We start from the raw sequence: 55,779 nt of genomic DNA on the forward strand, positions 1-55,779 counted from the left end.
AAAGGGACCGAGGCGCTGGTGATACTTGCCAGAAAACTGGCTCGGGTACTGTTTGCCTTGATGAAAAACCAAAGTGAATACAAGCCTATTTCTATGTTTGGGGGTTCCCCCCAAACATAGAATCTCCCACAGGGTTATTTGTTGAACACAGATGTTGTGTACGACATCGATCACTGTCAGAGCTTGCTCGCAATGGGCCCGGAACGGACGACACAAAGAACTCCGGCCGAATGACTTAACCCAAAACCTCCCCCGCCACCTGATCAATTGCGTCCTTGGTGATGCCAACAATCAGGTCCGCCTCTGCCTCGGTCAAGACCAACGGCGGCGCGAAGCCAAGAATGTCGCCATGGGGCATCGCCCGGGCAATCATGCCGCGCTCAAGACAAGCCGCCGAGACTTTCGGGCCGACTTTCAGTGCTGCATCGAACGGTGTGCGTTGTTCGCGATCAGCCATGAACTCAACCGCTGCGAGCATGCCGTCGCCGCGCACCTCGCCCACCAGCGGATGCCCTTCCAGGGTTTCACGCAGTCGACGATTGAGATAGCCGCCAACCTTCTCGGCATTGGCCGTGAGGTTTTCCCGCTCCAGAATATCGAGGTTGGCCAGCGCCGCTGCGGCACAGATCGGGTGTCCGGAATAGGTCCAGCCATGGCCCATGGCACCTTGGGATTCGGAGGCCTTTTCGATGACATCCCAAACCTTTTCACCGACGATCACTGCCGACAATGGTGCATAGGCGCTGGTCAGGCCTTTGGCAGTGGTTATCAGGTCCGGACGCATGCCGTATCGTTGGCTGCCCATCTTCGAGCCGAGGCGACCAAAAGCGCAGACCACTTCGTCGGCGATCAGCAACACATCGTATTTATTCAGCACGGCTTGAATTGCAGCCCAGTAACCCGCTGGCGGCACGATGATGCCGCCCGTCCCCATCAACGGCTCGCCGATAAACGCCGCCACGGTGTCGGGGCCTTCGGCAAGGATCATTTTCTCCAGTTCGTCGGCGCAGTAATGTACGAACGCGGCCTCATCCATGCCAGTCGGCGCCTTGCGGTACCAGTGGGGGCACACGGTGTGCTTGATGCCTTCGGCCGGCAGGTCGAAATGTTGATGGAAGGTTGGCAGGCCGGTCAGGCTGCCGGTCATGATGCCCGAGCCGTGATAACCGCGGTCTCGGGAGATGATTTTCTTTTTCTGTGGACGACCCAGTACGTTGTTGTAGTAGCGCACCAGCTTGATCTGGGTTTCGTTGGCGTCGGAACCTGAGAGGCCGTAGTAGACCTTCTTCATGCCTTGCGGTGCCCAGTCGATTATGCGGTTCGACAGTTCGATGATCGCTTCGGTCGAATGCCCCACGTAGGTATGGTAATAGGCCAGTTCCTTGGCCTGCTTGTAGATGGCCTCGGCGACTTCGGTGCGACCATAGCCGATGTTCACGCAATACAGGCCAGCGAAGGCGTCGATGAATTCGCGGCCTTCGTGGTCGCGAATGCGGATGCCTGATGCGCTCTTGATGATGCGTCCCTTGAGTGCTCCGCTGGCGTGGTCATGGGCATGGGTCGAAGGGTGCATGAAATGCGCACGGTCTTGCTCGAACAGGGTATCGAATTCTTGGCTCATGGTAGATCTCCTCAGAACTGGCCTTGATGGTGCAGGCAGAAGTATTTGGTTTCGACAAAGGCTTCAAAGCCCTCGGTGCCGCCTTCACGGCCCAGCCCCGAGGCTTTCATGCCCCCGAACGGAATCGGATGGCCGGTGAACTTGACGCCGTTGACCGCGACCATGGCGTGGTCGAGACGACGAATCAGCGGGTAGATCAGGTCCAGGCGATTGGAGCAAATGTAGGCGGCCAGACCGTATTCGGTGTCGTTGGCCATCTCAATGGCATGATCAAGGCTGTCGAACGGCATCACTCCGGCAATCGGCGCAAAGTTCTCTTCGCGGTAAATGCGCATTTGCGGTGTGACGTCTGCCAACACTGTGGGCTGATAGAACAGGCCACCAAGCGCATGCGCTTCGCCACCCACCAGTCGGTGCGCCCCCTGTTGCAAGGCATCGGCCACACGCTCGGCGGTGACATCAAAGGCGGCCTGATGCATCAACGGGCCGATATCGACGCTCTGCTCCCGATCGCCGAGCATCGCCGGGCCGACCCGCAGTTCACGCACCGCCGAGGCAAAACCCTTGAGAAATTCCGGGTAGATCGAGCGATCGACCATGATGCGGTTGGCCGCACAGCAATCCTGGCCGGAGGTCTGGAACTTGGCGACGACCGCGACTTTTACTGCCAGCCCGAGATCGGCATCGGCGCAGACAATGAACGGTGCGTTACCGCCCAGTTCCAGCGATACCTTCTTTACATCCGCAGCCGCCGCTTGCAGCACCAACTTACCCACACGGGTCGAGCCGGTGAAACTCACCGAGCGCACGCGACGGTCCTGCACCAGGGTTTGCATGGCCATTTGCGGTTCGCCCAGCACCACGTTGAACACACCGGCCGGGAAACCCGCTTCCTCCGCCAGTTGCGCCAGGGCAAACGCGGAGTACGGTGTTTCATGGGCGGGCTTGATCACCACGGTACAACCGGCTGCCAAGGCGGCCGCCGCTTTGCGGGTGATCATGGCCGAGGGAAAATTCCACGGGGTCAGCAGCGCACAGACACCGACCGGTTCCTTGAGCGTGCCCAGGTGCGCACCGGGTATGTGGCTGGGAATGTTCTGCCCATAAAGGCGCCGCGCCTCCTCGGCGAACCAGGGAATGAAGCTGACCGCATAGGCGATTTCACCGCGGGACTCGGCCAGGGACTTGCCCTGCTCCAGGCTGAGAATCCGCGCGAGGTCTTCCTGATGCTCAAGAATCAGTGCCGCCCAGCGTCGCAGAATCAACCCGCGTGCCTCCAGGCTTTGTTCGCGCCAGCCGGTAAACGCACGGTGGGCCGCGTCGATGGCCGCGACAATTTGCGGCTGATCGAGCATCGGCACATGGCCGATGAGTTTTTGATCGGCCGGGTTATGCACGGCGATACTGTGACCGCTGTCGCTGTGGACCCAATGGCCGTCAACGTAGCAAAGGGCCTTGAACAGCAGTGGATGTTTATAGGTCATGGCGTTCACTCCAATCCGTGTGCGTAGAACCATGCTAGGGCAGCAAGACCTCGGGGATTTGGCGTTTGAACGGGGTGCGGCAGGTGGTTTTTTCTGATTGAGCGGGGGTAAATCGGGGATTTTTGCGGTGTGAATACTGCTCACGATGGCGGGACACCCGTCAATGCAGGGTTGAATGTAAGGGCGCTATCGCGAGCAGGCTCGCTCCCACAGGGAATAGCGTGTTTTCAAAGCTCCTGCGCCACTTCGGCCGGCAACGCGCCGCCGGTCTTGATGGTCTTGGTGACGATGTAGGTGAAGTAGCGTTCGATGCCCAGGTCGTCGAGCAACAACTGGTCGATGAAGCGCTGGTAATGGTCAATGTCCGGTGCCTGGATCATCGCCATGTAATCGACGCCACCACCGGTGGCGTAACAGAACGCCACTTCCGCAGCCTCGTTCATGCGCTGTTCGAAACGCCGCATGTCCTGCGCGGTGTGTCGAGCCAAGGTGATTTCCACCAGCACCTGTTGGCTTTTGAACACCGCGTTCCAGTCGATCTGCGCCCGGTAGCCCTTGATCAAGCCCAGGCTTTCGAGTTTGCGCACCCGCTCCCACGCAGGCGTTACCGACAGGTTGATCGCCTCAGCCAGGCTCGATTTGGTGATACGCCCGTCTTCAGCGAGGATTCGCAGGATTTTCAGGTCATAGCGATCGAGTTTGTGCATGGGCCGAGAATCTCCTGAATGGATGAGAAACCCTGTAGGAGCGAGCTTGCTCGCGATGGCGGCATGTCAGTCACGTCTTTATTGGATGAGCTGGCGCTATCGCGAGCAGGCTCGCTCCCACATGGGGTTTTGGGTTAGTTCAATACATCCGCGATTACCGCAATGGTATCGCCACAGCGCACCAGTCCCGGAAAATGCCGCGCCGCCAGCAGACCGCTGCGCGCCGCACGATATTCAACCGACGCCGCGCCGCTTCGGGTAGCGTCGTACACCCGGGCAATCACTTCACCTTGCTCCACGTTGTCCCCCAGATCACGGCACATTTCCAGCAGACCGTCGTGCTCGCTGGCGATGAAGCAATCGCCGTCGGGCATGTCGAGCATGATCGACGGTGCGAGCTGCACCTCGCCGTCAAGGATCCCGGCATGCACCAGCAAATTGCGCACACCGCGTTCGGCAATCGCCACGCTGCGCGCCGTGGAAGAGCCGCCGCCGCCCAGTTCGGTGGTGACGAAGACTTTGCCCTGGCGTTCGGCGGCGGTGTCGTACATCGCCCCGGCATCGAGTTCCAGCATGCGCATGCTGTACGGTGCATTGAAGGCACGCATCCCGGCCTCGCATTGCGCCTGCTGCTGTTTATCCGGCAGCACATGACAAGCGGCGAACGGCAGGAAATCCAGGGTGCGTCCGCCGGAGTGAATGTCCAGCACGATATCGGCCAATGGCAGCAAGGTACGCGTGAAGTAGTCGGCGATTTTCTCGGTCACCGTACCGTCCGGCTTGCCGGGAAAACTGCGGTTGAGATTGCCCTTGTCGATCGGTGACGTACGTCGCCCGGCATGGAACGCCGGGGTGTTCATGAACGGCACGATAATCAATCGCCCGCTCACGTCTTTGGCCGACAGGCTTTGCGCCAGTTTGCTCAGTGCTACCGGCCCTTCGTATTCGTCGCCATGGTTGCCACCGGTGAGCAGCGCGGTCCGCCCCTCACCGCGTTGAATCACCGTGACCGGAATCATCACCGCCCCCCAGGCCGAGTCGTCCCGGGAATACGGCAGTTTGAGAAAACCGTGCTGCACGCCTTCACGGGCGAAATCCACCGTGGCGCTGATTGGGTTGTCCGGCAATTCGCTCATGATTCAATCCTTCACGAACAGTTGGCGTGGCACGTTGCACAAGGTTTCGACGCCGGTTTCAGTGATCAGAATGCTCTCGGTGATCTCCAGCCCCCAGTCGTCCATCCACAGGCCCGGCATGAAGTGGAAGGTCATGCCCGGTTGCAACACGCTGGTGTCGCCGGGACGCAGGCTCATGGTGCGCTCGCCCCAATCCGGTGGATAACTGATGCCGATCGGGTAGCCGCAACGGCTGTCCTTGTGGATGCCGAATTTCTCCAGCACCTTGAAAAACGCCGTCGCGATGTCGCCGGTGGTGTTGCCCGGTTTGGCCGCTTCAAGCCCGGCGGCGATGCCTTCGACCACGGCTTTTTCACCGTCGAGAAAATGCTGCGGCGGCTTGCCCAGGTAAATGGTGCGCGACAACGGGCAATGGTAACGCTTGTAGCAACCGGCGATTTCAAAGAAGGTGCCGGCGCCCTTTTCGAACGGCGTATCGTCCCAGGTCAGGTGCGGCGCGCTGGCATCGGCACCGGTCGGCAACAGAGGCACGATGGCCGGGTAATCACCGCCATGGCCGTCGGCGCCGAGGATGCCGCTGCTGTAGATCTCGGCCACCAATTCATTCTTGCGCATGCCCGGCTCGATCCGTTCGAGGATCCGCCCGTGCATGTTTTCAACGATGCGAGCGGCGATGCGCATGTAGGCGATTTCCTGCGGCGACTTGATCGCCCGTTGCCAGTTCACCAGGCCGACCGCATCCACCAACGTGGCACTCGGCAAGTGTTTTTTCAGCGACAGGTAAGCCGCAGCGCTGAAGTAATAGTTGTCCATCTCCACACCGATGGTCAGCGCGTCCCAACCACGGGCGCTGATGACTTCCCGCGACAGGTAATCCATCGGGTGACGTTCCCGGGACTGCACGTAGATGTCCGGATAACCAACGATGTTCTCCTGCCGCATGAACACCGTGCGCCTGGCGCCATTGGCATCCTGCCCGCGACCGAACCACACGGGCTCGCCGTCGAGCGCCAGCAGCACGCACTGATGGACATAAAACGACCAACCGTCGTAGCCGGTCAGCCAGGCCATGTTCGACGGATCGGTGACCAGCAACAACTCGATGCCCTGCGCCTGCATGGCCGCTCGAACCTTGGCCAGACGCTGGGCATATTCCCCCCGTTCGAACGGGAGATTGACGACTATCTGAGACATGCACCTGCCCTCTGATAAATGACACGCGGATGAAAAAACCGGTTAACTGCCGAACTGGAATCCCTTGCCTGCCGAACGCGCGCGCTCGAATGCCAGGTTGGCCATGGCCGTGTCCTGAGCACCGGTGCCGGTGAGGTCGCACAAAGTGATTTGTGTTTCATTTGTGCGACCGGGACACTGCCCGGCCAGCACCTGCCCCAACTCTGCGAAGTCGGACTCGTCGCTGAGGACGCCAGCTTCCAGGGCGTGATGCAACTCGCCGAGAATGCGGGTCTGGCTCAAGCGATCCGCCACGTAGCAATCGACCTGAGCCAGGGCTTTGGGGGCAATTTCGTTTTTGTGCTCGGCATCTGAACCCATGGCCGTGATGTGCAGGCCAGGCTGCAAATGCCGCACGTCAATCAAGGGCTCGCGGCTCGGCGTGCAAGTGATGGCGATGTCCACGCCATCCATGGCCTCGTCGATACTTGCGCACAGCCTGACCGCCAGCCCGCTGTCACGCGCCAGATCGACACTGAAGGCTTCGGCCTTGGCGTAGTCGCGAGCCCAAACCCGCACGCTCTCGATCGGCCGTACCAGCCGCAAAGCCTGAAGTTGCAACGCCGCCTGCTCGCCGGCCCCGATCAGCGCCACGCTGCGACTGTCGGACCGCGACAATGCACGTGCGGCCACGGCGCCCGCCGCCGCCGTGCGCACGGCTGTCAGGTAGCCGTTATCCAGCAACAAGGCATCGAGCAAACCGGTGCGTGCTGACAGCAGCATCATCATGCCGTTGAGGCTCGGCAGACCGAGTTTCGGGTTGTCGAAAAATCCCGGACTGACCTTGATTGCGAAGCGCTCCAGTCCGGGTAGATACGCCGTCTTCACGTCCACTTCGCCGTTATGCTCGGGGATGTCCAGGCGCAGGATCGGCGGCATGTCCACGGCGGCGGTGGCCAGCAGCAGGAAGGCTTGCTCGATGGCTTCGATACTCGGCAGATCAAGGGCCACGCAGGCTCGCAGATCCGCTTCGCTCAACAGGGTGATTTCACTCATCAACGCTGCACTCCAGTCTGATTTTTGATTGAGTTCACGCATCCGCGCCGGCCAGCACACGCAGATGCTGGTCGACGTCGACATTGCGACCGCTGACCACCACCACGATCGGCCCACGCGGTTCGATCAAACCATCAAGCACAGCGCCAATTCCCACCGCCGCCGCGCCTTCGAGTACCAGGCGCTCTTCGCGATAGGCATGGCGCAAGGCATGGGCGATGGAAGCTTCGCTGAGCAGATGCAGGTGGTCGCAGGTGTCGCGGGTCATGTTGAAGGTGTAACGGTTGTCCAGGCCGATGCCGCCGCCGAGGGAGTCGGCGAGGGTCGGCAGTTCCTCGACTTCCACGGGATGTCCGGTGGACAGGCTGGCGTGCATGGCCGCGCCGCGCTGCATGCTGATGCCATGCGTAACGATCTGCGGGTTGGCGCTTTTGAGGGCCAGTGCCACGCCGGCAAACAGACCACCGCCGGACAACGGCACCAGTACTTGAGCGACATCCGGCAGTTGTTCAAGGATCTCCAGCCCCAGTGTGCCCTGGCCGGCGATGACGGCAGGGTGATCGAATGGAGGTAGCAGAGTGGCGCCCTGCTCGCGGGCAATACGCTCGGCTTCGCACTGGGCATCGTCCTGGGACTGGCCGACGATGCGCACTTGCGCACCGAGATCACGAATGGCCTGAACTTTATTTCCCGGCACCAGATGCGATAGACAAATCGTCGCCTTCACACCTTGCTGCGATGCGGCATAGGCCAGTGCCCGCCCATGATTGCCCGTCGACGCGGCGACCACGCCACACGCCTTTTGCTCGGCATTGAGTTGGGCCACGGCATTGCTCGCGCCACGCAACTTGAAGCTGCCGGTGATTTGCTGGGATTCGAGCTTGAGGTACACCGGCACGCCCAACCGCCGGGACAGGCTGGGCGAATGTTCCATGGGCGTGCACCGGACCAGCGATTGAATACGTTGGCGGGCGAGGTAGATATCGTTTAGCAGCACTGACATGACCGCGTCCCAAGTGAGGTGTTGGGCGCAGTCTAAGAGGGCTGGATTGTCGTGATGAATGTACTAGGGCAATTTAGTCGACAAACTTTTTGGCACCGGTTGCCCGCTCAAAAATCATGGATCTGCGGGTACTGACCGAAGATTTCGCGCATGCCCATCAGCGCATCGCGCATTTCGTCGTCGCTGCATTCGGCACCGACACACACCCGGACTGCCCGGGGCCTGGGCGTGCCACGCACCGTGAACGGGTCGGGCGAAGTGACCGCAATGTGCTTGTGGCGCAGCGCCCGCACCAGGCTGTCGACTTCCCAATGAGGGGGAATGCCGATCCAGGCATTCAATGCATAGGGATGCTGGCCAAGCAGGTACTCGTCCAGGTACTCGCTGACCATTGCTTGCCGACCGGACAGGAGTTTGCGTTGCAGGTCCACCAGGGTGTCGGCGCGCCCGTCGCGAATCCAGCGCGTGGCGATCTCCGCGACCATAGGCGTTGCCATCCAGCTATTGACCCGCAAAATACTTTCGGTGCGCAATGCCAGCCGCTTTGGCATCACCAGATATCCGACGCGCAAACCCGTGAGCACCGACTTGGTCATGCTGGTGCAATAAAACGACAGTTCCGGCAAATAGTGGCTGATCGGTGGTGCCCGGCGCTCGTCCAGCAGAGGGCCATATACATCGTCTTCGATAATGTGCACGCCAAACCGCCGAGCGATCTCGGCAATTTCCCGTCGACGGCTGTCCGGCATCAGGCTGGTGGTCGGGTTGTTCAGGTTTGGCGTACAGACCAGAGCGGTGATGCGCTCGTTGCTGCACATGTCCTCGAAATGCTCGGGGTCGATGCCATGTCGGTCCATCTCCAGACCCTTGAGGGTAAACCCGAGCACCTGGGAATTGCCGATCACACCGTGGTCGGTCAACCCTTCGCAAAGCACTACATCATCCGGGCCGGCAAGGGATGCCAAGGCCAGAAAAATGGCGTGGGCAGCGCCGTTGGTGATCAGAATGTCGTCGCGCTCGACCCGCAGGCCTTGCCGCGCGATCCAGTGCATCGCCGCTTCACGGTGCGACTCGAAACCGGCAATCGGGCGAAACGCGTGAATCCAGGGCTGATCCTCTTCGGTGCTGAGTTCGCGACAGGTTTCGCGCCAGAACTGGTCATGCTCACGGGTGTGCATGATCCGCGTGATGGAAAAATCCACCAGCGCTCGTTCGGGGCTGTCGAGAATATACGTGGCAACCCGGTCGCTCATGCGCCGCGAGACAAAACTGCCGCGCCCCACCTCGCACCTCACCAGGCCCTGGCGCTCGAGTTCCTTGTAGGCATTAGTGACGGTTTGCACACTGATGCCCATGGCATCGGCGACATTACGTTGCGGCGGCAGCCGCTGATCATTGGCCAGCACGCCCTGCTCGATATCGTCGGCAATCGACTGAACGAGGATCTTGTATTTCGACTCGCCACTACGGGCGATTTCCAGTGCTGCTTTCCACTTGTCCATCGGCGTTCGACCCGCGTGCATGCCAGTGGCCACAGCATCCCGCGAGAATCCACGCAAAGCAATTGTCCTAGTGCAATGCAATCCTGCACAGTGCTTTTGTATGCTCGGTACAAGGTCGATGCCCAGGCTGCCGAACCAGCCACCAACAACAACCAATCGATCTGTACCGGAACTGTCTCCCCACGCTTCGGCTCAACAGGTGGACCAGCCCTCGTACGCTTTGCTCTTGTCACACTGCCTCCTACCACAGAACCGTCAAAGACGGATCCACAAGAAACAGGAGATTTTATCGATGAGCAATTCCATTCCCCGCACTCCCCATGTCTTGCGCCACCTGTTCGTCGCTTGCGCGATATTCGGCCTGGCCACCAGCGCCTACGCCACGACGCTGGAAACCATCACGAAGAACAGCAGCATCCGCATTGGTTATGCAAACGAAACCCCGTTCGCCTTCACTGAAACCGACGGCAGAGTCACCGGTGAATCACCGGAAATCGCCAAGGTCATCTTTGAAAAAATGGGCATCAAGACAGTCGACGGCGTACTGACCGAATGGGGCTCGTTGATCCCCGGCCTGCGCGCCGGACGTTTCGACGTGATTGCCGCAGGCATGTACATCACGCCCGAGCGCTGCAAGCAGGTCATCTTCACCGATCCGCAATACCAGTTGCCCGACGCACTCCTGACAGCCAAAGGCAACCCGAAAAATCTGCACAGCTATGAAGACATCGCCAAAAACCCGGATGTGAAACTGGCGATCATGGCCGGCACGGTCAACCTGAAATACGCGCGGGATTCTGGCGTGAAGGACGCGCAGATCCTCCAGGTACCGGACACCACCGCGCAGTTGCAAGCCGTGCGCGCCGGGCGTGCCGATGCGGCCGTCGGCACCCAGCTGACCATGAAAGGCCTGGCCAGCAAAGGCGGCGACAAGGTCGAAGCGGTCACCGAGTTCAAGGATGACCCCTCGCACACAGGTTATGGCGCCCTCGCCTTCCGCCCGGAAGACAAGGACCTGCGTGATGCGGTCAACGCCGAACTGAAAAAGTGGCTGGGTTCCGAAGAACATCTCAAGACGGTTGCCCCTTTCGGCTTCGACAAATCCAACGTGACAAGCAAAACGGCTGCCGAGCTCTGCGCTCAATAGTCGAAACGGGCATGGCGCCCTGGCGCGATGCCTATTTCCCTGCTGACTCCGGATGTTGAACCACGCAGGTGTGAACAATGGGTGAGTTACTTCCGCTTTTGATACAAGGCGCCTGGGTCACGCTCCAGGTGACCTTCTTGGGCTCGATCCTGGCGATTGTCGCGGCCATTCTGGCGGCGCTGGGGCGCATGTCGCCGTGGCGGCCGCTGAGCTGGTTCTCGGTCGCCTACATTGAAGTGTTCCGCGGCACGTCGTTGCTGGTGCAATTGTTCTGGTTGTTTTTCGTGTTGCCGCTGCCACCGTTCAATCTCGAACTGAGCCCCTACAGCGTGGCCATTGTCGGCCTTGGCTTACACATCGGTGCTTACGGCGCGGAGGTGATGCGCGGTGCGATCAGCTCCGTTGCCAAAGGTCAGTACGAAGCGGCGACTGCATTGAACTTCAGCGGCTACAAGCGCCTTCGGCGAATCATTTTGCCCCAGGCGTTGCTGGCGGCCATTCCACCGGGCACCAACCTGCTGATCGAGTTGCTGAAAAATACGTCGCTGGTCTCGCTGATCACCCTGTCGGACCTCAGCTTCCGGGCCCGACAACTGGACCAGGCCACTTTCCAGACCCTGGAAATCTTCAGCCTGGCTCTGGTGATGTACTTCGTTCTGGCTCAAGCGATCAACCTCGGCATGCGCAGCGTTGAGCGACGTTTGGCTCGCGGCCGGATGCGTGGAGGTCTGTCATGACCCTGTTCGACTGGACATATGCCTGGCAGATCCTGCCCGATTTGCTGCGGGCATCGCTGAACACCGTGGGCATTACCCTGCTCGGTTTCCTGATCGCCATTGTACTGGGGTTGTTTCTGGCCATCGGCCGACGCAGTCGCCTGTTCTGGTTATCGTGGCCAACCGCCGGGGTGATCGAATTCATCCGCAGCACGCCGTTGTTGATCCAGGTGTATTTCCTCTATTACGTGCTGCCCAATTACGGCGTGAGCATGACAGCCATGCAGGTGGGGGTGATCGGCATTGGTGTGCATTACGCCTGCTACATCGCCGAGGTGTATCGCGGTGGCCTCGACGCCGTGCCGCGGGCGCAGTGGGAGGCCGTTACGGCGTTGAACATCGCGCCTTATAGCGCGTACCGCAACATCATCCTCCCCCAGGCCCTTCGGCCGATCCTGCCGCCGCTGGGCAATTACCTGGTGGCCATGCTCAAGGACACGCCGGTGCTGTCGGCCATTACCGTGGTCGAGATCATGCAGCAAGCCAAGAACATTGGTTCCGAGAACTTCCGCTACCTGGAGCCGATCACCATGGTCGGTCTGTTTTTCCTCGCCCTGAGCATCGCTTTGGCTTATCTGGTACGGCGCCTTGAACTGCGCCTGGAGCTACGCTAATGACTTCTCCTATCTCGACCTCCGACGACCTTTCCCGACACGGCACCCTGACATCACTGCACCCGCAAGAGGCCTGTGCCATGCCTGAATCGAAACCGGTCAAGCCGATTGTCAGCTTCCAGGACGTCACTAAGAGCTACGGCAATTTCACGGTGCTCGACCACTTGAACCTGGATGTCACGTCGGGAGAAAAAGTAGCGATCATCGGCCCAAGCGGCTCGGGAAAATCCACGCTGTTGCGGGTGTTGATGACGCTTGAGGGGATTGATGACGGATTGATCCGCATCGAGGACGACTTGTTGACCCATATGCCCAATCGCAACGGCGTGCTGGTGCCTGCAAACGACCGGCATATCCGTCGCGTTCGCGGCAAGATCGGCATGGTGTTCCAGAGCTTCAACCTGTTTCCGCACATGACGGCCTTACAAAACGTCATTGAAGCGCCAGTGCAGGTGCTGGGCATGAAACCCGCCGAAGCACGCGAACGAGCAGCGGATTTGCTGGAGCTGGTGGGCCTGGGCAACAAACTGGGGCACTACCCTTCGCAGCTGTCCGGTGGACAGCAACAACGGGTGGCCATAGCCCGCGCGTTGGCCATGCGTCCCAAAGTCATGCTTTTTGACGAAGTGACCTCGGCACTCGATCCGGAGCTGTGCGGCGAAGTGCTCAACGTTATCCGCAAGCTAGGTGCCGAACATAACCTGACCATGCTGATGGTCACGCACCAGATGGGATTTGCCCGGGAGTTCGCCGATCGCGTGTGTTTCTTCTACAAGGGGCAGATTCACGAGCAGGGATCACCGGCGCAGATCTTCGAACATCCACAGCAGGAACGTACCCGCGCGTTTCTCAGTGCGGTAAAAGAAGCCAACTAGAAACGCAATGTGGGAGCGAACCTGCTCGCGAAGAGGTTGTACCAGTCGACTGTGTTGCTGACTGACATACCGCTTCGCGAGCAGGCTCGCCCACAGGTTTACTGCGTTAAGCCTGAAAAGTGCTTACTGCTGAGCACCATACTGCTGACCAGGAATCGCCTTGAGGTTGACCTCGACACGGCGGTTCTGTGCACGGCCGTTGGTGTCACCGTTGCTGGCTACCGGATTATCCGGGCCGGCGCCACGGGCGCTCAGGTTGGTACCGCTGACACCTTGCGACGTCAGGTAGGTCGCTACGCTCTGGGCGCGACGCTGGGACAGGTCCATGTTGTGCTGGCGGCTGCCGGTGCTGTCGGTGTAGCCAACGATTTCGATCTGGTTCTGGTTGAACTCTTTGAGGGAGCCAGCCAGGTTGTTCAGTGGCTGATAGAAGCTTGGTGCGATGTTCGCCGAGTCGGTGGCGAACGTAATGTTGCCCGGCATGATCAGTTTGATCTGGTCGCCTTGGCGCTGCACTTCAACACCGGTGTTGGCCATGCTGGCGCGCAGTTTTTTCTCTTGCTGATCGGCGTAGTAGCCATAACCGGCAGCGGAAGCACCGACAACTGCGGCACCGATCAACGCGCCCTTGCCACGGTTATCGTGGTTGATGGCGGCACCGGCCAGAGCACCGGCCAACGCACCGAGACCACCGTATTTGGCGGTTTTGCTCATGCCTTGGGAGCCGGTATCCGTCTGGCCCTGCGGCTGACCGTCATAAGGGTTGGGCGAAGCACAGCCGGACAGTACGGCCACGGCAGTAGCGACAATCATCAAACGACGAGTGGTGAACATGTAAAGCTCCTACGTTTTGCATTCTGTGGCGCAACGGGCCAAGGCATCGGCCTTTGCGGGCGTTGGATCATTAATGTGGATAAAAATTCCGCCTTGCTTTCACAACGGCAAATCAGGCTCGCACAAAAGGATTTTCGCGCATTTCATCGCCCAGTCGGGTATCCGGACCATGCCCGGTTACCACCGTTGCGTCTTCATCGAGTGTGTACAGCCGCTGCTTGATCGAACGCACAATGGTCGCCTGATCGCCCCCCCATAAATCCGTGCGCCCGACACCGCGACGAAACAGCGTGTCACCGGCAATCAGCAGCTTGGCGTCTGCAAACCAGAAACTCATGGACCCCGGCGTATGACCCGGCGTGTGCAGTGCGACACCGCAGCCGCAGTCCAACGCTTCATCATCGGCCAGCCAGCGATCCGGCGATGGCACCGGAGTGTAAGGCACACCGAACATCTGGCACTGCATTTCAAGATTGTCCCAAAGGAACTGGTCTTCTTTGTGCAAATGCAGCGTCGCGCCGGTTTTTTCTTTCAACTGGCCGGAAGCCAGGAAATGGTCCAGGTGCGCATGGGTGTGGATGATACTGACCACTTTCAGACCCAGGGCGTCGAGCCGCGCCAGGATCAGCTCATGATTGCCACCCGGATCGACAACTATCGCCTTTTTCGTTACCGGATCACCGATGATCGTGCAGTTGCACTGCAACGGGCCGACGGGGAAGGTTTCGCGGATCAAGGTGGGGTGCTGTGACATCGGAGCCTGCTCGATAAACGGGGACGGGGGATTTTCGCACAATTGTGGATCGAAGCATTTACCCGGATGTGTAACGTGAAAACTTCTTAACCCAGCATCCCCAACGCCTTGGCCCGCGCCACCGCTTGTGTACGTCGCTCAACCCCGAGTTTGCTGTTGATATGGCTGGCATGCGTCTTGACCGTGTGCAGGGAAATGAACAACTGGTCGCTGATTTCCTGGTTCGAACAGCCTTGGGCGATCAATCGCAGGACGGCCAGTTCCCGTGCACTGAGTTGTTCCGCCGCCGCACAGGGCTCCAGATCGGAGCGAGCCACCGAGGCCGGCAACTTTTCGATAAGGCTCTGTGAAACGGGCGTCGACGGGTTGAGTTGAAGCTGCGCGCGCAACCAGTCCGGATGCTCGGCCAACAAGCCTTCGAACGATTGCAAAACACCGCCACCGGCAGCGTCCAGTGCTTGCACCAGTGCCTTGCGTGCTTCCGGCTCGCGCCCATTCCCCAGCAACAACGTGATTTTTTGAGTCAGCGCCATGGCACTGAGCATCTGTCGCCCTGATTGCTGACCATGCTCGATCAGCGTGTTCAAACGCCCCTCGGCCAGCATCGGCTGGCCCTGAATGGACTCGAGCAACGCTTGTTGCAATTCAATGTGCAGCGGCAGTTGCGGGTGAAACTCCGGCGGTGCCGCGGCGTGTTCGCCGTTGTAAGTCTGCCCCAGTCGCGCCAGCCAGGCTTCGGCCAGGTCGGTACGTCCCTGCGCCAGCCAAAGCTCACATTTGACCAGCGTGATCATTGCCAGATAGTAGATCGGCGGCACATCCCAGATGTGCATCAAACGTTCGGCTTCGGCGAGCTCGGCAAAGGCTTTGGCGAATTCGCCACTGCTGCCGTCGAGCCTGGCAATCACGCAATGACCGATCAATACGCTGATATCGCGGCAGGCGCGGGCTTCACTCAAGCCAGCCTGCAATCGTACCCGCGCCGCTTGGGGTTGCAGGCGCAGAGCCAGTAACAAACCCTCGTACAAGGTCAGTCGGGCACGAACGGCATAGAGTCGTTGCGAGGACAACCCTTGCAGGCGCTGCAACCCCTGACGAACTTCTTCAAGTGACCGACAGACCTCCCCGCGTGCTTGCAGGACCCGGGCACGATCGTAATGGGCCAATGCTTCAAACAAAGGGTTGCCGACGCGTTGCGCCAACTCCAGCGAGTCGCGGTTCAGCCCTCGAGCGCGCCACAAATCCCCATCGGCTATGGCCAGGTTGGACAAGGTCGAAAGGCACATCAGACGTTGCCCGTAACGCTTGGACGGAAGGCTTTCCAGCGCTTCCCGGCAATACTGTAGCGTGAGCTCACGATTGCCCCGGCCACGCGCGATGATGCCGCTCAACGCCAGCCACTGGGCCAGCATGGATTTCTGCGCGGTGGCCGAGGGCGCCGGCAGGAAGCGACTCAAATGACTCGCCAGCTCCTCGGCAGCATCCAGCTGACAAGCCATCCCCAACGCCCAGCTGTACAGCACGATCAAGCGTGGCGTGCTGATCAGCAGGCTGTCGGGCAAGTCCATTTTCCAGCGCAGCAACATGCCGACGTTCTGCTCGGCCAGCAGTTGCTCTTCGGAAAGGTTTTGCACCAGGTTCGCCGCGACATCCAGGTGACCGGCACGCAAGGCCTGTTCCACCGCCTCGTCGAGCAGGCCCTGGGCGTTGAACCAGCGGCACGCACGCAGGTGCAGGCTCGCCGCCGGCACCATCGACTGAGCGGCGGGCCGAGTGCGCAACAGATCGGAAAACAGATGGTGATAACGATACCAGTGCCCGTGCTCGTCGAGCGGTACCAAAAACACCTGATGGGCCAGCAGAAAGCGCAGGATCTCCGCGCTGTCATGGGCATCGCGAACGGCGTCGCACAGTTCGCTGCAAAAGCGCTCCTGGGGCGCCGTATCGTAGAGGAACGATTGCACTTCGGCGGGCAGGCAATCGATGACTTCTTCGAGCAGGTAATCGCGGATCAGCCCTTCCCCACCGTGCAGCGATTGAGGCAATGCGCCCTCGGTGCCCGCCTCTGTCGCGGCCAGCAACCAGAAACGCAATCCCGCAACCCAGCCCTCGCTGCGCTGGATCAGGCTTTCCAGCGCTTCGCCACGCAGGGACGTGCTGTGGCGAGCAAGCAGGCTCAAGGCTTCATCGCGAGTCAGACGCAAGTCTTGTTCATGTAACTCAAGCAGTTGGCGTGACAGCCGCAGCCGCGCCAGATGCCAGTCCGGGCGCTGGCGACTGGTGACCATCACCAGTAAGCCGTCGGGAAGGTGATTGAGGAAAAATTGCAGGCAACGATCCAGAACCGGGCCTTGGGCCAGATGATAATCATCCAGCACCAGCAGCAGCGGCGAAGCCGTAGACAGGTGCTCGGCCAACTCGTCGAGCAAGCCGTCCAGCCACTCTTCGAAGGCAAACGGCTGATGGCGCTGACGCATTTTCAGCAGTCCGAGAGACTGCCGACCAAGCTGCGGAAAATAGTCCTGCAGACCTTCCAGCAAACGCTCGAGAAATCGACCGGGATCACTGTCCCGAGGGCTCAGCCCCAACCAGAGGCTACGCCAGTGATTCGGCAACGCCTGACAGAACTCCACCGCTAACGAACTTTTGCCAAACCCCGCCGGTGCACTGACGAGCAATAACCGTCCTTCAAGACCGGCGCTCAGTCGCTCGCACAAACGCGGTCGCAGGACATGACCGTCGGGCAATGGCGGACGAAAGAATCGCCCGTCCAGTGTCGCGACAGCAGCAGTTGCAGAACCTTTGGGTGTAGACAAATCAGTCATAGCCGGCTCTTGTTTGAATTGCGGGTGGCGGCGTGCAGATGTCCGCAGACTAGCCGTAATCGGCTAGGGAATGAAGGTAATTGCTACAAATGGCTACAAAAAGTCTACGAACAAAAAAAAACGCCCCGAACCAGTCGGGGCGTTTCTCTAGAGAGGATGCGGCCTCTGCTCAGCTCACCTTAGCGAACACCTTCCTGGCGCAAGGCGGCCGGAGTGAAGTCGCTGGTGGTCGCCGTGAAGCCGAAGTCATACGCGGACTTCTCTTCGTTTTTCATGCCCAGCGCCAGGTAACGGCCCGATTGCAGGTCGTACAGCGCTTCGAGGGCGTACCACGGCACTTGCTTGTCGTAGTAGTTCTCGGCATGAGCCTCGGCGACGCGCCACAGTTGACCACGACCGTCGTAATGGTCGATGACCGCTGCTTGCCAGGTGTCTTCGTCGATGTAGAAGTCACGCTTGGCGTAGATGTGACGCTGACCTTCCTTCAGGGTTGCAACCACATGCCAGACCCGGCGCAGCTCGTAACGAGCCAGGTCCTGGTTGATGTGACCGGCCTTGATGATGTCGGCGTACTTGAGCTTCGGATCGTCGAGTTTGTAGGCGTCGGAGGCGATGTACATCTCTTTCTTGCCTTCGAGCTTCCAGTCGTAACGATCCGGTGCACCGTTGAACATGTCCAGGTTATCGGAAGTACGCAGGCCGTCGGCAGCGGTACCCGGGCCGTCATAGGACACTTGTGGCGCACGACGCACACGGCGCTGACCGGCGTTGTAGACCCACGCCGAACGTGGTTCCTTCACTTGGTCGAGGGTCTCGTGCACCAGCAGCACACCACCGGCCAGACGTGCCGGGGCAGTCACTTTCTGCTTGAAGTAAAACAGGATGTTGCCCGGGTTCGCCGGATCGTAATCCTTCATTTTGTCGCGGAACACGAACTGATCCTGGAAGTACACCAGGCTGAACGAGCCGTTCGGCTGTGGCGTCGCCTGGGTTACCAGACGGGTCACGCTACCACCGCGATAGCGGGTGATATGGTTCCAGATGACTTCAACACCGGTTTTCGGGATCGGGAATGGAACGGCAGTTTCGAAGTTTTCCAAACCGTTGCCGCCGGACACCAGCTTGGTGTTGGTGGCATTCTTCTTGATCGCCGCGAACACGTCATCCGGCACGGTGGCACCGCGATGCGAGGTGTAGACCGGCATCTTGAAGGTTTCCGGGTAGCGCTTGAACATCGCGTACTGGCCCGGGGCAAGCTTTTCCTTGTATTGGTCGACGTTCTGCGCCGTGATGGTGAACAGCGGTTTTTCACTGGCGTAAGGGTTGGACAGGAAGCCCTTGCTGTCGACAGTGCCGGCGTTCTTCGGCAACGGTTTCCAGGCCGGGATCGAGCCGTCGGCGTTGCCCGACATTTCGGCACCCATCGGGGTCAGGCTTTTGCCCAGCTTGTCCGCCTCGGCCGCAGGGACCGCCGCCATGACGCTGGTCGCGAGCAGAGAAAACCCGAGGACACCGGCGTGGAACAGACTCTTGGTCATTTTCATATGTGCGTTCGTCCTGAAAATACAGTGCTTAGAAGTTCACGCCGAGGCTGAGCGCAACGAAGTCGCGATCATCCACAGTGGTGTACTTGCCATCGAAGAAGTTGGTGTACGCCAGGCTCGCGGTGTAGGTGTTCTGGTACTCGGCATCGACGCCCAGGCTGACCGCTTTGCGACCTTCCTCGAAGTTGGCACCTGGGCCTGGGGAGTAACCTTCGACGTCATGGGACCAGGCCACGTTCGGCTTGAGGTTCACACCGGCGAACACGTCGTTGTATTCCCAGATGGCGCGGCCGCGGTAGCCCCAGGAGTTAGCGGTCGTAAACCCGTCGTTTTCGCAGTAGCGACTGACGTTGTTTTGCGCCCCACCCGCCAGGGTGCCGGTGTTCAACGTGACACACTGGTTGTTCGGCAACGGGCCAGGGCCGTAGCTCGGGTCACGGCCGTAACGCGCTTCGGAGCTGTCTTCCAGGCCACCGACGTGGGTCCAGCCAACCTCACCAACCAGGGTCAGTCGCTCGGCACCCATCACCTGATCGAAAAAGTGGGTAAGCGTCGTCTGGAGCTGGGTCACTTCCTTGCGGCGATAACCTTGCTGATCCTGACCTGGTGTACCCGAGAGCACGGAAACGCTAGGGTTAAGCGGAGTCAGACCGGAGAAGAGAATGTCGGTGGTGTTGAGTTGAACCGGAGCATTCGGACGGTAGCTGAGCTCGCCACTCCACGCGGTACCGGTAGGCAACGTGGTAGAGAAACTCAGACCATACAGACGGATATCTTCAGGGTATTCGACGTAGTAGCTGGAGTTGCCCGCCACTTGCAATGGCAGCAACGTCGGGGCTAGACCTGCCGCGACATTGGCCGGAATACCTGCGCCCCTCAACGCGCCCACCAGACCCGCCGGGCTGTAAGCACTTGCCGGCGCACCATGTCCGCTGAAGATCGGCGCACGGCTGTGGTAGTTCATGAAATAAGCACCGAACTCGGTGTCCAGCGGATCGAACATGTACTTGAACGACACGCCGAACTGACCGCTGTCGCGGGCATCGCGATCCGGGCCGCGACGAACGATCACGCCTTCGTCCGGATCACCCCAGGACACGCCTCGTGCGGCAAGCGTGTTGATGGCGGCATTGCGCAGGCTCGCTGGCAACCCAGCTCCTGCCAGTGCGCTGTTCAGCCCGTTTTTGGTCCGAAGTACTGCCAGGTTGTTGTCGCAACCATCGGAGATCACGTCGGGTTGCGAGAAGAATGTGCCGCAGTTGTCGGCAACGGTCTGGTCCCATTCGATCTGATAGAAAGCCTCGGTCGAGAGGTTTTCGGTCAGGCTTTGGGACACATAGAACATGTTGACCGGGATCAGGCCTTCCTTGATCTCGGCACCCGGACGACGGAACGCGGACACATCGATCGGGTTGATCGAGTTGATGCCGCCGCCGATGAAGGTACTTTCACCCCAGCTCACCACCTGCTTGCCAAGACGCACGGAGCCCGGCTGATCGGCGATGGCGTAGTTGTGGTAAACGAAGGCGTCGAGGATCTGGCCGCCGGACGACTTGGCGCCCTCTTTGCGGTTGTCGTCGCTGATGTCCTTGAACTCACGGCTTTCGTCTTTCAGCTCGAAGTCATACCAGTATTTGCCACGGACGAAGATGCCGGTGTCGCCGTATTTCAATTCAAGGTCGTGAATGCCTTTGAAGATCTTCGAGAAGGTTTCACCGCTCTTGAAGTTCAGGTGACCGTCATCGGAGGTTTGGGACAGGCCTCGGCCGCCGTTGTTGACACCGATGAGGTTCTTGTTGGCACTTTCGGTAGACCAACTGGCACCGACCGACAGGGATGAATCGAACTGACCTTCGATTTCACCAACGTTGAAACTGACGCCGAATGCTGGCCCGGCGAGCGTAGAGGCAAGACTGACAGCCAGAGGCAGTTTCGCCCGGCGCCAGAGCTGGTTTACTGATGTCATCGACGCTTCTCCATGTGCATTTTATTGTTATGGCATTAGCACTTCTAAAAACGCTGTGGATAACCGGGAGCCATGGCATCCCAAAGTCATTCCAAAGTTGCATCGCCCCTGTTTGTGCGTGTGCTCCGTTTCTAAAAATCCTTGAACGGACTATAGCCAGCAGGTAGTAGTGCTTGATCCCTCTAAAGTGTGATTTGCACCTGCCAACCACTCTGGAACAGTCCTTTCGCCAGTCCGACACTGTCGGCATGGCAAGGATGGCTGAATTTATGAATTTGACAAGCCAAGCGCTTGCTTGGTGGGGCTGGCGTGCCTTTTGGGCACGCCGGCAGACGCTTAAAGCGTCGAGAGAAAGGTGCTGTTGGTGGCTTGCCATTCGGTGATGTCGACGCGAATTTTCTTCTTGTCGAGTTTACCGACGCTGGTCTTGGGAATTTCAGTAACAAGGGCGATCTGACTCGGAATCGCCCACTTGCTCAGGTGCCCCAATTCCACAAACGGCTTGAGATGCTCCTTGAGCTCACGGGCCCCGATTTGTTGCCCTTCACGAAGCACGAGCAAGGCAAACGGCCGCTCACCCCACTGCGGATCGGCGATGCCTACCACTGCTACTTCGCGTACCGCTGGATGACGACTGATCAGGTCTTCCAGGTCCAGGGAGGAAACCCACTCACCTCCGGTCTTGATCACATCCTTGATCCGGTCCCGTATGTCGATCACGCCCATGCTGTCCAGGGTCGCCACATCACCGGTGTGCAGCCAGCCCCCGGCCCAGAGCTCTGCGCCTTTTTGCGGTTCGTTGTAATAGCCCTCGGTGAGCCACGGCGCACGCAACACCAATTCGCCCTGGGTCTCGCCATCGGCCGGCAGGAAGTTACCCTCGGCATCGACAATCGCCGCTTCCACCAAAGGCCCTGGCACGCCAGCCTTGATCCGGTAGGTGGTGCGTTCGTCTTCGCTGCCGGCCATCAATTCATCGTTGAGGTGCGCGCATGACACCAGCGGTCCGGTTTCCGACATGCCATAGGCGGCGGTCAGCTGGATACCCTTGACCTTGGCGGCTTCGTACAGCGAGCGGTTCAGTGCGCTGCCACCGATGACAATCTTCCAGCCGCCGAAATCGGTGTTTTGCGCAGCCTTGGCATTGAGGAGCATCTGCAGGATGGTCGGGACGCAATGGGAGAAAGTGACCTTCTCTTTGCGCCATAGCTCCACCAGGTATTCCGGGTCATAGCGGCCGGGGTACACCTGCTTGAGGCCGAGCATGGTCGCCACATACGGCAGGCCCCAGGCGTGCACGTGGAACATCGGGGTGATCGGCATGTACACATCGTTGGTGCCCAACAGACGCACGCTGTCGATCGAACCCATGATGGTCGACACGCCAATGGTGTGCAGCACCAGTTGCCGATGGGTGAAGTACACGCCTTTGGGGTTGCCCGTGGTGCCGGTGGTATAGAACGTGGTCGCGACGGAATTCTCGTCGAAATCCTGGAAGTCGTACTGCGGGCTCGCGGCAGCCAGAAGCTGTTCGTATTCGCCGATGAGGTTCGGCAGGTCGGCGGTCTTTTCCGGCAGGTCGGTCAGCAGCAGGGTTTTCTCGACCGTGGTCAGGTGACCGGCAATCGCGTTGTACAACCCGGTGAACTCGCTGTTGACCAGCACGAAGCGGTCCTCGGCATGGTTCATGGTGTAGAGGATCTGTTCCGGCGACAGACGCACGTTGATGGTGTGGATGACGGCGCCGATCATCGGGATGGCAAACATGCATTCCAGATAACGATGGCTGTCCCAGTCCATGACCGCCACGGTATCCCCGGCTTTGACACCGGCCGCCGTGAGCACGTTGGCCAGACGGGCGACCCGTTCAATCAGGGTCGGATAGCTGTACCGCAACTGGTCGCGGTAGATGATCTCGCGGGTTTTCTCATAACGAGCGCCGGACATCAGCAGCCGTTTGATCAGCAGCGGATACTGGTAAGCGCCTTCGGCTGGGGGGATAACGCGAGTCTGCAACATAAGAATCCCTTTTTCTGACTGCACGGTCTTGGCTGAAAGTACGCACTGTAGTGCGCTTGTTCGCCAGCCAAATCAGCCAAAGGAATGATTTGCAGAACCGCGCAAATGCTAGCGTTGCGCCAGCATTCGTGGGCTTTCATCGTAGGGGATGTGTGATTGATCAGTGCATCTCGGTGAACGCGAGCTTCACGCCAATCGCGATCAGCACCGCGCCCATGGTGCGGTCGAACCAGTGGCCCATACGGGCGAAACCGGCGCGCACGCGCTGTTGGCTGAACAGCATGGCCACCAGGCAGAACCAGGCTGCCGTCGCCACCGCCAGATAAACGCCGTAGCCAGCCTGCACCGCCAGCGGTGTGTGGGGATTGATCACCACGGTGAACAGCGAAAGGAAAAACAGCGTGGCTTTCGGGTTCAGACCGTTGGTAACAAAACCGGAGGTGAAGGCCCCACGAGCAGTGCGCTCACCAGCCTCCTTGTGCAAATCGTCCGCCACAGGCGTGGCCGGTTTCGCGCGCAGCGCCTTGTAGCCGATGTACAGCAGGTAAGCGGCAGCGGCCCATTTCAGCGCATTGAACAGCACAATCGACTGGGACACGATCAAACCAATGCCCAGCAGCGAATAGCCCACATGCAGGAAAATCGCTGTGCCCACACCCAGCGCAGTCCACGTACCCGCGCGCCGACCGTGGGTAACACTTTCACGTACCACCACGGCAAAGTCCGGGCCGGGGCTGGCTACAGCCAGCAAGTGAATCAGGGCAACGGTCAAGAACTCTGTCCAGTACATGTGGGGCTCCTTTAGGCCAAGCGTAACTATTTATTTCATCTGGTAGGCTCGGCAGATTACGCCTTCAGTTCAATGCACAAAAGGTACAGTTGATGACGAACACTCGCCGCGCCGTTTTCCTCGACCACCCCTCCCTGGACCTCGGAGACCTTGATCTCAGCCCGTTGCACCAGTGCTTCAGCGAATTGCAGCTGTTCGCCCAGACCCTGCCGGATCAAGTGATCGATCACCTCAAGGGCGCCACCGTCGCCATCAGCAACAAAATTGCCATCGATGCCGCCGCCATGGCCGCCAGCCCCGATCTCAAGCTGATCCTGATCACGGCCACCGGCACCAATAACGTCGACCTCGCCGCCGCCCGCGCCCATGGGATTACCGTGTGCAACTGCCAGGGCTACGGCACGCCGTCGGTGGCGCAGCACACGATCATGCTGTTGCTCAACCTCGCCACGCGCCTGGCCGATTATCAAAAAGCGGTCGGCGAAGGGCGCTGGCAGCAGGCAAAACAGTTCTGTTTATTGGACTTCCCGATTGTCGAACTGGAAGGCAAAACCCTCGGCCTGCTGGGACACGGCGAACTGGGTGGTGCAGTCGCGCGACTGGCCGAAGCGTTCGGCATGCGTGTGCTACTCGGCCAGATCCCGGGGCGCCCTGCCCGGCCCGACCGTTTGCCGCTGGAAGAACTGCTGCCGCAAATTGACGCACTGACCTTGCACTGCCCGCTCAACGAACACACTCGACACTTCATCGGCGCCCGTGAGCTGGCGTCCATGAAGCCCGGCGCTTTCGTGGTCAACACCGCACGCGGCGGCCTGATCGACGAACAAGCCCTGGCCGACGCCTTGCGCAACGGTCATTTGGGCGGCGCAGCCACAGACGTATTAAGTGTCGAGCCTCCCATCAACGGCAATCCGCTGCTGGCCAACGACATCCCGCGCCTGATCGTTACCCCGCACAACGCCTGGGGCAGTCGCGAAGCGCGGCAGCGAATCGTGGGCCAAGTCACCGAAAACGCCTTGGGATACTTCAGCGGTAAGGCGCTGCGGGTCGTCAGTTGATAAACTGCGGCACTTTTTTCCACAGGAGCAGTTATGGATCCGCGCAGTGAAGTACTGCTTCGTCAGGCTGAGTTATTCCAGGGTTCGGTGCTATTGGCCGGTTTGCCCGCCGATGATTTGCTCGGTCGCCTGCCAGGCGCTCACGGTTGGTGCTGGCATGCCGGTGATCAGGCCGGACTGGATGCGCGCTTTGCCGAGCGCAGCCATTTTGGCGTGAATGCACCTGAACGCGAGTTTGATAGCGCCGTGGTGTTTTTGCCCAAGTCCAAGGATCTGACCGACTACATCCTCAACGCCCTCGCCTCACGCCTGGCCGGGCGTGAGCTGTACCTGGTCGGCGAGAAAAAAAGCGGCATCGAAGGCGCGGCCAAGCAACTCAACCCGTTCGGCAAGCCACGCAAGCTCGACAGTGCGCGGCATTGCCAGCTATGGCTGGTCACTGTGGCCAACGCGCCTGCAGCCAAGCCGTTGGAAAGCCTGGCCCAGACCTATGAATTGCCACTGGCCGAAGGTCCGTTGAAAGTCATCAGCCTGCCGGGCGTGTTCAGCCACGGTCGCCTGGATCGCGGTAGCGCATTGTTGCTGGAACACTTGGACAAACTGCCCAGCGGCCATTTGCTGGACTTCGGTTGCGGTGCGGGCGTTCTGGGCGCCGTCGTGAAGCGTCGTTACCCGCACAATCAGGTCACTTTGCTGGACGTTGATGCCTTTGCCGCCGCCAGCAGTCGCCTGACACTGGCTGCCAACGGTCTGGAAGCAGACGTGATTACCGGCGACGGTATCGATGCGGCGCCCATGGGTTTGAGCGCCATTCTGAGCAACCCGCCGTTCCATGTCGGCGTGCACACCGATTATTTCGCGACCGAGAACTTGCTGCGAAAAGCCGCCAAACATCTGAAAAACGGTGGAGAACTGCGCTTGGTTGCGAACAGTTTCCTGAAATACCAGCCGTTGATCGAGGAGCACCTTGGCGTGTGTGCGATCAAGGCCGAAGGGCAGGGTTTCCGAATCTACCGAGCCAAGCGCGGCTAGAAATTTGTTCTTGCCGAATGGATTTTGCGTAGGCAGAATCCGCTCCGTCCTAGGGGAGTAGTCTCCCACGAGCGCCATGCTCGTCCGGCATACGTCAACATACTTGGTCCTCAGACCATGGCGTATGCGACCCAAGCGACCGCATCAGACGGTTCGCAGGGTTTGACAAGACCTATGACACGCACACCTTACCCGGGGCGGGAAGGCTGTACGTGTCATAGCCGTGTCGACCCGCCCCTTAGGAAAACCCCTGATGCTGGATTCATTACTCGTCCCCACCGCAATCGTTGCCTTGGCCGAAATCGGCGACAAGACGCAACTGCTCGCGCTCATTCTCGCTGCCCGCTTCCGCAAACCGTGGCCGATCATCGCCGGCATCGTCGCCGCGACCCTGGCCAACCACGCGGCCGCCGGTGCGGTCGGCGCCTGGGTTGGCAGTTTCTTCTCGGACGCGATGCTGCACTGGATTCTCGCTGCGAGCTTCGCCGCCACCGCGCTGTGGACCCTGGTGCCGGACAAGATGGATGACGATGAAGCCAGCACCGCGCGCAAGTTCGGGCCATTCCTGACCACGCTGATCGCGTTTTTCCTCGCGGAGATCGGTGACAAGACCCAAATCGCGACGGTGATGCTGGCCGCGCAATATCCAGAACTGTGGCTGGTGATCATCGGCACCACCCTCGGCATGCTGATCGCCAACGTGCCGGTGGTACTGGCGGGTAACTTCGCCGCGGACAAACTGCCATTGACGCTGATCCGTCGACTGGCGGCGTCGGCGTTCTTCATCCTGGCGATTGTTGCGGTGTACAAGGCGATGCAGAGCAGCGGGTGGATTTGACCCGGGGACTGAAATCAATCTGTGGCGAGGGGGCTTGCCCCTCACCACATTTTCAGCGCCTGATCGTCAGAATTTTTTGGCCCGCTCATAAAAAGGCATAACCTTCGGAATGGCCGCCTGCAACGCCTCGATACGACTCGACGACGCCGGGTGAGTACTCATGAACTCCGGCGGTGAACCTTGCGAGACTTTGCTCATTTTGTTCCACAGGGTGATCGCGGCATTCGGGTTGTAACCGGCGCGGGCTGCCAGTTCGAGGCCAATCAGGTCCGCTTCGTTTTCATTGGCGCGACTGTTGGGCAAGGTCATGCCGTAGTTGGCCACGGCGTCTGCCAGGGCCAGGCTGTCCTGTCCCAATCCCAGGAGAGTGCCCGCGCCCTGCTTGGCCATTTCGATGCCATAGGCCTTGGACATCGCTTCACGACCGTGCTCACGCAAGGCGTGGGCGATTTCATGGCCGATGATGGCGGCGATTTCATCGTCCGTCAGTTGCAGCTTGTCGATCAACCCGGTGTAAACAATGATCTTGCCGCCAGGACCACAGTTGGCGTTGAGTTCATCACTCTTGATCAGATTGACTTCCCACTTCCACTGGGCCGCATCTGGACGGAAGGTCGGTGCCTGAGCAATCAGTCGGTCAGCAATCAGCTGTACGCGCTGGGCTTCATTGCTGGTCTTGTCCAGCACACCTTTGTTCGACGCTTCGCCCACAGTCTTCTGATAGGACTGTGCATACATCTGGTCGACTTCTTGCGCGGACAGCATGCTGAACATGTATTGCTTGCGTTCAATGCCCACCGCACCGCCGCTGGTGGTATTGACCGACTGACAGCCAACGAGCAGCAGCGCTACGCTCAGCGCACTTACAACCAACGTTTTGTTCATTGAAAAACTCCCTGAAAAACATGCCGCGTATCCTAGGCGTGGAAATGTATCCACGCCAGATACTATGGACGTAAGACGCGTAACTCAGGCAAATCTCTCATGGCGGTAGAAAAAATAATCCCCGTCGGTCGGCGCGCCGCAGGCTGATGTCACGACCTTATTGCGGGCAACGCCTCAACCCGGCGTCAAACACTCCGGTCCGTTGAGCTTCGGATCGTTCACCAGATTGGCCAGTACCCGCTCGCGCAACGCCGCCGGCTCGCTGGCCAACAAGGCTTGCAATGTGTGCAGCGGCGTCTCGGGATCAAGCCACGCCGCCTGCCCGGCCTCGTCGAGAATCAACGGGCGGCGCTGACTCGCCGCTGGTTGCGTAATCACCGCCGTGCTCAGCCAGACTTGTTCCTGCACCGGATACGCCTCCCAGATCGCGGCGAAAAACAGCGACGAACCTTCCCCCGGCGTCAACCAGAATGGCCGTTTGCGCGTAGTACCGCGCCACTCGTAGAAACCGTTGGCCGGCAGCAGGCAGCGACGCTCGCGCAAGGCCTGGCGAAACATCGGTTGTTCGGCAACGGTTTCGGCACGCGCATGAGCCGGGGTGCGCGACAGATCCGTCAGCCACGGCGGTGTCAGGCCCCAACGGGCGCGGGCCAGTTCACGCTGGCCGTCGAGACCTGCGCGCAGCATCAACACCGAATCATTGGGGGAAATGTTCCACTGCGCCTGCTGATCGGCGGGAAAACCTGGCAGGGTCGCGAAGTCGCGGTTCCAGCGAAACAGGGCATAACGTCCACACATGGGGCAGCACAACTCTTGATCAAACGAACGCCAGCCTAACAGACCAGCGTGCCGGGGAAGCTCTCCGGTTCATCGCCGGACAGGGGCAGCGCGGCATTGTACGCGGTGATCAGCTCCCGGGCGTATTCGGCCTGATCGTTATCCACCGCGAGGCCCAACAGGCCGAATATCGGCAGTTCACCCGTGGCGCCCACCAGATCGCGACCCACCAGATGCGCCTCGACGCCCTCGCTGGCGAGCATGCCTTGCAGCAATTCGCCTTCCATCAGGTTTTCCGGTTCGTAAATACGCTGCATACATGCCCCTCATTCGTTTTCACTGAAAACTTCGAGATGCCATTCCTCTTCATAAACCTGCAGCACGAATGTTATCGGCCGACAACACACCTGACAGTCTTCAATATAGGTCTGATCGCCACCGGACAAGTCCAACGTCGTCTCGACCTCTTCACCACAATACGGACATTCATACTGCGTAGTTTCCAGCATCGCGGTCTCCCAGGTGACTTGTGCGTATAATCGCCGGTCTATTTGCAGGGCTATTTTTGTCTGGCTAACTTTTCAGACCGTACCCCGCCGGTTTTCGATCAGAACCTTTACTTACCCTAGCCGTTTCTAACAAGAGAGCATGATGGGCGAATTCGATGCCATCCGACCTTACGACGACAGCGAAGTCCCAGCGGTGCTGGACCGGCTGCTCGGCGACAAGGCGTTTCTAGATATCCTCACCCACTTTCGCTTCCCGCGTTTTGCCGGCACTTTGGGCTGGGCGCTCAAACCTCTTATAGCTCATCGCTTGCGCCGTGAGTTCGCCGGCGTCCATTCGGTCGCCACGCTGCAGGACAAAGTCGAGGTTTACGTCGACCACACCATCGAGCGCGCTACGGACGGTGTCACGTATACCGGCGTCGAGCAGTTCAAGTCCGGCAGCGCTTATCTGTTTATCGCCAATCACCGCGACATCGTGATGGACCCGGCCTTCGTCAACTATGCCGTGTACCACGCCGGCCTGCCGACGCCGCGCATCGCCATTGGCGACAACCTGCTGCAAAAGCCGTTTGTCAGCGACTTGATGCGCTTGAACAAGAGTTTCATCGTGCACCGCTCGATCACCGGTCGTCGCGAGAAAATGGCGGCGTATCAGTTGCTGTCGGCGTACATCAACCACTCGATCCGCAACGATTGCGCATCGATCTGGATCGCCCAGGCTGAAGGTCGTGCGAAGGACGGCGACGACCGTACCGAGTCGGCGATCCTCAAGATGTTCCACATGAGCCGCAAGGACGAGCCGTTCGGCGAGGTCATCCGTTCGCTGAACCTCACCCCGGTGTCGATCAGCTACGAATACGACCCGTGCGATCAGGCCAAGGCCCGCGAGCTCTACATCCGCGCCACCACCGGCAGCTACACCAAGGTGCCGGGCGAGGATGATGTGAGCATTGCCAAAGGCATCACCGGCTACAAGGGCCGGGTGCATGTGAACTTTGCCGCGCCGATTACCGAACTGTTCGATGACACCAAGCAATTGGCGGTCGAGATGGACAAGCAGATCCTCGGTGGGTATCGCCTGTTCCCGGTGCACTACCTGGCTTACGCCATGTGGAAAGACGCCGATCCGCAGTTGTCGGTACCAAAAGCCGCAGAGGTATTTGCCGCCGACGAGCTGGCCAAGGCTCAGGAAGAATGGCAGCAGCGCCTGGACGCTTGCCCCGAGGAACATCGTCCGTTCCTGGTGCTGCAATATGCGACGCCGGTGCGCAATCAATATCGGGTCAAGGCTGGACTGCCGCTGTAAGCAAAAAAAATCGCAGCCTGCGCAAGCTTCTGTAGGAGCTGCCGCAGGCTGCGATCTTTTGCTTCAAAAATTTAAACTTGCGTGCTGATCCACGACACCAAAAGTGCCAGCGCCATGCAGGCAAAACCGAAGATGTAGAAAAACCGGTTCTTGCGCAGGGTTGCCCAATCCAGAACCGGCTCTGCGTTGGGGCTGCTTTGGCGTTGCGCCTGAAGGCTCGCCATCGCGCGTTGTTCGCGGCGACGGGTGGCGTGCAGCAACCAGCCGCCAGGAAAGGCGAAGAGCAAGGCCAGCAGATTGATCAGTTTGGCGGGATGGGCGGTAAACAGCGTCATCAAATGCAGCGACATCTCAAACCTCAAGCGAAAACAGATAGCGCAGGCGCCAGACCGGCGACGGCGGCGCGGATTCTACCCAAAGCCCTCACGCCTGCCCTCCACTTTGCGACAAATAACGAAACAATTGACCAATGGCAGTCCAATCGCAATTGAACGTAGGCGCGCCGAAGGCTGCGATCTTTTGATCTTTTTTTAAAAACAAAATCAAAGGATCGCAGCCTGCGGCAGCTCCTACGGGGCTCGCATTACTCGCCGAGAACCTGACCCACGGTCGGGTCCTTGAACAGACGGGTCAACGCATCGCTCAACACGTCGCCGACCAGTTTGGTGTTGGTTTCCTGGTTCGGCGCCATACCGAAACGCTGGTCCAGGGACGCACCATAACGACCGCTGTAACGGCGGTTGGCGTTCTGTACATCGGAGCGGAACGTCGCGCCAATGGTCGCCTCGGTCACGTACATGCCTTCTTTGGGCGATTGATACTTCAATTCAGCCAGGGTCACGGTGATTTGCGGGGCATTCGCTGCATTGGTCGTCGGGGTAAAGCCCAACAGGCGCACGGCCGCTTCAGCCTGAGCCTGCAACTTCGGCAGAATCTGCGCGCCCTGCACGGTGATCGCGCTGGTTTCCGGATACAGGCCACCGCGGGTCCCCAATGTCGGCGACGGGCGACCGTCTACCACACGCACCACGACAGGCTGACCATGGCCGACAGGGGCCAATTGAGCGGTCAGTTTTGGCTCCGGGTTCAGTTGTTGCGGGCTGTGGGCGCAGCCGACCAGCGTCAAACTGGTCACAGTGATCAAACCGAACAACAGGCGTTGCAACATGCGCTTCTCTCCAGATTCAGGCACAAACAGGCCGGCAGTATAACGGTGCGCCACTGCGGGGAACCAGCGCCCCACTGTGATTGCGGAAATATCTGACAAAACCTTGGGAACGCGGTTCCTGTCACACAGATGTCACCGCCCTTAAACTTGCACGTAACGGCTTGCGCTTATTATTTTTTTCAGAAACCCAAAAGGTACTTCGCCATGCGCTATCTGATCTCGTTGTTCGCACCACGCCCGCTGCATCGCTGTTTCGCCCTGCTCGACCGTAACGGCCACTGCCAGGCATTCAAGCAGTGCAGCCTGCAACCGATGGGTAATGGTTGGGTCGAAATCGAAGAAATCCGACTTAACTGGCTGCATCAGCCTTTGCCTGCCAGCGCCCGCGTCGTTCAGCACCAAACGCGGTCACGGGAGCAGCATCTGCTGACCACCTGACCGAACGCCTAATAAAAGTCATTAAACACGACCATTTCCCTGCGTTTCTTAGATACAATCTCCCCCCGATTATAAGGACGTCTCCTGATCGGGCCTCGCAGCATCGTCAATGCGCTTGTATTGACACCCCGCACCGCCCACAGAGAGCCGCCCACACAGATCGAGTGAAGCTGGCGCGCTTGCTGTTTTGTTGAGCAAAACCTCCACTTTTCGCGAATCTGCAGAGCTGTCATTACGCTCGGTCACTGAGCTGTTTGCCCGTTTTGCCTGCCCTGTATCCCATGGCGGCGATCCATCCGGGCACGGTGCCAGGCTGGGACAGCCCTTTTTTGAGGTTCACGTCTTCAAAAGAGCGTGAAAAAAACGGGTTTTCACAACTTCACAAGAGTGTGGCGAGCAAATGAATAGTTTTGCGTCTGAACATGCACCATTAGCGTCTAGAGCAGCCCAACGACACAGGACCGAGTATTGCGCGAACACCGGAGCCTGAAGCCTGTCCGCTACGGATTTGGTTGCACAAACGGATGTATCGACCATAAGTCGAATTGCCCGCCGCCCGTTGAAATGAGTTCATGTGACTCTTATTAGACCCGGCAGGTAGCGTCCGTCGAAGTTGCAAAAAATTGCGAAGATTCGGACATGGCGATCCTGCCATGGGTACCTGGGGCATCACTGACACGCCCCGTCACTCCTGGCAGCCATGCCGTCAATTTGGTGCTGCAGATTTTGGAGACGCGTTAAATGGCGCATAACGAAGCAGTCGACGTAGTACTGGTTGGGGCCGGCATCATGAGTGCCACCCTTGCAGTACTGCTCAAAGAACTCGACCCCGCGATCAAGCTGGAAGTCGTCGAGCTGATGGATTCCGGTGCTGCGGAGAGTTCGAACCCGTGGAACAACGCCGGTACCGGTCACGCCGGGCTGTGTGAGCTCAATTACACGCCGCAGGCCGCCGATGGCGCCGTCGACATCAAGAAAGCCGTGCACATCAACACCCAGTTCGAGGTGTCGAAGCAGTTTTGGTCGTACCTGACCAAGAAAGGCACGTTCGGCTCGTGCAAATCGTTTATCAGCCCGGTGCCACACCTGAGTTTCGTGCAGGGCGACAGCGGCGTTTCCTTCCTCAAGGAACGCTTCAAGGTGCTGAGCAAGCACCACGCCTTCACCGACATGGAATACACCGAAGACAAGGCAACAATGGCAGAGTGGATGCCATTGATGATGCCTGGTCGCGACCCTGGCGAAACCCTGGCCGCCACCCGCGTGATCAATGGCACCGACGTCAACTTCGGCGCCCTGACCAACCAGTTGCTCAAGCACCTGACCAGCGCACCCGATGCCCAGGTCAAGTACTGCAAGCGCGTGACCGGCCTCAAGCGCAACAATGGCGGCTGGACGGTCAGCATCAAGGACGTCAACAGCGGCAACACCCGTGAAGTCGACGCCAAGTTCGTCTTCCTCGGTGCTGGCGGCGCGGCTCTGCCATTGCTGCAAGCGTCGGGCATCGAAGAGAGCAAAGGCTTCGGTGGCTTCCCGATCAGCGGCCAATGGCTGCGTTGCGACAATCCGGAAGTGGTCAAGCACCACCAGGCCAAGGTCTATAGCCAGGCCGCCGTGGGTTCGCCGCCAATGTCCGTGCCGCACCTGGACACCCGTGTGGTCGAAGGCAAGAAGTCCCTGCTGTTCGGGCCTTACGCCGGTTTCACCACCAAGTTCCTCAAGCACGGTTCCTTCATGGACCTGCCGATGTCGGTTCGTGCCGGCAACATCGGCCCGATGCTGTCCGTGGCGAAAAACAACATGGACCTGACCAAGTACCTGGTCAGCGAAGTGATGCAGTCGATGGAGCAGCGCCTGGAATCCCTGCGTCGCTTCTACCCTGAGGCGAAAGCCGAAGACTGGCGCCTGGAAGTGGCCGGCCAACGGGTGCAGATCATCAAGAAAGACCCGAAAAAAGGCGGCATCCTGCAGTTCGGCACCGAACTCGTTGCGGCCAAGGACGGCTCCCTTGCCGCCCTGCTCGGTGCTTCGCCTGGTGCCTCGGTGACCGTTTCGATCATGCTGGAACTGATCGAAAAATGCTTCCCGAGCCAAACCAAAGGCGAATGGGCCACCAAACTGGCAGAAATCTTCCCGGCCCGGGAAAAGGTTCTGGAAGCCGACGCTGCGCTGTATCACAAGATCAACACGCAGAACAACGTTGCCCTGGAACTGGTTGAAGCCAGCAGCGAGACCGAAAGCTACGCTTGATTCGCTCGCATGAAAAACGCCCCGTTCTCATTGAGAGCGGGGCGTTTTTTATGCCTTTGAAAGATCGCAGCCTCGCTTCGTTCGATAGCTCCTACAGATCCAGGCGACCCATTTGCAGGAGCTGCCGAAGGCTGCGATCTTTTGATCTTTAACCGCGAGCCTTTTCGATCAGTTCGATGTATTCAGGTGCGTTGCGCTGATCCTTGATCAGGGCAACGAAGTCATTGCCGTGCTCGTCCTTGCCGTTGACATCAAAACCGGCCTCGACGAAGAACGTCAGGAAACGCTCGAAGTCGTCGATGCGCAGGCCACGGTAGGCCTTGATCAGTTTGTGCAGCGATGGAGAAGTGGCGTCGACCGGCTCGAAATCGAGGAACAGCTTGATCTGATCATCGCCGATCTCATCACCAATCACTTGTTTCTTATCTTTACGCATTGCCGACTCCAACTCGCAGACATTACACGGGGCGGGCAGTTTACCCCTGCGCGGGCCCGGCACTCAACGCGAACGAACGCTACCGGTATGCAGATCCGCCCAGACATGGCCGTTGGCATAGCTGAGGAACTGGCAATACACCGTATCGTTACGCAACAAGTCGATCACCACGCGGTACTGAGCCATCGGGTAATACAGCGTCAGGGTTTTGCTCTTGGCGTCGTAGACCGGTTTTTTCAGGCTTTTGCTTTCGCCATCGAAATTGACCAGCACCTGATTGATCGTCGCGCCCTTGCTCAAGGATTTTCCCTTGAGGCGGATCAGGATTGGCGAAGTCACTGGAATCGGTTGCTGATTGGACTGTCGCTGACTGCCGACCACCACCGAGTATTCGGTGACTTGCAGCAACTGTTGCTGCTCTGGCTCGCTGTCACGCAAGTTCAGGTCATCAGGCGGAAGAAACTGAGCATGCATGGGCGCCGGGGCGGCGGCCAAGGGCAAACTGAGAGTCAGCAACAAGGCGGCGCAGCTGCGGATCAAAAGGCTCATGACAGGCTCCGGAGGGCGGGTGTAGGAGCGAGCTTGCTCGCGATGGTGTGTCAGACGACGCCAATGTACCTGACAAAACATCGCGAGCAAGCTCGCTCCTACATGGAGCCGTGCAGGATGCTTACATGCCTTTAACGGCGAAGATCCCGTTGGCGTTACGCCAGTAGCCTTTGTAGTCCATGCCATAGCCGAAGATGTAACGGTCAATGCACGGCAGACCGACGAAATCAGCCTTCAAGTCCGGACGGGCCTTGCGGTCGTGGTCTTTGTCGATCAGCACGGCGGTGTGAACTTTGCGGGCACCGGCGTGTTTGCAGAAGTCGATGATCGCGCCCAGGGTGTGACCTTCGTCGAGGATGTCGTCGATGATCAGCACGTCACGGTCGATGAACGAGACTTCCGGCTTGGCTTTCCAGAACAGGTCGCCGCCGCTGGTTTCGTTGCGATAACGGGTGGCGTGCAGGTAGGACGCTTCCAGCGGGAAGTTCAGATAGGTCAGCAGCTTGCCGGAGAAAATCAGCCCGCCGTTCATCACACAGAACACCACCGGGTTGCTGTCGGCCATTTGTTCGTTGATTTGCGCACCGACGCGAGCGATGGCCGCCTCGACTTCAGCTTCGGTGTACAGGCAGTCAGCCTCTCGCATGATTTGACGGATATGCTCGAGATCAGCGGACATGGCGCTCTCCAGGGGGTGGCGGATTCGGAAAAGCGGGCAAAGGTACGCATCAACCGAGGCCAGATCAAGCGTTTGTGGACTAACGTACTCTATGTCTATAGGACAACACCCCGGGATAGATTAATCTACGCCGGTTTTTTTGCCCGCCGCCGGAGCCTTTCCCCATGCCCATCCATGAGATCCGCCACCCGCTGATCCGTCATAAACTTGGCCTGATGCGCCGCGCAGACATCAGCACCAAGAATTTCCGTGAGCTCGCACAGGAAGTCGGCGCCCTGCTGACCTATGAAGCCACCAAAGACCTGCCGCTTGAGTCCTACGATATCGAAGGCTGGTGCGGCACCGTATCAGTCGAGAAAATCGCCGGCAAGAAAATCACTGTAGTCCCGATTTTGCGTGCCGGCATCGGCATGCTTGAAGGCGTGCTCAGCCTGATTCCGGGCGCCAAGGTCAGCGCCGTGGGTGTTGCCCGCAACGAAGAGACCCTGCAGGCCCACACCTACCTGGAAAAACTGGTCCCGGAAATCGACGAACGCCTGGCGATGATCATCGACCCGATGCTCGCGACCGGCAGCTCCATGGTTGCCACCATCGATCTGCTGAAAAAAGCCGGCTGCCGCGAGATCCGCGCCATGGTGTTGGTGGCGGCCCCAGAAGGTATCGCGGCGGTAGAGAAAGCTCACCCTGACGTGATCATCTACACCGCGTCCATCGACCAGAAACTCAACGAACACGGTTACATCATCCCTGGACTTGGCGATGCCGGCGACAAGATCTTCGGCACCAAGCAGAAGGACGCGTGACCATGCAGCAAGAGTTCAACGATCCGCTCTGGCGCACGGTGCTGTCGGGTGCACAGATGCTGTTCGTGGCCTTCGGCGCCTTGGTGTTGATGCCGCTGATTACCGGCCTTGACCCGAACGTGGCGCTGTTCACGGCCGGTTTGGGGACGATCCTCTTCCAGATCGTTACCGGACGCCAGGTGCCAGTATTCCTGGCATCGAGCTTTGCCTTCATCACCCCGATCATTCTCGCCAAGGGCCAGTTCGGCCTGGCCGCGACGATGGGCGGTGTGATGGCGGCAGGTTTCGTCTACACCTTCCTCGGCCTGGCCGTGAAGATCAAAGGCACCGGTTTCATCGATCGCCTGCTGCCACCCGTGGTGATTGGCCCGGTGATCATTTCGATCGGCCTGGCCATGGCACCGATTGCCGCCAACATGGCGATGGGCAAGGCCGGTGACGGTAGCGAGCTGATTCATTACCAGACGGCGATGATGATCTCGATGCCGGCGCTGCTGACCACCCTGATCGTCGCCGTGTTCGGTAAAGGCATTTTCCGCCTGGTGCCTATCATCTCCGGTGTGCTGGTCGGTTTTGGCATGGCGTTCTACTTCGGCGTGGTCGACACGGCGAAGATTGCCGCGGCACCGTGGTTCGCGATTCCGCATTTCACTGCGCCGGAATTCAACTGGCAGGCGATTCTGTTCATCGTGCCCGTGGCCCTGGCGCCGGCCATCGAGCACATCGGCGGTGTGATTGCCGTGGGCAGCGTGACCGGTCGCGATTACCTGAAGAAGCCCGGCCTGCACCGCACCTTGCTCGGCGATGGTATTGCCACCACCGCGGCAGGCCTGTTTGGCGGCCCACCCAACACCACCTACGCCGAAGTCACCGGCGCGGTGATGCTGACCAAGAACTACAACCCGAAAATCATGACCTGGGCAGCGATCTTCGCCATCAGCCTGGCGTTCGTCGGCAAATTCGGCGCACTGCTGCAGAGCATCCCGGTGCCGGTGATGGGCGGGATTCTGTGCCTGTTGTTCGGTTCGATTGCGGCGGTGGGCATGAACACGCTGATTCGCCACAAGATCGATCTGGGCGAGGCGCGCAATCTGGTGATTGTGTCGGTGACCCTGGTGTTCGGGATCGGCGGTGTGCTGATCGGCACCGGCACCGGCCCTGACGACTTCGGCCTCAAAGGCATCGCGCTGTGTGCGGTGGTGGCGATTGGTTTGAATCTTTTGTTGCCGGGCAATGACAGCTGGAAGCACAAGAAGGCGGATGAGCCGCTGATCTAAACATCACGCGATACATTTGTGGCGAGGGAGCTTGCTCCCGCTGGGTTGCGAAGCGACCCCAATTTTTCTGCAGGCAATGCAAATTTTGTGAGCGCTACGCGCTCAAGCGGGAGCAAGCTCCCTCGCCACAGGTTGCGGTTTTACAGCACCAACGGTGCTCGCTCGCACAACGTGCTCAACGCCTGCGCCCACTGCGGGTCATCATTGAGGCACGGTACCAGCACCAACTCCTCGCCTCCCGCTTCGCGGAACTGTTCCTTGCCGCGATCACCGATTTCTTCCAGTGTCTCGATGCAATCGGCGACGAACGCCGGGCACATCACCAGAATCTTTTTCACGCCGCTCTTGGCCAACTCATCAAGGCGCGCTTCGGTGTAGGGCTCGATCCATTTGGCCCGCCCCAGTCGCGACTGAAACGACACCGACCACTTACCGTCCGGCAAGCCCATCCGTTTGGCAAACCCCGCTGCGGTGCGCAAGCACTGGCCGCGATAGCAGGTGGCGACCACATCCGGTGGCGCACCCGCACAACAATCGCCGCCACCCTCGAAGCAATGACCCGGATTGAGCTTCTTCAGATGCCGCTCCGGCAAGCCGTGAAAGCTCAGCAGCAAGTGATCGAAATCCTGTTCCAGATGAGGTTTGGCCGAGGCCACCAGCGCATCGATGTATTCCGGCTGGTCGTAGAACGGTTGCAGCACCGACAGCTGCAAGTCGAGCTTGTGCTCCCGCAGAACGCGCTTCGCTTCTTCAATCACGGTGGTGGTGGTGCTGTCGGCGAACTGTGGATAAAGCGGCGCCAGGGTGATGCGCTTGTGGCCGGCGGCTGCCATGCGCACCAGCGTCGTCTCGATCGACGGTTCGCCGTAGCGCATCGCCAACTCGACCGGGCCGTGATGCCACTTGGCGGTCATCGCCTGCTGCAATCTGCGACTGAGAACGACCAACGGCGAGCCCTCGTCCCACCAGATCGATGCGTAGGCATGGGCCGACTGTTCGGGACGCTTGATCAGAATCAGTGACACCAGCAACCGTCGAACCGGCCATGGCAGGTCGATCACGTACGGATCCATCAGAAACTGATTGAGGTAGCTACGCACGTCCGCCACCGAGGTGGAGGCAGGTGAACCCAGATTGACCAGAAGCAACGCGTGATCGGTCATGCAACGTCCTATTTCAAAGGCGACTGGACAACTCGTCCAAAGCCGCACGCAAATCCGTGAACTGAAAAGTGAAACCCGCTTCCAACAGGCGAACCGGGGTGGCCCGCTGGCCACCCAGCAACAACGAAGACAACTCGCCCAGGCCGACCTTCAAGGCCAGGGTCGGCATCGGCATGAACACCGGGCGATGCAGCGCGCTGCCCAGTGTTTTGGCAAACTCGCGATTGCGCACGGGTTCGGGTGCGCACGCATTATAAGGACCGCTAGCGTCACTGCGATGCAGAAGAAAATCAATCAAGGCGATTTGATCGTTGATGTGAATCCACGGCATCCACTGCCGACCATTGCCAATCGGCCCTCCCAGGCCTAATTTGAAAGGCAGTATCAGCCGCGACAAAAAGCCGCCCTCAGCCGATAGAACCAGCCCGGTCCGGATAAGGATGACGCGAATGCCCAACGCTTCGGCCCGCTGCGCGGTTTCTTCCCAGGCGATGCATAACTGACTGGCGAAATCATCGATGACCGGAGGCGACTCCTCGGTCAACTCACGCTCGCCGCCGTCGCCATACCAACCGATTGCAGAACCGGAGATCAGCACCTGCGGTTTCTGCCCGCGGCTTTCCAGCCAGGCCAGCAAGCTTTCGGTCAGGGTGATGCGGCTGCTCCACAACAGGGTTTTGCGTTTGTGGGTCCAGAGCCGGTCGGCAATCGGTGCACCGGCAAGGTTGATAATCGCATCGACCGGTTCCTGCCCGATATCCTCCAGACGGGCGACTCCACGCACTTGAGGACCACAGATTTTCGCGACTTTTTCAGGTGTGCGACTCCAGACGGTCAGGCGATGTCCCTGACTCAACCAGCGTCGGCAAAGCTGACGTCCTATCAAACCAGTACCGCCGGTCAGCAATATGTGCATGACTTCTTCCTCGCGTGGCGTTTTACCTTGTCCATTAGTCTATTTTTATAAGCAGGGATCTTTGGTATCGAGCAGGCTCTATGTTTAACAATAGGCCAAGCTGTCAGAACGAGAACGCTAAAAGTTATACCAAAAAATAATATTGTACAGGTTTAAACCCCGGCGTAGTCTGTACAGAAAGGTAAACGAGGCCCCTATGACTGTACCTATCGCAATCATCGGCACCGGCATCGCCGGACTCTCCGCTGCCCAGGCCCTGACGGACCTTGGGTACGTGGTTCAACTGTTCGATAAAAGCCGCGGCAGCGGTGGACGCATGTCGAGCAAGCGCAGCGATGCGGGTGCCCTGGACATGGGCGCGCAATACTTCACTGCCCGCGATCGCCGCTTTGTCACGGAAGTGCAACGTTGGCAGGCCAACGGCTGGGTCGCCGAGTGGACGCCGCAGCTGTACACCTACCATGGCGGTCAACTCAACCTGTCACCGGACGAGCAGACACGCTGGGTTGGCACGCCACGCATGAGTGCGATCACCCGCGCCCTGCTCGGCGACCTTGAAGTGCATTTTGCCTGCCGGATCACCGAGGTTTATCGCGGTGAGGAACACTGGCACTTGCAGGACGCCGAAGGCTTTACCCACGGCCCATTTAGCCATGTCGTCGTCGCCACGCCTGCGCCACAAGCCACCGCCCTGCTGGCCTCCGCACCGAAACTCGCCGGTGCCGCCGCCGGGGTGAAAATGGACCCGACCTGGGCCATCGCACTGGCCTTTGAAACGCCGTTGGAAACCCCGATGGAAGGCTGCTTCGTACAAGACAGCCCACTCGATTGGCTGGCCCGCAACCGCAGCAAGCCCGGACGCGACAACACCCTCGACACGTGGGTCCTGCACGCCACCAGCGCCTGGAGCCGGCAGCACATCGACTTGTCCAAGGAAGCAGTGATCGAACAGTTGCACGGTGCATTCGCCGAACTGCTGCACGACTCCATGCCCGCACCAAGCTTCAGCCTCGCCCATCGCTGGCTCTACGCCCGCCCTGCCACCAGTCACGAATGGGGCACGCTGGCCGATGCCGATCTGGGGCTGTATGCCTGTGGCGACTGGTGCCTGTCCGGACGCGTCGAAGGTGCCTGGCTCAGTGGTCAGGAAGCCGCTCGCCGCTTGCATGAACATTTGCAGTAGGGAGCATCACACCGAAAAAACTTATACATAAAGTTTGACTTGTACAGCTTCGAATCTAAGATGAAGGTATGTTGTACAGACATAGAGCGTCTGTATAGGTTTAGATTCGAGGTGCTCCGATGCTGCCCACTCCCGCCAAACCGAAAATCGCCATCAGCGCTTGCCTGATGGGTTTCGACGTGCGCTACAACGGCGGGCACAAGGAGTCGCGGCTGTGCAGCCGCACGCTCGCGGAATATTTCGAGTTTGTCCCGGTCTGCCCGGAAGTCGCCATCGGCCTGGGCATTCCACGCCAACCGATCCGGCTGGTTGGCGATGCAACGCAACCCCAAGCCGTCGGCACACTTGATCACACCTTCAATGTCACGCAGCCGCTGGCCGACTATGGTCAGAAAATGGCGGGGGAACTGAGCGATGTCTGCGGTTACATCTTCATGCAGAAATCCCCGTCCTGCGGCCTGGAGCGGGTCAAGGTCTATCACGCCAACGGTGCGCCGCTGGATGGCGGTGGCCGGGGAATTTACGCCCAGGCGTTTTGCTTGCAGCACCCGGATCTGCCAGTGGAAGAGGACGGCCGACTCAACGATCCGGTGCTGCGGGAAAACTTTCTCACTCGAGTATTCGCTTACAACGCCTGGCAGCAGTTGCTGCAAGAAGGCCTGACCCGGCGCGCGCTCACGGAATTTCACTCACGCTACAAATACCTGCTGATGGCGCACAACCCGGTGCAATACAAAACCTTGGGCAATCTGCTCGGCACCATGGGCCATACCGATCCGCAAGAACTTGGCCCCCGCTATTTCAGCGAGCTGATGGCGGCCCTGAAAAAATGTGCCACACGCCGGACCCACACCAACGTGTTGCAACACCTCAGCGGCTATCTGAAGCGGGCCATCAGTGGCGAAGACAAACAAGAGATGCAACACCTGATCAGCCAGTATCACCAAGGCATCGTGCCTCTGGTGGTGCCGCTGACACTGCTCAAACATCACTTGCGCCAACACCCCGATCCCTACCTCGCGCAGCAGGTCTACCTGCAACCGCACCCCGAAAACCTCAGCCTGCGAAACGCCCTCTAATGAAAGCCCCGCTCGACACCAGCGCCAGCGAAGACTTCGGCGACGACTTTAAAAAAGCCTTGGATGAAGGCTGGCTGCCGATCCGTGAAGTGTCACGCCAGACCGGTGTCAATGCTGTGACCTTACGAGCCTGGGAACGGCGCTACGGCCTCATCGTGCCCCAACGCACACCCAAGGGGCACCGCCTGTTCTCTGCCGAACATGTGCAGCGTATCCAGGCCATTGTTACCTGGCTCAACCGTGGGGTGGCCGTCAGCCAGGTCAAGCAATTGCTCGATACGCCGCAGACGTTGAGCGAAGCCGTGGACAACGACTGGCACGCGCTGTTGCAGACGCTGGTGCACGCGGTCACCCGGCTCAACGAGCGCACCCTTGATGACACTGTTAATCAGGCAATGGCGCTGTATCCGCCGCGCACGTTATGTGAGCAACTGCTGATGCCGTTGCTGGTCGTTCTGGAGCAGCGCTGGCAAGGCCAGTTCGGTGAGCAGATGGAGCGCACGTTTTTTTGTTCCTGGCTCCGCAGCAAATTCGGCGCACGCATCTACCATAACAATCGTCAGTTGCGCACCGCGCCGCTGCTGCTGATCAATCAGTCTGACCTGCCGCTGGAACCGAACCTGTGGCTGACGGCCTGGTTGATCAGCAGCGTCGATTGCCCGGTGGAAGTATTCGACTGGCCGCTGCCGGTCGGTGAACTCGCCCTGGCGGTTGACCATCTGCAAGCCCGTGGCGTCCTGCTGTATTCCAGCAAGGCCATGAACCTGGGGCAGTTGCCGAAACTTTTCAAAGGTGTCGGCTGCCCAAAAATGATTGCCGGACCAACGGTGTGCATCCACCACGCCGAGTTGTCAGCAAGACTTACCGATATCGCTCATTTGTACCTGGCCGAAGATCCCTTGGCGGCACATCAGGTACTGGTTCAGCGTGGGTTGATTTAAATGAACAGCGTGAATAAGACGATGCAATTGATCTGGCTGCGCAGCGACTTGCGCCTGCATGACAACACCGCCCTCTCGGCCGCCGCCGCTCGCGGACCGAGTGTGGCGGTGTATCTGCTGAGTCCCCAGCAATGGCTGGAGCATGACGACGCCCCCTGCAAAGTGGATTTCTGGCTGCGCAATCTGGCGCAGTTGAGCCATGCACTGGGTCAACTGAATATCCCCCTGCTGATCCGCACCGCCCCGCGCTGGGATGAGGCGCCAGCGGTATTACTCGACTTGTGCCGTCAGTTGCAGATCGACGCACTGCACCTCAACGACGAATACGGCGTCCATGAAACCAGGCGGGATGCCGCGGTCGCCAGCGCCCTGAAAGCCGAAGGCATCGAAGTACACCGCTACCTCGATCAACTGCTGTTTCAGCCCGGCAGCGTACTGACCAAAACCGGCAGCTACTTTCAGGTCTTCAGCCAGTTCCGCAAAGTCTGTTATGAACGGCTGCATCATTCGCTGCCCCATCTCGTGCACGCGCCAAATGCACAAACGCCGCTGGACATCACCAGCGACGCTGTTCCCTCAACCATCACAGGATTCCCCACACCCAGCGCCAGCCTGCACAACCTGTGGCCCGCCGGTGAGACCGAAGCCCGCCGTCGCCTCGACATCTTTACCGATGCGCAGATCGATCACTACGAAAGCGAACGGGACTTCCCGGCGAAACCCGGCACCAGCCAACTCTCGCCCTACCTCGCCGCCGGAGTGATTTCTCCCCGCCAATGCCTGCACGCAGCACTGCAAAGCAATCGGGGTGAGTTTGAGAGCGGAAGTGCCGGTGCAGTGACCTGGATCAACGAACTGCTGTGGCGCGAGTTCTATAAACACATTCTGGTGGGTTATCCACGGGTTTCCCGACACCGGGCGTTTCGCCCCGAAACCGAAGCCCTGGCGTGGCGCGACGCCCCCGATGACCTCGCCGCCTGGCAAGAAGCACGTACCGGTCTGCCGATTATTGACGCCGCCATGCGCCAACTGCTGGAAACCGGCTGGATGCACAACCGACTGCGCATGGTGGTGGCAATGTTTCTGAGCAAAAACCTGTTGATCGACTGGCGTGAAGGCGAGCGCTTTTTCATGCGTCACCTGATCGATGGCGACCTGGCCGCGAACAATGGCGGCTGGCAGTGGAGTTCGTCCACTGGTACGGACTCAGCGCCTTACTTCCGGATTTTCAACCCGCTGAGCCAGTCGGAAAAATTCGATCCGCAGGGCGTGTTCATCAAGCACTGGCTGCCGGCGTTGGCTGATCTGAATAAAAAAGAGGTGCATAACCCTGCCAATGTTGGCGGTTTGTTCGGTGCGGTCGACTACCCGACACCCATCGTCGATTTGGGCGCTTCCCGCAACCGCGCACTGACCGCGTTCAAGAACCTGCCAGCACGAACACCGGTTACTGAACCGTTTGGGGAGCGCGCTTGAGTAATTCCCCGCGGCGATCCGTAGAGATGAGCAAAAAACAATTGGACTCGGCCGATGCCTGGCTGAACAGGAGATTGGGATGAGTCGTACACCTCCACGGCGATATTGGCTGACGGGCGCCAGCAACGGAATTGGCGCCGCACTGGCTGAGGAAATCTTGAAAACCGGCGCGCACCTGGCCTTCAGTTCACGCTCTGCAACATCGCTGAAAGTCATGTCGCAACGATATCCCGGACAAGTGCTGGCGCTGGCCGCAGATCTGACCAACAGTCAGACCGTGCGCGAGATCGGCGAGCAAATTGCCGAAGACTGGGGCTCGCTGGACACAGTCATCCTCAATGCCGGTACCTGCGAATATGTGGACGCCCGGCAGTTCGACGCGACAATCGTCGAGCATGTGGTAAGGACCAATCTGCTTGCCAGCAGCTATTGCATCGAAACCGCCTTGCCACTCTTGCGCGCCGGCACCGCCCCACATCTGGTGGCGATGGCCAGTGCCGTGACGTACCTGCCACTGCCCCGAGCCGAAGCAAATGGCACCTCGAAGGCAGGTTTACGTCACCTTTTTGAGTCCCGGCGCATTGATCTCGCCCCTGAAGGCATCGAAGTCACCGTGATCAACCCCGGATTCGTCGAACCATCGCAGACGGGTAAAAGTGACTTCTCCATGCCGCTCAGTTGGCCCGTGGAAAAAGCCGCGCGGCACATTCTCGAACAGCTCAAGGATCGCCCGCTGGAAATCACTTTTCCCGCGGCATTCATGGCGACTCTGTGGCCACTGTCCAGATTGCCTGACACGGTGAAACTGGACATCGGCAAGCGCATGGTGCGCAGCAACCCGCCGATCAAGGATTAGCGGCCGGGTCATCACTTGCGAAGTCGGCGTCCGTCAGAGCTTTCACACAGTTCAGGGGGACTGGCTTACACTGCGCGCCATGAAAACCATCCCCCACACGCAAATCGCGGAACCCGCGGTCACCTGCTCGACCTGCGCAGCCTGCTGCTGCCAGCTCGAAGTCATGTTGATCACCGACACGGGTGTGCCTGAACGGTTCATCGATACCGATGACTGGGGCGGGGAAGTCATGCTGCGTCTGGACGACGGCTGGTGCGCTGCGCTCGATCGCAACACGATGATGTGCACCATCTACGAAAAACGCCCGCTGATCTGCCGGGAATTCGAGATGGGTGCACCGGAATGCATTGAGGAACGCCAAGGAATTTCCACAGCGTATCGCTGAAAGCTCAGTCACAGCAGAACGATTGTAGGAGCGAGCTTGCTCGCGATAGCAATGCGTCAGTCAGCATCAATGCCGAATCTGAAATCGCCATCGCGAGCAAGCTCGTTCCTACAGGGGGTCATACCATTTTTTGGCCCGGTGCCTACAACGGCATCGTGTAATGCAATGCGTAACTTTCTACACCATCGTTCGGGGTCGTGAGCCCGGCGTTGGAATAGTGCGTCGCGCGCACCCCGACTTCGTGTCCACCCGCAAAGCGCAAGCCGACACCGAAGCGGTCTTCAAACTGGAAGGCGCTACCCAGATCGTTGCTTTCGACTTCAGTGCTGGCAAACGCCGCCACACCAATCCCAAACTCAATGTAGGGTTTGACGTTCTGTCCGGAAAATTCATAAATAAGCACAGGCGAGAACGAAAGGCTGTGGTTACTGGATGTCTCTTCACCGTCCCAATAGGTGTAGGCGCCGTCCCAATAACCGGTCAGACGACCCACGTCGCTCTGCCACCAGCTCTGATCCCAATCGAATTGCATCCCCAATCGATAGGTCATGGTCGACTCGCCGGTTTGCCCCACCGCAAACTCCACACCTGCCGCTTGAGCGGTAAAACTGTGCCCCATCAGTGCGGCCGCAATCGCGGCCAAGCAGAATAGTCGCCTCACTAGAAACTTCCTTTTCCGAACGATTTCGTATGGTTATTTTGTTGCCTGACCCTGCAAAGCTATAGAAGGCGGCGATTAATCAGAAGTTCATCCGACTTTTCGCATTCCCCCCCGGGAAACTTCCTACTTGTCGAAGCTTCGCACAATGCCGGACGTATTCCACAGTATCGGCAAGATATTTCTGAAATGTACCGGGTCGGCACTGGTCCAGAATTGCGCCTCGCGCGCAGGCCCGTCGGCAAGCAGTTCGCCTTCGGCCAGCAGACGCTGAAGCTGGCGCGCCACCGCAGCGCCAGTGTCGATCAGGCTGATGTCGGCGGGGATCATCTGCTTGAGCATCGGTTTCAGGAAGGGGTAATGGGTGCAACCAAGGATGAGCGTGTCAGCGCCGGCGGCGAGCAGCGGCTCGACGTATGAGGCCAGCAACTGGCGCAGCGCCGGACTGCGCAGGTCGCCATTTTCAATCAGCTCAACGAGCCCGGGGCACGGTTGGGTAATGACCCGAACATCGGTGGCAAAACGGTCGAGCAACGCGGCAAACTTTGCGCTTTGCAACGTCCCCGTGGTGGCCAGCACTCCGACCACGCCACTGCGGGTCGCGGCGGCGGCCGGCTTGACCGCCGGTTCCATACCGACGATGGGCCACTCGGGATAGTCGCGTCGCAAGTCGGCGACGCCGGCAACGGTTGCCGTGTTGCAGGCCAGCACCAAAGCCTTGGCACCCTGCTGCTGAAAAAATTCAGCCATCACGCTGCAACGCTGCCGGATGAATTCGGGGGTTTTTTCGCCGTAGGGAACGTTGCCGCAATCGGCGACGTACATCAGCGTTTCGTTGGGCAGCAAGCGCTGGATCTCGGCCAGCACCGAGAGCCCACCAACGCCGGAGTCGAACACGCCAATCGGCGCTTCACGCATGTTTCGACCCACAGACGCTACACCCCGGATCACGCTTGACCCGCAACTCACGGAAGCGTGTACCCAAAGCATCAATGAGCAACAGACGCCCCACCAACGGCTCGCCAAAACCGGCCAGCAACTTCAGTGCTTCAAGCGCTTGCAAACTGCCCACCAGCCCCACCAGAGGACCGACTACGCCGGCTTCGCTACAGGTCAATTCAGCTTCGCTGCCGTGCCCGTATAAACAGTGGTAGCACGGACTCTCGGGACGGCGCGGGTCGAACACCGAGAGTTGTCCTTCAAGACGAATCGCCGCGCCGCTGACCAGCGGTTTTACCGCGGCCACACAAGCGGCGTTGACCGCTTCGCGGGTGGAGAAATTGTCGGAACAGTCGATCACCAGATCCACCCCGGCCACGGCCGCGGCCAGCGAGTCTTCGTCGAGCGCCGTGCGATGGGCGATCAACCGGACCTCGGGATTGATCGCCGTCAGGCGCTTGATCGCCGAATCGACTTTGCTCAGGCCAACACTGTCGGTGTCGTGAATGATCTGGCGTTGCAGGTTGGTCAGGTCGACCGTGTCGAAGTCCGCCAGGTGCATTTCACCGATGCCCGCGGCGGCCAGGTACAACGCCACCGGCGCACCGAGACCACCGAGGCCGATGATCAACAGGCGGCTGTCTTTGAGCCGCAACTGGCCATCGATGTCGATGTGTTGCAGCAGAATCTGCCGGCTATAGCGAAGCAATTCCTGATCATTCAGCACGGCAGGCGCCCCAGACTGATGCGTTGATGACCGCCCAGATCGGTGCGGCTGTGGACTTCTTCAAACCCGCGGGCCAGTAGCAGATCGCGCACCGCTTCGGCTTGATCATAACCGTGTTCGAGCATCAGCCAGCCACCCGCCTCCAGATGATCCGGTGCCTGGGCGACGATCAGACGCAGATCGTCGAGCCCATCGACACCGGCCACCAGGGCGCTTTCCGGTTCGAAGCGTACATCGCCTTCCACCAGATGCGGATCGGTCGCCGCGATGTACGGCGGATTGCTGATGATCAGTTGAAAACGCTGACCCTCCAGCGCACTGAACCAGTGACTGCTGAGCACCGTGGCGTTGTTCAGGTGCAGGCGCTGGCGATTGCGTTCGGCCAGGGCCACGGCTTCCAGCACGCGATCCACTGCCGTGACTTTCCATGCCGGACGCTCACTGGCCAGGGCCAGGGCAATTGCACCACTGCCAGTGCCGAGATCGAGTACTTTGGTTGGCGTGGCAGGTAACAGTTCCAACGCGGCTTCCACCAGCAACTCGGTGTCGGGACGCGGAATCAGCGTGTGCGGCGCCACCTCCAGATCGAGCTTCCAGAAACCCTGCTGGCCGAGAATATAGGCCACCGGCTCACCGCCGCGACGGCGTTGCAGATACTCGGCAAACGTCTGCGCCGCCTCACTCGGCACGATGCGTTCCGGCCAGGTATGTAAGAAGCTTCGGGACTTGCCCAACGCCGCCGCCAGCAACAATTCGGCGTCCAGACGCGCCGTCGGCGAGTCGGGCAAATCGGCAGCGCGCAACAGACTGGCGATGATTGTCATTTACTCACCTATCGCCGCCAGTTGATCGGCCTGGTATTCGGCCAGCAACGGCTCGATCACCGCATCGACGCCACCGGCGAGGATTTCGTCGAGCGAATACAGCGTCAGGTTGACCCGATGGTCGGTCACCCGGCCCTGGGCAAAGTTGTAAGTGCGGATGCGTTCGGAGCGGTCGCCGGAACCCACCAGCAACTTGCGCTCGCTGGCAATTGCATTAGCCGCAGCGCTGGTCTGCTGGTCGTTGAGCTTGGCCGACAGCCAGGACATCGCGCGGGCGCGGTTCTTGTGCTGCGAACGCTCCTCCTGACATTCGACCACGATGCCGGACGGCAAGTGCGTGATACGGATCGCCGAATCGGTCTTGTTGACGTGCTGACCACCAGCACCGGACGAACGATAGGTATCGACCCGCAGGTCCGCCGGGTTGATCTCGATCGTTTCCTGCTCGTCCGGTTCGGGAAGTACCGCCACGGTGCAGGCCGAGGTGTGAATGCGACCTTGGGACTCGGTCGCCGGAACCCGCTGCACGCGGTGCGCGCCGGATTCGAACTTCAGCTTGCCGTAGACGTTGTCGCCTTCGACCCGGGCGATGACTTCTTTATAGCCACCGTGCTCACCCTCGTTTTCCGAGAGGATCTCCACTCGCCAGCCGCGACGCTCGGCGTAACGCGAATACATGCGGAACAGGTCGCCGGAGAAAATCGCCGCCTCGTCACCGCCGGTGCCGGCGCGGATTTCGAGGAACACGTTGCGCCCGTCGTTCGGATCCTTGGGCAACAGCATGCGTTGCAGGCTGGCTTCCAGTTCGACCAGGCGTTCCTTGGCTTCGCGAACTTCTTCCACGGCCATTTCACGCATGTCCGGGTCGCTGTCCTTGAGCAGTGCCTGGGCCCCTTCGAGGTCGCCCTGCACTTTGAGCAGCTGTTTATAGGTTTCGACGATCGGCTCGACTTCCGCATATTCCTTGGAATAGGTGCGGAATTTGTTCTGATCGGAAATGACCTCGCCATCGCCAAGCAGGGCGGTCAATTCCTCGAAACGGTCCTGGAGGATGTCCAGCTTATTGAGCAGTGACGCTTTCATTGCGGTTTCTTATCCGAAAAGCTATCCGATGAGCCCTCACCGAGGGCAAAGAGTTCCTGGGCCATCGCCAGCGCATCCAGGCGACCTTCGGCAGAGAGCTTTTTCAACTGCACGCTCGGAGCGTGCAACAGTTTGTTGGTCAGGCCACGCGCCAGTTGCACCAGCACGTCTTCGGCGCTGCTGCCGTTGGCCAGCAAGCGCTGGGCCTTCTGCAATTCTTCGTCGCGCAGGCGTTCGCTCTGTTGACGATAGGCCTTGAGCACGTCCACCGCCGCCAGTTCACGCAGGCGCACCATGAAATCTTCGGCACCGACCGAGACCATCTCTTCCGCTGCCTGGGCTGCACCCTGGCGGCTCTTGAGGTTCTCGGCGACCACTTCATGGAGATCGTCGACGCTATAGAGGTAAACGTCGTCCAACTCGCCGACTTCCGGCTCGATATCGCGCGGTACGGCAATGTCGACCATGAAGATCGGCTTGTGCTTGCGCAGCTTCAGCGCGCTTTCCACCGCGCCTTTGCCCAGGATCGGCAACTGACTGGCGGTGGAGCTGATGACGATGTCACTGCGTACCAGCTCCGCCGGAATGTCCGAGAGTAGCACCGCATGGGCGCCGAACTGTTCGGCCAGGATGCTGGCGCGCTCCAGGGTGCGGTTGGCGACGACAATGCGCTTCACACCCAGGTCATGCAGATGGCGGGCGACCAGCGTGATGGTCTCGCCCGCACCGATCAACAAGGCCTGGCTGCGTTGCAAATCGCTGAAAATCTGTTTCGCCAGGCTCACCGCAGCAAACGCCACGGACACCGGGTTCTCGCCGATGGCGGTGTCCGTGCGCACTTGCTTGGCCGCATTGAACGTCGCCTGGAACAATCGCCCGAGCAACGGCCCGACCGTACCGGCCTCACGGGCCACGGCATAGGCCGACTTCATCTGACCGAGAATCTGCGGCTCGCCCAACACCAGCGAATCGAGCCCGGAGGCGACCCGCATCATGTGACGAACTGCCGCATCGTCCTCGTGCACATAAGCGCTTTGGCGCAACTCTTCGAAGCTCAAATGATGATAATCGGCCAGCCAGCGCAGAACGACGTCCGCCGACAGGTGATCCTGTTCTATATAGAGTTCACTGCGATTGCAGGTGGAGAGGATCGCAGCTTCGCGGCTGTCGGTGAGTCGGCAGAGCTGCTGCAGGGCCTCCACCAGTTGCTCAGGGGTAAAAGCCACGCGCTCGCGGACGTCTACTGAAGCAGTCTTGTGGTTAATACCGAGTGCAAGGAAGGCCATTCAAAGTCGCTGATGGTGACGTGAAGCCGGCAATTGTCCTACTTCGACGGAAACAGAACAACTACTCGATCTCTATCGTCTTGGTAGACAACGTCGACGTTGCGAGCCGTTCTCGTTTACCCGAACGACAGGGCTTCTGTAGTGCTGCCGTAGGCTGCGATCTTTTGATCCTGATTTCGGCGTACTTGAAGACGCCAAAAGATCGCAGCCTACCGCAGCGCCTACATGGGACCTGTAACATCGGGAAAATGCCGGGGCGGTTATGTTTGGCCGAAAGCTTGTGTCATGATGATCCGACCGCAGGTTAGTCGTCCTCTTCCTATATGAATAGATCCTCCGCGTTGCTCCTCGCTCTTGTCTTCCTCAGCGGCTGCCAGGCCTTGGCTCCCGTTTCGTCCGACGGTACGCCGCCGGCTGAAGACAGCGCGCCGGCCCCTGAAAAGCCCAAGGTCTACAGCTCGTTCAGCGAAGACACCGTCTTCAGCCTGCTGAGCGCGGAGCTGGCTGGCCAGCGCAATCGTTTCGACATTGCCCTGGACAACTATGTGACCCAGGCCATCAAAACCCAGGATCCGGGCGTTTCCGAGCGGGCATTTCGCATTGCCGAGTACCTTGGCGCCGATCAGGCAGCCCTCGATACCGCGCTGATCTGGGCCAAAAACGCCCCGAACGACCTCGAGGCGCAACGCGCTGCGGCCGTACAACTGGCTCGCGCCGGGCGTTATGACGACTCCATGGTCTATATGGAGAAAGTCCTGCTGGGCAAGGGCGATACCCATTTCGACTTCCTCGCGCTTGCGGCGGCCGACACCGATCAGGATACCCGCACCGGTCTGAAGAACAGCTTCGACCGACTGCTGCTGCGTCATCCGAACAACAGCCAGCTGATTTTCGGCAAGGCCTTGCTGATGCAGCAAGATGGCGACGCCAAAGGCGCATTGACCCTGCTCGAAGACAACCCGCCGGACGATGGCGAAATCGCCCCGATCCTGCTGCGCGCACGCCTGCTGCAGACCATGGGTCGCGGCGACGAAGCCCTGCCGCTGCTGAAAAAAAGCATCAAGAAGTACCCGGACGACAAACGCTTGCGCCTGACTTACGCACGCATGCTGGTCGAACAGGACCGCATGGACGACGCCAAAGCCGAATTCTCCAGCCTGGTTCAGCAATACCCGGACGACGACGATTTGCGTTATTCGCTGGCGCTGGTTTGCCTCGAAGCCAAGGCATGGGAAGAAGCCAAAGGCTACCTGGAAGACTTGATTGCCCGGGACAGCCACGTCGACTCCGCACACCTGAACCTCGGTCGCATCGCTGAAGAGCGCAACGACCCGCAAGGTGCACTGATCGAGTACGACCAGGTCGGCCCGGGCAACGATTACCTGCCGGCACAATTGCGCCAGGCGGATATCCTGATGAACAACGGCAGGACCGCCGAAGCCCAACGCAAGCTGGCAGCGGAGCGCGACGAACAACCGGATTACGTGATCCAGTTGTACCTGATCGAAGCTGAAACCCTGTCCGCCAACAATCAGGGCGACAAGGCCTGGAACGTGTTGCAACAAGCCCTGGAGAAATACCCGGACGATTTGAATCTGCTCTATACCCGGGCCATGCAGGCGGAAAAACGCAACGACCTGGCGCAGATGGAAAAGGACCTGCGGCAGATCATCAAACGCGACCCGGACAACGCCATGGCGCTGAACGCTCTCGGTTACACCCTGTCTGACAGGACGACGCGTTACGCCGAAGCCAAGGCCCTGATCGAACAGGCCCACAAAATCAATCCCGAAGACCCGGCGGTCCTCGACAGCCTCGGCTGGGTCAATTTCCGCCTGGGCAATTACGACGAAGCCGAGCGCCTGTTACGCCAAGCGCTGGAGCGCTTCCCCGATCAGGAAGTCGCCGCTCACCTGGGTGAAGTCCTGTGGGCCAATGGCAAGCAACGCGAAGCCAAACAGGTCTGGAGCAAATTCCTCAAGGAACAACCCGACAGCCCAACCCTGCGCGGTACCATCAAGCGCCTGACCGGATCAGAGACTCTTTAAAATCATGTTTTTGCGCCACTTCATCGTTATCAGCTTCATCGCCCTGCTTGCCGGTTGCGCGGGTATCGGTCCACGCGAATCGGTCGAGGGTCACGGCGACCCGGCCCTTTGGCGCGAGCACAAACAGCAACTGACCAGCCTCGACGGCTGGCAGATCGACGGCAAGATCGGCATTCGCGCCCCCAAGGATTCAGGCAGCGGCACGCTGTTCTGGTTGCAGCGCCAGGATTACTACGACATCCGCCTCTCCGGCCCGCTGGGTCGCGGCGCGGCACGCCTGACCGGGCGCCCGGGAAAAGTGTCGCTGGAAGTCGCCAATCAGGGGCGCTACGAGGCGCCGAACCCGGAAATCCTGCTTGAAGAACAGATGGGCTGGAAATTGCCGGTGTCCAACCTGGCCTGGTGGGTGCGTGGGCTCCCCGCTCCCGACAGCAAAAGTCGCCTGACACTGGATGCCGACAGTCGCCTGGCCAGCCTCGAACAGGATGGCTGGAAGGTCCAATACACCTCGTACACGCAACAAAACGGTTTCTGGCTGCCCGAGCGCATCAAGCTGAGCGGCACCGACCTTGATGTCACGTTGGTGGTCAAGGTCTGGCAACCGCGCAAACTGGGGCAATGACATGCCGGCCAACCGCCTGACCCTGCCCTCCCCGGCCAAACTCAATTTGATGCTGCACATTCTCGGTCGCCGTGAAGACGGCTACCACGAATTGCAGACAATGTTTCAGTTCCTCGATTACGGTGACGAAATCACCTACGCACGACGCGATGACGGTGTCATTCAACTGCACACCGAATTCGAGGGCGTCCCCCACGACAGCAACCTGATCGTCAAAGCGGCCAGACAACTTCAGGAACAATCCGGTTGCTCGCTGGGCGTCGACATCTGGATCGAGAAAATCCTGCCCATGGGCGGCGGCATCGGTGGCGGCAGTTCGAATGCGGCAACGACGCTGCTCGGACTCAATCATCTCTGGCACCTGGGCTGGGACGAGGACCGGCTGGCCGCACTGGGTTTGACACTGGGCGCCGACGTTCCGGTTTTCGTGCGTGGCCATGCGGCTTTCGCCGAAGGTGTTGGCGAGAAACTGACCCCTGTTGACCCGGAAGAACCGTGGTATCTCGTGCTCGTACCGCAAGTCTCTGTTAGTACGGCAGAAATTTTTTCAGATCCGTTGTTGACACGTAACACTCCTCCCATTAAAGTGCGCCCCGTTCCCAAGGGAAACAGTCGAAATGACTGCTTGCCGGTGGTAACAAGGCGTTATCCAGAAGTACGTAACGCTTTGAATTTGTTAGGTAAATTTACCGAAGCAAAACTCACCGGAACTGGAAGTTGTGTGTTTGGGGGCTTCCCAAGCAAAGCTGAAGCTGATAAAGTCTCGGCCCTTCTTACAGAGACCCTTACAGGGTTTGTAGCAAAAGGAAGCAACGTTTCGATGTTGCATCGCAAGCTGCAAAGTCTGCTCTAAAGGAACCGATTACTGGGTAATCGTTGCAACAGATACAGGGGCGTCGCCAAGCGGTAAGGCAGCAGGTTTTGATCCTGCCATGCGTTGGTTCGAATCCAGCCGCCCCTGCCATTTTCTATACTCATCCAGGTTACCCTCAGCCTCTAGGTACTGCGCGTGTCCAAGATGATGGTCTTTACGGGGAACGCTAACCCCGATCTGGCTCGACGTGTCGTACGTCAGCTGCATATCCCTCTCGGTGACATCTCTGTCGGTAAGTTTTCCGACGGCGAAATCACAGCCGAGATCAATGAAAACGTCCGCGGTAAAGACGTCTTCATTATTCAGCCGACTTGCGCTCCGACCAACGATAACCTGATGGAACTGGTAGTGATGGCTGATGCCTTCCGCCGCTCCTCGGCTACTCGTATCACTGCTGTTATTCCTTACTTTGGTTATGCCCGTCAGGATCGCCGTCCGCGTTCCGCACGTGTGGCTATCAGCGCGAAAGTCGTTGCTGACATGCTTACCGTAGTCGGCATCGACCGTGTTCTCACGGTTGATCTGCATGCTGACCAAATCCAGGGTTTCTTCGATATTCCGGTAGATAACATCTACGGCTCCCCGGTTCTGGTGGATGACATTGAAGATCAGCGCTTCGAAAACCTGATGATCGTATCCCCGGACATTGGTGGCGTCGTGCGTGCACGTGCCGTTGCCAAATCCCTGGGCGTAGATCTCGGGATCATCGACAAACGCCGTGAGAAAGCCAATCACTCTGAAGTGATGCATATCATCGGTGATGTCGAAGGGCGTACCTGTATTCTGGTCGATGACATGGTCGATACCGCCGGCACTTTGTGCCACGCGGCAAAGGCCTTGAAAGAGCATGGCGCTGCCAAGGTTTTCGCTTACTGCACGCACCCTGTG

At 59.4% G+C, this 55,779-nt stretch carries 54 protein-coding genes, 1 tRNA gene, 1 pseudogene and 1 riboswitch (1 of these 57 only partly in view); of the genes and pseudogenes, 24 read left to right on the top strand and 32 right to left on the bottom strand.

Translation table 11 applies throughout. The features are described 5' to 3' along the window. Positions 1 to 120, top strand: a pseudogene (locus CKW19_RS29205) (IS110 family transposase); the annotation flags it as partial. A 115-nt stretch (positions 121 to 235) separates the two neighbouring features. Here the strand turns inward: CKW19_RS29205 and CKW19_RS22565 are convergent. The 8 genes from CKW19_RS22565 to CKW19_RS22600 all read right to left on the bottom strand — a co-directional run bounded on the left by CKW19_RS22565 (position 236) and on the right by CKW19_RS22600 (position 9,682). Beyond that, positions 236 to 1,621, bottom strand: a complete 1,386-nt coding sequence (locus tag CKW19_RS22565; protein ID WP_095059940.1) for an aspartate aminotransferase family protein — start codon at positions 1,619 to 1,621, stop codon at positions 236 to 238. 11 nt (positions 1,622 to 1,632) lie between these two features. Further along, positions 1,633 to 3,105 carry an NAD-dependent succinate-semialdehyde dehydrogenase gene (locus CKW19_RS22570; RefSeq protein ID WP_095059941.1) on the bottom strand — a complete coding sequence of 491 codons (1,473 nt, stop codon included), beginning with the start codon at positions 3,103 to 3,105 and terminating at the stop codon, positions 1,633 to 1,635. 227 nt (positions 3,106 to 3,332) lie between these two features. Next, complete coding sequence (locus CKW19_RS22575; protein ID WP_095059942.1) at positions 3,333 to 3,812, bottom strand: Lrp/AsnC family transcriptional regulator; 480 nt, start codon at positions 3,810 to 3,812, stop codon at positions 3,333 to 3,335. Positions 3,813 to 3,946: 134 nt separating this feature from the next. Continuing rightward, complete coding sequence (gene doeB / locus CKW19_RS22580; protein WP_095059943.1) at positions 3,947 to 4,948, bottom strand: N(2)-acetyl-L-2,4-diaminobutanoate deacetylase DoeB; 1,002 nt, start codon at positions 4,946 to 4,948, stop codon at positions 3,947 to 3,949. Positions 4,949 to 4,951: 3 nt separating this feature from the next. Continuing rightward, positions 4,952 to 6,142 carry an ectoine hydrolase DoeA gene (gene doeA / locus CKW19_RS22585; protein WP_095059944.1) on the bottom strand — a complete coding sequence of 397 codons (1,191 nt, stop codon included), beginning with the start codon at positions 6,140 to 6,142 and terminating at the stop codon, positions 4,952 to 4,954. Positions 6,143 to 6,184: 42 nt separating this feature from the next. Beyond that, a complete protein-coding gene (gene eutC / locus CKW19_RS22590; protein WP_095059945.1) occupies positions 6,185 to 7,177 on the bottom strand; it encodes an ectoine utilization protein EutC in 993 nt (330 codons plus the stop codon). 34 nt (positions 7,178 to 7,211) lie between these two features. Then, complete coding sequence (gene eutB / locus CKW19_RS22595) at positions 7,212 to 8,180, bottom strand: hydroxyectoine utilization dehydratase EutB (protein ID WP_095059946.1); 969 nt, start codon at positions 8,178 to 8,180, stop codon at positions 7,212 to 7,214. A 107-nt stretch (positions 8,181 to 8,287) separates the two neighbouring features. Next, entirely contained in the window at positions 8,288 to 9,682 is a 1,395-nt protein-coding gene (locus CKW19_RS22600; protein ID WP_095059947.1) for a PLP-dependent aminotransferase family protein, read from the bottom strand. Between the two features lie 292 nt (positions 9,683 to 9,974). Here CKW19_RS22600 and ehuB point away from each other — a divergent pair, with 292 nt between their 5' ends. The 4 genes from ehuB to ehuA all read left to right on the top strand — a co-directional run bounded on the left by ehuB (position 9,975) and on the right by ehuA (position 13,094). Next, a complete protein-coding gene (gene ehuB, locus CKW19_RS22605; RefSeq protein WP_095059948.1) occupies positions 9,975 to 10,829 on the top strand; it encodes an ectoine/hydroxyectoine ABC transporter substrate-binding protein EhuB in 855 nt (284 codons plus the stop codon). Between the two features lie 77 nt (positions 10,830 to 10,906). Continuing rightward, on the top strand, positions 10,907 to 11,566 hold the full coding sequence (ehuC, locus tag CKW19_RS22610) for an ectoine/hydroxyectoine ABC transporter permease subunit EhuC (protein WP_095059949.1): 660 nt from the start codon (positions 10,907 to 10,909) through the stop codon (positions 11,564 to 11,566). Beyond that, positions 11,563 to 12,219, top strand: coding sequence for an ectoine/hydroxyectoine ABC transporter permease subunit EhuD (gene ehuD / locus CKW19_RS22615; protein WP_095059950.1), 657 nt, complete (start codon positions 11,563 to 11,565; stop codon positions 12,217 to 12,219). The genes ehuC and ehuD overlap by 4 nt, the downstream gene beginning before the upstream one ends. A gap of 80 nt (positions 12,220 to 12,299) precedes the next feature. Continuing rightward, positions 12,300 to 13,094, top strand: a complete 795-nt coding sequence (gene ehuA, locus CKW19_RS22620) for an ectoine/hydroxyectoine ABC transporter ATP-binding protein EhuA (RefSeq protein WP_095059951.1) — start codon at positions 12,300 to 12,302, stop codon at positions 13,092 to 13,094. 123 nt (positions 13,095 to 13,217) lie between these two features. Here ehuA and CKW19_RS22625 read toward each other — a convergent pair whose 3' ends face one another. The 7 genes from CKW19_RS22625 to CKW19_RS22655 form a co-directional block, all read right to left on the bottom strand. Then, positions 13,218 to 13,928, bottom strand: a complete 711-nt coding sequence (locus CKW19_RS22625) for an OmpA family protein (protein WP_095059952.1) — start codon at positions 13,926 to 13,928, stop codon at positions 13,218 to 13,220. 112 nt (positions 13,929 to 14,040) lie between these two features. Beyond that, positions 14,041 to 14,682 (bottom strand): MBL fold metallo-hydrolase, encoded by a 642-nt coding sequence (locus CKW19_RS22630; protein ID WP_095059953.1) that lies wholly within the window; start codon positions 14,680 to 14,682, stop codon positions 14,041 to 14,043. Positions 14,683 to 14,768: 86 nt separating this feature from the next. Continuing rightward, positions 14,769 to 17,507: a LuxR C-terminal-related transcriptional regulator gene (locus tag CKW19_RS22635; RefSeq protein ID WP_095059954.1), complete on the bottom strand. Its 2,739-nt coding sequence runs from the start codon at positions 17,505 to 17,507 to the stop codon at positions 14,769 to 14,771. Positions 17,508 to 17,686: 179 nt separating this feature from the next. After that, a complete protein-coding gene (locus tag CKW19_RS22640) occupies positions 17,687 to 19,051 on the bottom strand; it encodes a DUF1329 domain-containing protein (protein WP_095059955.1) in 1,365 nt (454 codons plus the stop codon). A gap of 28 nt (positions 19,052 to 19,079) precedes the next feature. After that, complete coding sequence (locus CKW19_RS22645; protein ID WP_095059956.1) at positions 19,080 to 21,017, bottom strand: DUF1302 domain-containing protein; 1,938 nt, start codon at positions 21,015 to 21,017, stop codon at positions 19,080 to 19,082. A 336-nt stretch (positions 21,018 to 21,353) separates the two neighbouring features. Then, on the bottom strand, positions 21,354 to 23,036 hold the full coding sequence (locus CKW19_RS22650; protein WP_095059957.1) for a fatty acid--CoA ligase: 1,683 nt from the start codon (positions 23,034 to 23,036) through the stop codon (positions 21,354 to 21,356). A gap of 160 nt (positions 23,037 to 23,196) precedes the next feature. After that, positions 23,197 to 23,826, bottom strand: a complete 630-nt coding sequence (locus CKW19_RS22655) for a LysE family translocator (RefSeq protein ID WP_095059958.1) — start codon at positions 23,824 to 23,826, stop codon at positions 23,197 to 23,199. A 92-nt stretch (positions 23,827 to 23,918) separates the two neighbouring features. Between CKW19_RS22655 and CKW19_RS22660 the strand changes: the two genes are divergently transcribed. From CKW19_RS22660 to CKW19_RS22670, 3 genes are all read left to right on the top strand, one after another. Next, on the top strand, positions 23,919 to 24,884 hold the full coding sequence (locus CKW19_RS22660) for a 2-hydroxyacid dehydrogenase (RefSeq protein ID WP_095059960.1): 966 nt from the start codon (positions 23,919 to 23,921) through the stop codon (positions 24,882 to 24,884). Positions 24,885 to 24,917: 33 nt separating this feature from the next. Further along, positions 24,918 to 25,916: a class I SAM-dependent methyltransferase gene (locus CKW19_RS22665; RefSeq protein WP_095059962.1), complete on the top strand. Its 999-nt coding sequence runs from the start codon at positions 24,918 to 24,920 to the stop codon at positions 25,914 to 25,916. Positions 25,917 to 25,956: 40 nt separating this feature from the next. Continuing rightward, positions 25,957 to 26,079, top strand: a riboswitch (yybP-ykoY riboswitch). Between the two features lie 90 nt (positions 26,080 to 26,169). Continuing rightward, positions 26,170 to 26,754 (top strand): TMEM165/GDT1 family protein, encoded by a 585-nt coding sequence (locus CKW19_RS22670; RefSeq protein WP_095059964.1) that lies wholly within the window; start codon positions 26,170 to 26,172, stop codon positions 26,752 to 26,754. Positions 26,755 to 26,820: 66 nt separating this feature from the next. Here the strand turns inward: CKW19_RS22670 and CKW19_RS22675 are convergent, their stop codons facing one another. The 4 genes from CKW19_RS22675 to CKW19_RS22690 all read right to left on the bottom strand — a co-directional run bounded on the left by CKW19_RS22675 (position 26,821) and on the right by CKW19_RS22690 (position 28,925). Beyond that, positions 26,821 to 27,639 carry a M48 family metallopeptidase gene (locus tag CKW19_RS22675; RefSeq protein WP_095059967.1) on the bottom strand — a complete coding sequence of 273 codons (819 nt, stop codon included), beginning with the start codon at positions 27,637 to 27,639 and terminating at the stop codon, positions 26,821 to 26,823. Between the two features lie 174 nt (positions 27,640 to 27,813). After that, a complete protein-coding gene (locus CKW19_RS22680) occupies positions 27,814 to 28,437 on the bottom strand; it encodes an SOS response-associated peptidase (RefSeq protein WP_095059969.1) in 624 nt (207 codons plus the stop codon). Between the two features lie 35 nt (positions 28,438 to 28,472). Next, positions 28,473 to 28,733 carry a putative signal transducing protein gene (locus tag CKW19_RS22685; RefSeq protein WP_095059971.1) on the bottom strand — a complete coding sequence of 87 codons (261 nt, stop codon included), beginning with the start codon at positions 28,731 to 28,733 and terminating at the stop codon, positions 28,473 to 28,475. A gap of 9 nt (positions 28,734 to 28,742) precedes the next feature. Further along, positions 28,743 to 28,925, bottom strand: a complete 183-nt coding sequence (locus CKW19_RS22690) for a CPXCG motif-containing cysteine-rich protein (RefSeq protein ID WP_095059973.1) — start codon at positions 28,923 to 28,925, stop codon at positions 28,743 to 28,745. 139 nt (positions 28,926 to 29,064) lie between these two features. Here CKW19_RS22690 and CKW19_RS22695 point away from each other — a divergent pair, with 139 nt between their 5' ends. Next, complete coding sequence (locus tag CKW19_RS22695; protein ID WP_095059975.1) at positions 29,065 to 30,231, top strand: 1-acyl-sn-glycerol-3-phosphate acyltransferase; 1,167 nt, start codon at positions 29,065 to 29,067, stop codon at positions 30,229 to 30,231. Between the two features lie 71 nt (positions 30,232 to 30,302). On the opposite strand, the gene CKW19_RS22700 is transcribed toward CKW19_RS22695, so the two are convergent. Both CKW19_RS22700 and CKW19_RS22705 read right to left on the bottom strand, forming a co-directional pair. After that, positions 30,303 to 30,581 (bottom strand): hypothetical protein, encoded by a 279-nt coding sequence (locus CKW19_RS22700; RefSeq protein WP_095059977.1) that lies wholly within the window; start codon positions 30,579 to 30,581, stop codon positions 30,303 to 30,305. A gap of 233 nt (positions 30,582 to 30,814) precedes the next feature. After that, positions 30,815 to 31,399 carry a YajG family lipoprotein gene (locus tag CKW19_RS22705; RefSeq protein WP_095059978.1) on the bottom strand — a complete coding sequence of 195 codons (585 nt, stop codon included), beginning with the start codon at positions 31,397 to 31,399 and terminating at the stop codon, positions 30,815 to 30,817. A 204-nt stretch (positions 31,400 to 31,603) separates the two neighbouring features. On the opposite strand from CKW19_RS22705, the gene CKW19_RS22710 reads away from it, so the two are divergent. Together CKW19_RS22710 and mqo are read left to right on the top strand one after the other, a co-directional pair. Further along, entirely contained in the window at positions 31,604 to 31,837 is a 234-nt protein-coding gene (locus CKW19_RS22710) for a hypothetical protein (RefSeq protein WP_095059980.1), read from the top strand. Positions 31,838 to 32,578: 741 nt separating this feature from the next. Continuing rightward, the gene (gene mqo / locus CKW19_RS22715; protein WP_095059982.1) at positions 32,579 to 34,087 is read left to right on the top strand and encodes a malate dehydrogenase (quinone); all 1,509 of its coding nucleotides are present in this window, start codon (positions 32,579 to 32,581) and stop codon (positions 34,085 to 34,087) included. A 148-nt stretch (positions 34,088 to 34,235) separates the two neighbouring features. On the opposite strand, the gene CKW19_RS22720 is transcribed toward mqo, so the two are convergent. From CKW19_RS22720 to CKW19_RS22730, 3 genes are all read right to left on the bottom strand, one after another. Then, entirely contained in the window at positions 34,236 to 34,523 is a 288-nt protein-coding gene (locus CKW19_RS22720) for a PA4642 family protein (RefSeq protein ID WP_095059984.1), read from the bottom strand. A 63-nt stretch (positions 34,524 to 34,586) separates the two neighbouring features. Beyond that, the gene (locus CKW19_RS22725) at positions 34,587 to 35,072 is read right to left on the bottom strand and encodes a hypothetical protein (protein ID WP_095059986.1); all 486 of its coding nucleotides are present in this window, start codon (positions 35,070 to 35,072) and stop codon (positions 34,587 to 34,589) included. A gap of 121 nt (positions 35,073 to 35,193) precedes the next feature. Then, complete coding sequence (locus CKW19_RS22730) at positions 35,194 to 35,751, bottom strand: hypoxanthine-guanine phosphoribosyltransferase (RefSeq protein ID WP_046041880.1); 558 nt, start codon at positions 35,749 to 35,751, stop codon at positions 35,194 to 35,196. A gap of 164 nt (positions 35,752 to 35,915) precedes the next feature. Here CKW19_RS22730 and upp point away from each other — a divergent pair, with 164 nt between their 5' ends. Both upp and CKW19_RS22740 read left to right on the top strand, forming a co-directional pair. After that, positions 35,916 to 36,554, top strand: coding sequence for a uracil phosphoribosyltransferase (gene upp / locus CKW19_RS22735; RefSeq protein WP_095059988.1), 639 nt, complete (start codon positions 35,916 to 35,918; stop codon positions 36,552 to 36,554). Between the two features lie 2 nt (positions 36,555 to 36,556). Continuing rightward, the gene (locus CKW19_RS22740; RefSeq protein WP_095059990.1) at positions 36,557 to 37,831 is read left to right on the top strand and encodes a uracil-xanthine permease family protein; all 1,275 of its coding nucleotides are present in this window, start codon (positions 36,557 to 36,559) and stop codon (positions 37,829 to 37,831) included. 140 nt (positions 37,832 to 37,971) lie between these two features. Here CKW19_RS22740 and hemH read toward each other — a convergent pair whose 3' ends face one another. Then, positions 37,972 to 38,994: a ferrochelatase gene (gene hemH, locus CKW19_RS22745; RefSeq protein WP_095059992.1), complete on the bottom strand. Its 1,023-nt coding sequence runs from the start codon at positions 38,992 to 38,994 to the stop codon at positions 37,972 to 37,974. Between the two features lie 13 nt (positions 38,995 to 39,007). Beyond that, positions 39,008 to 39,910, bottom strand: coding sequence for a TIGR01777 family oxidoreductase (locus tag CKW19_RS22750; protein WP_095059993.1), 903 nt, complete (start codon positions 39,908 to 39,910; stop codon positions 39,008 to 39,010). A 196-nt stretch (positions 39,911 to 40,106) separates the two neighbouring features. Between CKW19_RS22750 and CKW19_RS22755 the strand changes: the two genes are divergently transcribed. The 6 genes from CKW19_RS22755 (at position 40,107) to CKW19_RS22780 (ending at position 45,830) form a co-directional block, all read left to right on the top strand. Further along, positions 40,107 to 41,093, top strand: a complete 987-nt coding sequence (locus tag CKW19_RS22755; RefSeq protein ID WP_095059995.1) for an NAD(P)/FAD-dependent oxidoreductase — start codon at positions 40,107 to 40,109, stop codon at positions 41,091 to 41,093. Positions 41,094 to 41,212: 119 nt separating this feature from the next. Continuing rightward, complete coding sequence (locus CKW19_RS22760; protein ID WP_095059997.1) at positions 41,213 to 42,172, top strand: DUF523 and DUF1722 domain-containing protein; 960 nt, start codon at positions 41,213 to 41,215, stop codon at positions 42,170 to 42,172. Next, positions 42,172 to 43,113, top strand: a complete 942-nt coding sequence (locus CKW19_RS22765) for a MerR family transcriptional regulator (RefSeq protein ID WP_095059999.1) — start codon at positions 42,172 to 42,174, stop codon at positions 43,111 to 43,113. The genes CKW19_RS22760 and CKW19_RS22765 overlap by 1 nt, the downstream gene beginning before the upstream one ends. Before the next feature lie 21 nt (positions 43,114 to 43,134). Then, positions 43,135 to 44,589 (top strand): deoxyribodipyrimidine photo-lyase, encoded by a 1,455-nt coding sequence (gene phrB, locus CKW19_RS22770; RefSeq protein WP_095060057.1) that lies wholly within the window; start codon positions 43,135 to 43,137, stop codon positions 44,587 to 44,589. Positions 44,590 to 44,668: 79 nt separating this feature from the next. Continuing rightward, the gene (locus tag CKW19_RS22775; protein WP_095060001.1) at positions 44,669 to 45,445 is read left to right on the top strand and encodes an SDR family oxidoreductase; all 777 of its coding nucleotides are present in this window, start codon (positions 44,669 to 44,671) and stop codon (positions 45,443 to 45,445) included. A 79-nt stretch (positions 45,446 to 45,524) separates the two neighbouring features. After that, positions 45,525 to 45,830, top strand: a complete 306-nt coding sequence (locus tag CKW19_RS22780) for a YkgJ family cysteine cluster protein (protein ID WP_056726267.1) — start codon at positions 45,525 to 45,527, stop codon at positions 45,828 to 45,830. 142 nt (positions 45,831 to 45,972) lie between these two features. On the opposite strand, the gene CKW19_RS22785 is transcribed toward CKW19_RS22780, so the two are convergent. The 6 genes from CKW19_RS22785 to hemA form a co-directional block, all read right to left on the bottom strand. After that, positions 45,973 to 46,491 carry an acyloxyacyl hydrolase gene (locus CKW19_RS22785; RefSeq protein ID WP_095060003.1) on the bottom strand — a complete coding sequence of 173 codons (519 nt, stop codon included), beginning with the start codon at positions 46,489 to 46,491 and terminating at the stop codon, positions 45,973 to 45,975. A gap of 123 nt (positions 46,492 to 46,614) precedes the next feature. Further along, positions 46,615 to 47,406 (bottom strand): glutamate racemase, encoded by a 792-nt coding sequence (murI, locus tag CKW19_RS22790; RefSeq protein WP_095060005.1) that lies wholly within the window; start codon positions 47,404 to 47,406, stop codon positions 46,615 to 46,617. Beyond that, entirely contained in the window at positions 47,399 to 48,154 is a 756-nt protein-coding gene (locus CKW19_RS22795; protein WP_095060007.1) for a molybdopterin-synthase adenylyltransferase MoeB, read from the bottom strand. Before CKW19_RS22795 ends, murI begins: the two co-directional genes overlap by 8 nt. After that, a complete protein-coding gene (gene prmC / locus CKW19_RS22800; protein WP_095060009.1) occupies positions 48,148 to 48,978 on the bottom strand; it encodes a peptide chain release factor N(5)-glutamine methyltransferase in 831 nt (276 codons plus the stop codon). The genes CKW19_RS22795 and prmC overlap by 7 nt, the downstream gene beginning before the upstream one ends. Next, on the bottom strand, positions 48,979 to 50,061 hold the full coding sequence (prfA, locus tag CKW19_RS22805; protein ID WP_095060011.1) for a peptide chain release factor 1: 1,083 nt from the start codon (positions 50,059 to 50,061) through the stop codon (positions 48,979 to 48,981). Then, complete coding sequence (hemA, locus tag CKW19_RS22810; RefSeq protein ID WP_095060013.1) at positions 50,058 to 51,347, bottom strand: glutamyl-tRNA reductase; 1,290 nt, start codon at positions 51,345 to 51,347, stop codon at positions 50,058 to 50,060. Before hemA ends, prfA begins: the two co-directional genes overlap by 4 nt. Positions 51,348 to 51,670: 323 nt before the next feature. On the opposite strand from hemA, the gene CKW19_RS22815 reads away from it, so the two are divergent. From CKW19_RS22815 to CKW19_RS22835, 5 genes are all read left to right on the top strand, one after another. Then, positions 51,671 to 53,395 (top strand): tetratricopeptide repeat protein, encoded by a 1,725-nt coding sequence (locus CKW19_RS22815; RefSeq protein ID WP_095060015.1) that lies wholly within the window; start codon positions 51,671 to 51,673, stop codon positions 53,393 to 53,395. Between the two features lie 4 nt (positions 53,396 to 53,399). Beyond that, a complete protein-coding gene (gene lolB, locus CKW19_RS22820) occupies positions 53,400 to 54,017 on the top strand; it encodes a lipoprotein insertase outer membrane protein LolB (RefSeq protein ID WP_095060017.1) in 618 nt (205 codons plus the stop codon). 1 nt (position 54,018) lies between these two features. After that, complete coding sequence (gene ispE, locus CKW19_RS22825) at positions 54,019 to 54,870, top strand: 4-(cytidine 5'-diphospho)-2-C-methyl-D-erythritol kinase (protein ID WP_095060019.1); 852 nt, start codon at positions 54,019 to 54,021, stop codon at positions 54,868 to 54,870. Positions 54,871 to 54,906: 36 nt separating this feature from the next. Continuing rightward, positions 54,907 to 54,981: transfer RNA gene (locus CKW19_RS22830), tRNA-Gln, on the top strand. 45 nt (positions 54,982 to 55,026) lie between these two features. Further along, positions 55,027 to 55,779, top strand: partial view of a ribose-phosphate pyrophosphokinase gene (locus CKW19_RS22835; RefSeq protein ID WP_003171603.1) — the 5' portion only. 189 nt of this gene lie beyond the right edge of the window; 753 of the gene's 942 nt are visible here — the first part of the coding sequence; its start codon is at positions 55,027 to 55,029; the stop codon falls past the right edge of the window.

The organism is Pseudomonas sp. Irchel s3f7 (assembly GCF_900187615.1).
In the GTDB taxonomy this organism is placed as follows: domain Bacteria; phylum Pseudomonadota; class Gammaproteobacteria; order Pseudomonadales; family Pseudomonadaceae; genus Aquipseudomonas.

What these genes read in the sequence shown, in the direction of transcription:
- CKW19_RS22565 (WP_095059940.1), bottom strand. Translation starts at nt 1,621, where the DNA reads ATGAGCCAAGAATTCGATACCCTGTTCGAGCAAGACCGTGCGCATTTC.
- CKW19_RS22570 (WP_095059941.1), bottom strand. Translation starts at nt 3,105, where the DNA reads ATGACCTATAAACATCCACTGCTGTTCAAGGCCCTTTGCTACGTTGAC.
- CKW19_RS22575 (WP_095059942.1), bottom strand. Translation starts at nt 3,812, where the DNA reads ATGCACAAACTCGATCGCTATGACCTGAAAATCCTGCGAATCCTCGCT.
- doeB (WP_095059943.1), bottom strand. Translation starts at nt 4,948, where the DNA reads ATGAGCGAATTGCCGGACAACCCAATCAGCGCCACGGTGGATTTCGCC.
- doeA (WP_095059944.1), bottom strand. Translation starts at nt 6,142, where the DNA reads ATGTCTCAGATAGTCGTCAATCTCCCGTTCGAACGGGGGGAATATGCC.
- eutC (WP_095059945.1), bottom strand. Translation starts at nt 7,177, where the DNA reads ATGAGTGAAATCACCCTGTTGAGCGAAGCGGATCTGCGAGCCTGCGTG.
- eutB (WP_095059946.1), bottom strand. Translation starts at nt 8,180, where the DNA reads ATGTCAGTGCTGCTAAACGATATCTACCTCGCCCGCCAACGTATTCAA.
- CKW19_RS22600 (WP_095059947.1), bottom strand. Translation starts at nt 9,682, where the DNA reads ATGGACAAGTGGAAAGCAGCACTGGAAATCGCCCGTAGTGGCGAGTCG.
- ehuB (WP_095059948.1), top strand. Translation starts at nt 9,975, where the DNA reads ATGAGCAATTCCATTCCCCGCACTCCCCATGTCTTGCGCCACCTGTTC.
- ehuC (WP_095059949.1), top strand. Translation starts at nt 10,907, where the DNA reads ATGGGTGAGTTACTTCCGCTTTTGATACAAGGCGCCTGGGTCACGCTC.
- ehuD (WP_095059950.1), top strand. Translation starts at nt 11,563, where the DNA reads ATGACCCTGTTCGACTGGACATATGCCTGGCAGATCCTGCCCGATTTG.
- ehuA (WP_095059951.1), top strand. Translation starts at nt 12,300, where the DNA reads ATGCCTGAATCGAAACCGGTCAAGCCGATTGTCAGCTTCCAGGACGTC.
- CKW19_RS22625 (WP_095059952.1), bottom strand. Translation starts at nt 13,928, where the DNA reads ATGTTCACCACTCGTCGTTTGATGATTGTCGCTACTGCCGTGGCCGTA.
- CKW19_RS22630 (WP_095059953.1), bottom strand. Translation starts at nt 14,682, where the DNA reads ATGTCACAGCACCCCACCTTGATCCGCGAAACCTTCCCCGTCGGCCCG.
- CKW19_RS22635 (WP_095059954.1), bottom strand. Translation starts at nt 17,507, where the DNA reads ATGACTGATTTGTCTACACCCAAAGGTTCTGCAACTGCTGCTGTCGCG.
- CKW19_RS22640 (WP_095059955.1), bottom strand. Translation starts at nt 19,051, where the DNA reads ATGAAAATGACCAAGAGTCTGTTCCACGCCGGTGTCCTCGGGTTTTCT.
- CKW19_RS22645 (WP_095059956.1), bottom strand. Translation starts at nt 21,017, where the DNA reads ATGACATCAGTAAACCAGCTCTGGCGCCGGGCGAAACTGCCTCTGGCT.
- CKW19_RS22650 (WP_095059957.1), bottom strand. Translation starts at nt 23,036, where the DNA reads ATGTTGCAGACTCGCGTTATCCCCCCAGCCGAAGGCGCTTACCAGTAT.
- CKW19_RS22655 (WP_095059958.1), bottom strand. Translation starts at nt 23,826, where the DNA reads ATGTACTGGACAGAGTTCTTGACCGTTGCCCTGATTCACTTGCTGGCT.
- CKW19_RS22660 (WP_095059960.1), top strand. Translation starts at nt 23,919, where the DNA reads ATGACGAACACTCGCCGCGCCGTTTTCCTCGACCACCCCTCCCTGGAC.
- CKW19_RS22665 (WP_095059962.1), top strand. Translation starts at nt 24,918, where the DNA reads ATGGATCCGCGCAGTGAAGTACTGCTTCGTCAGGCTGAGTTATTCCAG.
- CKW19_RS22670 (WP_095059964.1), top strand. Translation starts at nt 26,170, where the DNA reads ATGCTGGATTCATTACTCGTCCCCACCGCAATCGTTGCCTTGGCCGAA.
- CKW19_RS22675 (WP_095059967.1), bottom strand. Translation starts at nt 27,639, where the DNA reads ATGAACAAAACGTTGGTTGTAAGTGCGCTGAGCGTAGCGCTGCTGCTC.
- CKW19_RS22680 (WP_095059969.1), bottom strand. Translation starts at nt 28,437, where the DNA reads ATGTGTGGACGTTATGCCCTGTTTCGCTGGAACCGCGACTTCGCGACC.
- CKW19_RS22685 (WP_095059971.1), bottom strand. Translation starts at nt 28,733, where the DNA reads ATGCAGCGTATTTACGAACCGGAAAACCTGATGGAAGGCGAATTGCTG.
- CKW19_RS22690 (WP_095059973.1), bottom strand. Translation starts at nt 28,925, where the DNA reads ATGCTGGAAACTACGCAGTATGAATGTCCGTATTGTGGTGAAGAGGTC.
- CKW19_RS22695 (WP_095059975.1), top strand. Translation starts at nt 29,065, where the DNA reads ATGATGGGCGAATTCGATGCCATCCGACCTTACGACGACAGCGAAGTC.
- CKW19_RS22700 (WP_095059977.1), bottom strand. Translation starts at nt 30,581, where the DNA reads ATGTCGCTGCATTTGATGACGCTGTTTACCGCCCATCCCGCCAAACTG.
- CKW19_RS22705 (WP_095059978.1), bottom strand. Translation starts at nt 31,399, where the DNA reads ATGTTGCAACGCCTGTTGTTCGGTTTGATCACTGTGACCAGTTTGACG.
- CKW19_RS22710 (WP_095059980.1), top strand. Translation starts at nt 31,604, where the DNA reads ATGCGCTATCTGATCTCGTTGTTCGCACCACGCCCGCTGCATCGCTGT.
- mqo (WP_095059982.1), top strand. Translation starts at nt 32,579, where the DNA reads ATGGCGCATAACGAAGCAGTCGACGTAGTACTGGTTGGGGCCGGCATC.
- CKW19_RS22720 (WP_095059984.1), bottom strand. Translation starts at nt 34,523, where the DNA reads ATGCGTAAAGATAAGAAACAAGTGATTGGTGATGAGATCGGCGATGAT.
- CKW19_RS22725 (WP_095059986.1), bottom strand. Translation starts at nt 35,072, where the DNA reads ATGAGCCTTTTGATCCGCAGCTGCGCCGCCTTGTTGCTGACTCTCAGT.
- CKW19_RS22730 (WP_046041880.1), bottom strand. Translation starts at nt 35,751, where the DNA reads ATGTCCGCTGATCTCGAGCATATCCGTCAAATCATGCGAGAGGCTGAC.
- upp (WP_095059988.1), top strand. Translation starts at nt 35,916, where the DNA reads ATGCCCATCCATGAGATCCGCCACCCGCTGATCCGTCATAAACTTGGC.
- CKW19_RS22740 (WP_095059990.1), top strand. Translation starts at nt 36,557, where the DNA reads ATGCAGCAAGAGTTCAACGATCCGCTCTGGCGCACGGTGCTGTCGGGT.
- hemH (WP_095059992.1), bottom strand. Translation starts at nt 38,994, where the DNA reads ATGACCGATCACGCGTTGCTTCTGGTCAATCTGGGTTCACCTGCCTCC.
- CKW19_RS22750 (WP_095059993.1), bottom strand. Translation starts at nt 39,910, where the DNA reads ATGCACATATTGCTGACCGGCGGTACTGGTTTGATAGGACGTCAGCTT.
- CKW19_RS22755 (WP_095059995.1), top strand. Translation starts at nt 40,107, where the DNA reads ATGACTGTACCTATCGCAATCATCGGCACCGGCATCGCCGGACTCTCC.
- CKW19_RS22760 (WP_095059997.1), top strand. Translation starts at nt 41,213, where the DNA reads ATGCTGCCCACTCCCGCCAAACCGAAAATCGCCATCAGCGCTTGCCTG.
- CKW19_RS22765 (WP_095059999.1), top strand. Translation starts at nt 42,172, where the DNA reads ATGAAAGCCCCGCTCGACACCAGCGCCAGCGAAGACTTCGGCGACGAC.
- phrB (WP_095060057.1), top strand. Translation starts at nt 43,135, where the DNA reads ATGCAATTGATCTGGCTGCGCAGCGACTTGCGCCTGCATGACAACACC.
- CKW19_RS22775 (WP_095060001.1), top strand. Translation starts at nt 44,669, where the DNA reads ATGAGTCGTACACCTCCACGGCGATATTGGCTGACGGGCGCCAGCAAC.
- CKW19_RS22780 (WP_056726267.1), top strand. Translation starts at nt 45,525, where the DNA reads ATGAAAACCATCCCCCACACGCAAATCGCGGAACCCGCGGTCACCTGC.
- murI (WP_095060005.1), bottom strand. Translation starts at nt 47,406, where the DNA reads ATGCGTGAAGCGCCGATTGGCGTGTTCGACTCCGGCGTTGGTGGGCTC.
- prmC (WP_095060009.1), bottom strand. Translation starts at nt 48,978, where the DNA reads ATGACAATCATCGCCAGTCTGTTGCGCGCTGCCGATTTGCCCGACTCG.
- prfA (WP_095060011.1), bottom strand. Translation starts at nt 50,061, where the DNA reads ATGAAAGCGTCACTGCTCAATAAGCTGGACATCCTCCAGGACCGTTTC.
- hemA (WP_095060013.1), bottom strand. Translation starts at nt 51,347, where the DNA reads ATGGCCTTCCTTGCACTCGGTATTAACCACAAGACTGCTTCAGTAGAC.
- CKW19_RS22815 (WP_095060015.1), top strand. Translation starts at nt 51,671, where the DNA reads ATGAATAGATCCTCCGCGTTGCTCCTCGCTCTTGTCTTCCTCAGCGGC.
- lolB (WP_095060017.1), top strand. Translation starts at nt 53,400, where the DNA reads ATGTTTTTGCGCCACTTCATCGTTATCAGCTTCATCGCCCTGCTTGCC.
- ispE (WP_095060019.1), top strand. Translation starts at nt 54,019, where the DNA reads ATGCCGGCCAACCGCCTGACCCTGCCCTCCCCGGCCAAACTCAATTTG.